Source organism: Novosphingobium sp. (genome assembly GCF_040398825.1).
Taxonomy (GTDB): Bacteria; Pseudomonadota; Alphaproteobacteria; order Sphingomonadales; family Sphingomonadaceae; genus Novosphingobium.
In genome coordinates this window covers 57,204-113,906 of record NZ_JBBATI010000003.1, presented here as the reverse complement: position 1 = coordinate 113,906, position 56,703 = coordinate 57,204, and the positions used below count along the sequence as shown (strand labels likewise).

At 64.7% G+C, this 56,703-nt stretch carries 55 protein-coding genes (2 of these 55 running past the window's edge); 35 read left to right on the top strand and 20 right to left on the bottom strand.

All coding sequences use genetic code 11. The features are described from left to right. The 3 genes in view from ligA to ABWP89_RS02890 are tightly spaced (at most 7 nt apart) and all read left to right on the top strand, a layout consistent with a single transcriptional unit that may run on beyond the window. Positions 1-642 carry the end of an NAD-dependent DNA ligase LigA gene (gene ligA / locus ABWP89_RS02900; RefSeq protein ID WP_502915217.1) on the top strand. Its footprint begins 1,455 nt before the window's first position, so the window shows 642 of its 2,097 coding nt (coding positions 1,456-2,097); its start codon lies off the left edge, out of view; its stop codon occupies positions 640-642. 7 nt (positions 643-649) lie between these two features. Further along, positions 650-1,285 carry a LysE family translocator gene (locus ABWP89_RS02895; RefSeq protein ID WP_353227076.1) on the top strand — a complete coding sequence of 212 codons (636 nt, stop codon included), beginning with the start codon at positions 650-652 and terminating at the stop codon, positions 1,283-1,285. Further along, positions 1,282-1,797 carry a CinA family protein gene (locus tag ABWP89_RS02890; RefSeq protein ID WP_353227074.1) on the top strand — a complete coding sequence of 172 codons (516 nt, stop codon included), beginning with the start codon at positions 1,282-1,284 and terminating at the stop codon, positions 1,795-1,797. The genes ABWP89_RS02895 and ABWP89_RS02890 overlap by 4 nt, the downstream gene beginning before the upstream one ends. Here ABWP89_RS02890 and ABWP89_RS02885 read toward each other — a convergent pair. Continuing rightward, positions 1,783-2,790: a 50S ribosomal protein L11 methyltransferase gene (locus tag ABWP89_RS02885; protein ID WP_353227072.1), complete on the bottom strand. Its 1,008-nt coding sequence runs from the start codon at positions 2,788-2,790 to the stop codon at positions 1,783-1,785. The two genes, ABWP89_RS02890 and ABWP89_RS02885, sit on opposite strands and share 15 nt — an antisense overlap. Then, a complete protein-coding gene (locus ABWP89_RS02880; protein ID WP_353227070.1) occupies positions 2,780-3,511 on the bottom strand; it encodes an SDR family NAD(P)-dependent oxidoreductase in 732 nt (243 codons plus the stop codon). The genes ABWP89_RS02885 and ABWP89_RS02880 overlap by 11 nt, the downstream gene beginning before the upstream one ends. A gap of 228 nt (positions 3,512-3,739) precedes the next feature. Between ABWP89_RS02880 and sdhC the strand changes: the two genes are divergently transcribed. From sdhC to ABWP89_RS02860, 4 genes are all read left to right on the top strand, one after another. Continuing rightward, positions 3,740-4,168, top strand: coding sequence for a succinate dehydrogenase, cytochrome b556 subunit (gene sdhC / locus ABWP89_RS02875; protein WP_353227069.1), 429 nt, complete (start codon positions 3,740-3,742; stop codon positions 4,166-4,168). 65 nt (positions 4,169-4,233) lie between these two features. Continuing rightward, positions 4,234-4,617, top strand: coding sequence for a succinate dehydrogenase, hydrophobic membrane anchor protein (sdhD, locus tag ABWP89_RS02870; RefSeq protein ID WP_353227067.1), 384 nt, complete (start codon positions 4,234-4,236; stop codon positions 4,615-4,617). 3 nt (positions 4,618-4,620) lie between these two features. After that, positions 4,621-6,426, top strand: coding sequence for a succinate dehydrogenase flavoprotein subunit (gene sdhA, locus ABWP89_RS02865; protein ID WP_353227065.1), 1,806 nt, complete (start codon positions 4,621-4,623; stop codon positions 6,424-6,426). Between the two features lie 93 nt (positions 6,427-6,519). Continuing rightward, complete coding sequence (locus tag ABWP89_RS02860; protein ID WP_353227063.1) at positions 6,520-6,828, top strand: alkylphosphonate utilization protein; 309 nt, start codon at positions 6,520-6,522, stop codon at positions 6,826-6,828. A gap of 10 nt (positions 6,829-6,838) precedes the next feature. Here ABWP89_RS02860 and ABWP89_RS02855 read toward each other — a convergent pair whose 3' ends face one another. After that, positions 6,839-7,351, bottom strand: coding sequence for a GNAT family N-acetyltransferase (locus ABWP89_RS02855; RefSeq protein WP_353227061.1), 513 nt, complete (start codon positions 7,349-7,351; stop codon positions 6,839-6,841). Beyond that, a complete protein-coding gene (locus ABWP89_RS02850; RefSeq protein WP_353227059.1) occupies positions 7,348-7,863 on the bottom strand; it encodes a hypothetical protein in 516 nt (171 codons plus the stop codon). Before ABWP89_RS02850 ends, ABWP89_RS02855 begins: the two co-directional genes overlap by 4 nt. Before the next feature lie 174 nt (positions 7,864-8,037). Between ABWP89_RS02850 and ABWP89_RS02845 the strand changes: the two genes are divergently transcribed. The 6 genes from ABWP89_RS02845 to ABWP89_RS02820 all read left to right on the top strand — a co-directional run bounded on the left by ABWP89_RS02845 (position 8,038) and on the right by ABWP89_RS02820 (position 14,548). Then, on the top strand, positions 8,038-8,835 hold the full coding sequence (locus tag ABWP89_RS02845; RefSeq protein WP_353227057.1) for a hypothetical protein: 798 nt from the start codon (positions 8,038-8,040) through the stop codon (positions 8,833-8,835). Between the two features lie 80 nt (positions 8,836-8,915). After that, positions 8,916-9,446 carry a hypothetical protein gene (locus tag ABWP89_RS02840; protein WP_353227055.1) on the top strand — a complete coding sequence of 177 codons (531 nt, stop codon included), beginning with the start codon at positions 8,916-8,918 and terminating at the stop codon, positions 9,444-9,446. A gap of 189 nt (positions 9,447-9,635) precedes the next feature. Beyond that, positions 9,636-11,204, top strand: coding sequence for a M28 family metallopeptidase (locus tag ABWP89_RS02835; protein WP_353227054.1), 1,569 nt, complete (start codon positions 9,636-9,638; stop codon positions 11,202-11,204). 111 nt (positions 11,205-11,315) lie between these two features. Further along, positions 11,316-12,773 (top strand): IMP dehydrogenase, encoded by a 1,458-nt coding sequence (guaB, locus tag ABWP89_RS02830; RefSeq protein WP_353227197.1) that lies wholly within the window; start codon positions 11,316-11,318, stop codon positions 12,771-12,773. Positions 12,774-12,782: 9 nt separating this feature from the next. Beyond that, positions 12,783-13,964, top strand: a complete 1,182-nt coding sequence (locus ABWP89_RS02825) for an RsmB/NOP family class I SAM-dependent RNA methyltransferase (RefSeq protein WP_353227053.1) — start codon at positions 12,783-12,785, stop codon at positions 13,962-13,964. Positions 13,965-14,041: 77 nt separating this feature from the next. Beyond that, on the top strand, positions 14,042-14,548 hold the full coding sequence (locus ABWP89_RS02820; RefSeq protein WP_353227051.1) for a tetratricopeptide repeat protein: 507 nt from the start codon (positions 14,042-14,044) through the stop codon (positions 14,546-14,548). 41 nt (positions 14,549-14,589) lie between these two features. On the opposite strand, the gene ABWP89_RS02815 is transcribed toward ABWP89_RS02820, so the two are convergent. After that, positions 14,590-15,114, bottom strand: coding sequence for an RNA pyrophosphohydrolase (locus tag ABWP89_RS02815; RefSeq protein ID WP_502915216.1), 525 nt, complete (start codon positions 15,112-15,114; stop codon positions 14,590-14,592). A 20-nt stretch (positions 15,115-15,134) separates the two neighbouring features. Further along, a complete protein-coding gene (locus ABWP89_RS02810) occupies positions 15,135-16,106 on the bottom strand; it encodes an alpha/beta hydrolase (RefSeq protein ID WP_353227049.1) in 972 nt (323 codons plus the stop codon). A gap of 292 nt (positions 16,107-16,398) precedes the next feature. Here ABWP89_RS02810 and ABWP89_RS02805 point away from each other — a divergent pair, with 292 nt between their 5' ends. The 4 genes from ABWP89_RS02805 to ABWP89_RS02790 all read left to right on the top strand — a co-directional run bounded on the left by ABWP89_RS02805 (position 16,399) and on the right by ABWP89_RS02790 (position 21,135). Then, positions 16,399-18,291 carry a 2-oxoacid:acceptor oxidoreductase subunit alpha gene (locus ABWP89_RS02805; protein ID WP_353227047.1) on the top strand — a complete coding sequence of 631 codons (1,893 nt, stop codon included), beginning with the start codon at positions 16,399-16,401 and terminating at the stop codon, positions 18,289-18,291. 3 nt (positions 18,292-18,294) lie between these two features. Beyond that, entirely contained in the window at positions 18,295-18,642 is a 348-nt protein-coding gene (locus ABWP89_RS02800; protein WP_353227045.1) for a hypothetical protein, read from the top strand. A 6-nt stretch (positions 18,643-18,648) separates the two neighbouring features. Next, positions 18,649-19,674, top strand: a complete 1,026-nt coding sequence (locus ABWP89_RS02795) for a 2-oxoacid:ferredoxin oxidoreductase subunit beta (RefSeq protein ID WP_353227043.1) — start codon at positions 18,649-18,651, stop codon at positions 19,672-19,674. A 105-nt stretch (positions 19,675-19,779) separates the two neighbouring features. After that, positions 19,780-21,135, top strand: a complete 1,356-nt coding sequence (locus ABWP89_RS02790) for a cryptochrome/photolyase family protein (RefSeq protein ID WP_353227041.1) — start codon at positions 19,780-19,782, stop codon at positions 21,133-21,135. A gap of 7 nt (positions 21,136-21,142) precedes the next feature. Here the strand turns inward: ABWP89_RS02790 and ABWP89_RS02785 are convergent, their stop codons facing one another. From ABWP89_RS02785 to purF, 3 genes are all read right to left on the bottom strand, one after another. Further along, positions 21,143-21,523, bottom strand: a complete 381-nt coding sequence (locus ABWP89_RS02785; protein ID WP_353227039.1) for a PilZ domain-containing protein — start codon at positions 21,521-21,523, stop codon at positions 21,143-21,145. Between the two features lie 149 nt (positions 21,524-21,672). Next, complete coding sequence (locus ABWP89_RS02780; protein WP_353227038.1) at positions 21,673-22,416, bottom strand: SDR family NAD(P)-dependent oxidoreductase; 744 nt, start codon at positions 22,414-22,416, stop codon at positions 21,673-21,675. After that, on the bottom strand, positions 22,416-23,876 hold the full coding sequence (gene purF / locus ABWP89_RS02775) for an amidophosphoribosyltransferase (protein WP_353227037.1): 1,461 nt from the start codon (positions 23,874-23,876) through the stop codon (positions 22,416-22,418). Before purF ends, ABWP89_RS02780 begins: the two co-directional genes overlap by 1 nt. A gap of 334 nt (positions 23,877-24,210) precedes the next feature. Here purF and ABWP89_RS02770 point away from each other — a divergent pair, with 334 nt between their 5' ends. From ABWP89_RS02770 to ABWP89_RS02740, 7 genes are all read left to right on the top strand, one after another. Beyond that, positions 24,211-25,683, top strand: a complete 1,473-nt coding sequence (locus ABWP89_RS02770) for a GGDEF domain-containing protein (protein ID WP_353227036.1) — start codon at positions 24,211-24,213, stop codon at positions 25,681-25,683. 84 nt (positions 25,684-25,767) lie between these two features. Beyond that, positions 25,768-27,009, top strand: a complete 1,242-nt coding sequence (locus ABWP89_RS02765; protein ID WP_353227193.1) for a lipoprotein-releasing ABC transporter permease subunit — start codon at positions 25,768-25,770, stop codon at positions 27,007-27,009. Beyond that, positions 27,002-27,685, top strand: coding sequence for an ABC transporter ATP-binding protein (locus ABWP89_RS02760; RefSeq protein ID WP_353227034.1), 684 nt, complete (start codon positions 27,002-27,004; stop codon positions 27,683-27,685). Before ABWP89_RS02765 ends, ABWP89_RS02760 begins: the two co-directional genes overlap by 8 nt. A 187-nt stretch (positions 27,686-27,872) precedes the next feature. Next, the gene (locus ABWP89_RS02755) at positions 27,873-28,361 is read left to right on the top strand and encodes a glutathione peroxidase (protein WP_353227032.1); all 489 of its coding nucleotides are present in this window, start codon (positions 27,873-27,875) and stop codon (positions 28,359-28,361) included. Positions 28,362-28,447: 86 nt separating this feature from the next. Continuing rightward, the gene (dnaE, locus tag ABWP89_RS02750) at positions 28,448-32,035 is read left to right on the top strand and encodes a DNA polymerase III subunit alpha (protein ID WP_353227031.1); all 3,588 of its coding nucleotides are present in this window, start codon (positions 28,448-28,450) and stop codon (positions 32,033-32,035) included. Positions 32,036-32,083: 48 nt separating this feature from the next. Further along, positions 32,084-33,700, top strand: a complete 1,617-nt coding sequence (locus ABWP89_RS02745) for a long-chain fatty acid--CoA ligase (RefSeq protein ID WP_353227030.1) — start codon at positions 32,084-32,086, stop codon at positions 33,698-33,700. After that, entirely contained in the window at positions 33,700-34,119 is a 420-nt protein-coding gene (locus ABWP89_RS02740) for a DUF1330 domain-containing protein (RefSeq protein WP_353227029.1), read from the top strand. The genes ABWP89_RS02745 and ABWP89_RS02740 overlap by 1 nt, the downstream gene beginning before the upstream one ends. A gap of 180 nt (positions 34,120-34,299) precedes the next feature. Here ABWP89_RS02740 and ABWP89_RS02735 read toward each other — a convergent pair whose 3' ends face one another. The 6 genes from ABWP89_RS02735 to ABWP89_RS02710 form a co-directional block, all read right to left on the bottom strand. After that, positions 34,300-35,412 carry a PA0069 family radical SAM protein gene (locus ABWP89_RS02735; protein WP_353227028.1) on the bottom strand — a complete coding sequence of 371 codons (1,113 nt, stop codon included), beginning with the start codon at positions 35,410-35,412 and terminating at the stop codon, positions 34,300-34,302. A gap of 31 nt (positions 35,413-35,443) precedes the next feature. Beyond that, positions 35,444-36,517 carry an acyltransferase family protein gene (locus ABWP89_RS02730; RefSeq protein ID WP_353227027.1) on the bottom strand — a complete coding sequence of 358 codons (1,074 nt, stop codon included), beginning with the start codon at positions 36,515-36,517 and terminating at the stop codon, positions 35,444-35,446. A 64-nt stretch (positions 36,518-36,581) separates the two neighbouring features. After that, positions 36,582-36,905: a ribonuclease E inhibitor RraB gene (locus ABWP89_RS02725; RefSeq protein ID WP_353227025.1), complete on the bottom strand. Its 324-nt coding sequence runs from the start codon at positions 36,903-36,905 to the stop codon at positions 36,582-36,584. Positions 36,906-37,018: 113 nt separating this feature from the next. Then, the gene (gene moaB / locus ABWP89_RS02720; RefSeq protein WP_353227024.1) at positions 37,019-37,546 is read right to left on the bottom strand and encodes a molybdenum cofactor biosynthesis protein B; all 528 of its coding nucleotides are present in this window, start codon (positions 37,544-37,546) and stop codon (positions 37,019-37,021) included. Continuing rightward, positions 37,536-39,317: a lytic transglycosylase domain-containing protein gene (locus tag ABWP89_RS02715; protein ID WP_353227022.1), complete on the bottom strand. Its 1,782-nt coding sequence runs from the start codon at positions 39,315-39,317 to the stop codon at positions 37,536-37,538. The genes moaB and ABWP89_RS02715 overlap by 11 nt, the downstream gene beginning before the upstream one ends. Positions 39,318-39,399: 82 nt before the next feature. After that, entirely contained in the window at positions 39,400-40,209 is an 810-nt protein-coding gene (locus ABWP89_RS02710) for a uracil-DNA glycosylase family protein (protein ID WP_353227021.1), read from the bottom strand. A gap of 128 nt (positions 40,210-40,337) precedes the next feature. Here ABWP89_RS02710 and ABWP89_RS02705 point away from each other — a divergent pair, with 128 nt between their 5' ends. From ABWP89_RS02705 to ABWP89_RS02675, 7 genes are all read left to right on the top strand, one after another. Further along, on the top strand, positions 40,338-41,984 hold the full coding sequence (locus ABWP89_RS02705; RefSeq protein ID WP_353227020.1) for an electron transfer flavoprotein-ubiquinone oxidoreductase: 1,647 nt from the start codon (positions 40,338-40,340) through the stop codon (positions 41,982-41,984). A 171-nt stretch (positions 41,985-42,155) separates the two neighbouring features. Then, positions 42,156-42,989, top strand: a complete 834-nt coding sequence (locus tag ABWP89_RS02700; protein ID WP_353227018.1) for a 4-(cytidine 5'-diphospho)-2-C-methyl-D-erythritol kinase — start codon at positions 42,156-42,158, stop codon at positions 42,987-42,989. Continuing rightward, on the top strand, positions 42,986-43,711 hold the full coding sequence (locus tag ABWP89_RS02695; protein ID WP_353227016.1) for an N-formylglutamate amidohydrolase: 726 nt from the start codon (positions 42,986-42,988) through the stop codon (positions 43,709-43,711). Before ABWP89_RS02700 ends, ABWP89_RS02695 begins: the two co-directional genes overlap by 4 nt. A gap of 80 nt (positions 43,712-43,791) precedes the next feature. Further along, complete coding sequence (ilvD, locus tag ABWP89_RS02690) at positions 43,792-45,648, top strand: dihydroxy-acid dehydratase (protein WP_353227015.1); 1,857 nt, start codon at positions 43,792-43,794, stop codon at positions 45,646-45,648. A gap of 40 nt (positions 45,649-45,688) precedes the next feature. Beyond that, positions 45,689-46,039, top strand: a complete 351-nt coding sequence (locus ABWP89_RS02685) for a hypothetical protein (protein ID WP_353227013.1) — start codon at positions 45,689-45,691, stop codon at positions 46,037-46,039. Next, positions 46,020-47,459 (top strand): NAD(P)H-hydrate dehydratase, encoded by a 1,440-nt coding sequence (locus ABWP89_RS02680; RefSeq protein ID WP_353227011.1) that lies wholly within the window; start codon positions 46,020-46,022, stop codon positions 47,457-47,459. The genes ABWP89_RS02685 and ABWP89_RS02680 overlap by 20 nt, the downstream gene beginning before the upstream one ends. Then, positions 47,426-48,676, top strand: coding sequence for a class I SAM-dependent RNA methyltransferase (locus ABWP89_RS02675; RefSeq protein WP_502915215.1), 1,251 nt, complete (start codon positions 47,426-47,428; stop codon positions 48,674-48,676). The genes ABWP89_RS02680 and ABWP89_RS02675 overlap by 34 nt, the downstream gene beginning before the upstream one ends. On the opposite strand, the gene ABWP89_RS02670 is transcribed toward ABWP89_RS02675, so the two are convergent. The 3 genes from ABWP89_RS02670 to ABWP89_RS02660 all read right to left on the bottom strand — a co-directional run bounded on the left by ABWP89_RS02670 (position 48,661) and on the right by ABWP89_RS02660 (position 50,598). Next, a complete protein-coding gene (locus ABWP89_RS02670) occupies positions 48,661-49,110 on the bottom strand; it encodes an MAPEG family protein (protein WP_353227007.1) in 450 nt (149 codons plus the stop codon). The genes ABWP89_RS02675 and ABWP89_RS02670 overlap by 16 nt on opposite strands. A gap of 13 nt (positions 49,111-49,123) precedes the next feature. Beyond that, positions 49,124-49,570, bottom strand: coding sequence for an MAPEG family protein (locus tag ABWP89_RS02665; protein WP_353227005.1), 447 nt, complete (start codon positions 49,568-49,570; stop codon positions 49,124-49,126). Between the two features lie 62 nt (positions 49,571-49,632). Continuing rightward, the gene (locus tag ABWP89_RS02660; RefSeq protein ID WP_353227003.1) at positions 49,633-50,598 is read right to left on the bottom strand and encodes a threonine ammonia-lyase; all 966 of its coding nucleotides are present in this window, start codon (positions 50,596-50,598) and stop codon (positions 49,633-49,635) included. Between the two features lie 108 nt (positions 50,599-50,706). Between ABWP89_RS02660 and ABWP89_RS02655 the strand changes: the two genes are divergently transcribed. The 4 genes from ABWP89_RS02655 (at position 50,707) to ABWP89_RS02640 (ending at position 55,744) form a co-directional block, all read left to right on the top strand. Next, the gene (locus ABWP89_RS02655) at positions 50,707-51,912 is read left to right on the top strand and encodes a saccharopine dehydrogenase family protein (RefSeq protein WP_353227001.1); all 1,206 of its coding nucleotides are present in this window, start codon (positions 50,707-50,709) and stop codon (positions 51,910-51,912) included. Next, positions 51,912-53,093, top strand: coding sequence for a carboxynorspermidine decarboxylase (locus ABWP89_RS02650; protein ID WP_353226999.1), 1,182 nt, complete (start codon positions 51,912-51,914; stop codon positions 53,091-53,093). The genes ABWP89_RS02655 and ABWP89_RS02650 overlap by 1 nt, the downstream gene beginning before the upstream one ends. A 58-nt stretch (positions 53,094-53,151) precedes the next feature. Beyond that, the gene (locus ABWP89_RS02645; protein ID WP_353226997.1) at positions 53,152-54,372 is read left to right on the top strand and encodes a serine hydrolase domain-containing protein; all 1,221 of its coding nucleotides are present in this window, start codon (positions 53,152-53,154) and stop codon (positions 54,370-54,372) included. Positions 54,373-54,532: 160 nt separating this feature from the next. Beyond that, positions 54,533-55,744, top strand: a complete 1,212-nt coding sequence (locus tag ABWP89_RS02640; RefSeq protein WP_353226995.1) for a type III PLP-dependent enzyme — start codon at positions 54,533-54,535, stop codon at positions 55,742-55,744. 139 nt (positions 55,745-55,883) lie between these two features. Here ABWP89_RS02640 and ABWP89_RS02635 read toward each other — a convergent pair whose 3' ends face one another. Next, positions 55,884-56,588 (bottom strand): nitroreductase, encoded by a 705-nt coding sequence (locus ABWP89_RS02635; RefSeq protein ID WP_353226993.1) that lies wholly within the window; start codon positions 56,586-56,588, stop codon positions 55,884-55,886. 108 nt (positions 56,589-56,696) lie between these two features. Beyond that, on the bottom strand, positions 56,697-56,703 hold the 3' end of the coding sequence (locus ABWP89_RS02630) for a TonB-dependent receptor plug domain-containing protein (protein WP_353226991.1). The gene runs 2,921 nt beyond the window's last position; only the last 7 of its 2,928 coding nucleotides appear in the window; its start codon lies off the right edge, out of view; it ends in the stop codon at positions 56,697-56,699.

The following is a 56,703-nucleotide window of genomic DNA, read 5'->3' as shown; positions in this document are numbered from 1 at the left end:
GCGCGGCGGTCGGACATCATCGGGCGTGAAGGGTGGAAGGACAAATCGGTCGACAACCTGCTGGCCGCGATCGAGGCGCGCCGCGCCCCCGATGCGGCGCGGCTGCTGTTTGCGCTGGGCATCCGCCATGTCGGGCAGGTCACCGCGCGCGATCTGCTGAAACGCTTTGCCACGCTGCCCGCGCTGCGCGATGTGGCCACGCGCGCCCATGGCAGCGCCAGTGAGGAGGGTGAGGGCAAGGATGGTGATGCAGAGGCGCGCGCCGAATTGCTGGCGATCGATGGTGTCGGCCCGGTGGTGGTGGAGGCGCTGGGCGAATTCTTTCACGAAGCACACAACCGCGCGGTGTGGGACGATTTGCTGGGAGAGGTTACGCCACCGGTCTATGTGGTCGAAACCCGCGCCAGCGCGGTGGCGGGCAAGACCGTGGTGTTCACCGGCAAGCTGGAAACCATGAGCCGTGATGAGGCGAAGGCCCAGGCCGAGGCGCTGGGTGCGCGCAGCGCGGGATCGGTTTCGGCCAAGACCGACCTGGTGGTGGCCGGGCCAGGTGCGGGGTCAAAGCTGAAACAGGCGGCGGCGCTGGGCATCGACGTGATCGATGAGGCCGCGTGGGCCGAAATCGTGCGCAACGCAGGCTAAGCGCAGGATGGCCTGGCACACCTGGTGGCTGTTTGCGGGCACCGTCTTTGTGATTTCGGCCTCACCCGGCCCCAACATGCTGCACGTGATGACGCGCAGTATCGAATGGGGGCTGACCGGTTCGGTACTGGCGATGATCGGCTGTTTCACGGCGGTGGTGTGCCTGCTGGCGGCCTCTGCCGCGGGTCTGACCGCGCTCCTGCTGGCGCTGCCGGCCGCGTTCACCGTGCTGAAACTGGCGGGTGCCGCCTATCTGATCTGGCTTGGGTACAAGGCGTGGATGGCCAGGGTGGCCGATGACGAACCGGATGGCGCGCTGGCGCCGGGCGGGGCGGGGCGGCCATCGCCCGCCCGGCTGATGGGCACGGCGTTCACGATCGGGATCAGCAATCCCAAGGCGCTGGTGTTTGCCGCCGCGTTCCTGCCGCTGTTCCTTGATCCCGCCCGGCCCAAATTGGGCCAGTTCGGGGTGATGATCGCCACGTTTTCAGTGATCGAATTTGCCTGGTATTTTACCTATGCGCTGGGCGGGCGGGGGCTGGCATCATGGCTGCGCCTGCCGGCGCGCCGGCGCCTGTTCAACCGTGTAACCGGGGGGGTGTTTGTAGTGTTTGGTCTGGTAATGGCGGGCAGCCGCGTATGACATTGGAACGGCTGGCCACCGCAGGCGCGCACGCCGGGGCGCTGCTGATGGCGCGGGGCGAAACCATTGCCGTGGTCGATGGTGCCACCGGTGGTCTGATTTCGGCCGGATTGCTGGCCATGCCCGGTGCTTCGGCATTCTATCGCGGCGGCGGGGTGATCTATTCGCTGAAAGGCCGGCGCATCGTACTGGGGCATGAACCGGGATCGCTACGCGGGCTGACCTCTGCGACCGAAAGCTATGCGCTGGCGCAGGCACAGTTGATCCGTGCGCGTTATGACGCCGATTGGGGCATTGCCGAAACCGGGGCAGCAGGGCCGGGCCGCCATCCGCTGGGCGTGGCATCGGGCACCAGCGCGATTGCCGTGGCTGGCCCGGGTGACGTCAACGCCACGATCCTGGTGCACACTGGCAGCGAAGACCGGCTGGCCAACATGCAGGCGTTTGCGCTGGCGGCATTGGAATTGCTGGCCCAAACGCTGGGTGACGGCGCCACCCTACCAGCGGCGTGACCAATCTGACGGAACAGTCGCGCGCGACCTGCCCCCGCCAAAGCGGCGACGGCGCAGCCACAGGATCGACCAGTCGCCACGTGTCATGCGCGCGGCCAGCCGCAGCCCGGCGCGCGCATAGGCGGCGCGCACCGCCGGTTCCTGCGTGGTCAGCAGGCCCGATAGCAGCACGTGGCCGCCGGGGGTGACCGCACTGGCAAACGCCGGCGCCAGTTCCACCAGCGGCCCGGCCAGAATATTGGCGATCAGCAGGTCATAGGGCGCGCTGGCCTCGATCAGCGGATGGTCCATGCCGGCGGCGATTACCATCGCCAGCCTGCCGCCGCCATCGCCCAACCGCACGCCGTTGGCATCGGCATTGCGCGCCACCACCGGGCCGCACACCGCATCGATGTCGCTCGCCAGCGCGCGTGCGCGCGGCCACAGATGCAGCGCGGCAAACGCCAGCAACCCGGTGCCGGTGCCGATATCCACCAGATTGCGCACCACCACGCCGCGCCGCTTCATCATGGCCAGCATCGCCAGGCATCCGGCGGTGGTGGCGTGCTGGCCAGTGCCGAAGGCCAGGCTGGCGGGGATAACAAAATCGCGTACCCCCGGTGCGTTCAGCGCCGGATGATCGGGCGTGTGGACATAAAACGGCCCTTCGCGGATCGGCTCGATCCCGGCCTGGCTCAGCGTCACCCAGTCGGTGGGGGGCAGGTGTTCGATCGTTTCGGTCGGGGCATCACCGTCAAACAGCGCGCGCATCGCCGCCAGATCGTGCGCAGCGGGTGGGTGCGACAGCCATGCTTCCAGCTGCCAGTCATCGGGGCGGTCATCGGCAATTTCGCTGCCGGCAATGACGATTTCGGAGTCCCAGTCGGGCGCGTCTTCGTGCGCCAGCAGCGCGGCGTGGATTTGCGCGCGCGGGCCTTCGAACGTCACCTTCCACGCATCGCCCGATGGTTCATCCGTGTCGGCATCAGCGGTGGTCAGGGTTTTAGCGGACATAACTGGCTCCATTGGCATCGATGACCGTGCCGGTCATGCTGGCCGGCGCATCGATCGCGCAAAACACCGCGATGCGCGCAATTTCCTGCGGGGTGGCCACGCGGCCCAGCGGGATCTGTGCCGCCAGCGCCGCAGCGTCATTGGTGGCGAGGTAATCGGCGGCCATATCGGTGGCGACAAAGCCGGGCGAAATGGCAAAGCTTAAAATGTTCTGGTGGGCATAGCCGCGGGCAATCGTCTTGTGCAGCGCGATCATGCCACCCTTGGCGGCGGCGTAGTGCCAATGATCGGGGCTGTCACCGCGATGCGCGGCACGGCTGGCGATATGCACGATCCGCCCGGGTCGGCCGTTTGCCTGCCAGTGCAGCACCGCTGCCCGCGACAATTGCGCCGCTGCGGTCAGGTTGATGCGCAGCGTTTCTTCCCACGCGTCCAGCCATGCGCAATCCGGTGTGTCGACGGGATTGTCGGAAAACTGCCCGGCATTGTTGATCAGCACGTCGATCTGCCCACCGACCTGCGCCAGCGCGGCGTCCCACAGTGCGGCAGGCGCACCGGGCATGCCCAGATCGGCGCCGATGCTATCGGGCCCGCCGTTGCGGCCATGCCCGATCACGCGCGCGCCGCGCGCGCGCAGGGCATCGACAATGCCCGCGCCGATGCCGCGGGTTGATCCGGTCACCAGCACGACCGGGGCAGCGCCTAGGTTCATATCCGTCATGGCCGATGCTGTAGTGCCCGCATGGCAGCGGGGCAACCTTCGGCTTTCCGGGGGTTGAACCTGCGCGCACCCGGGGCAGGGCGCGATCCGGACCGGTGATCATACGTTTGCGCGATACCCCCGCCGCACAGGTTGCGCGCCGCAACATTTCGACTAAGACGAATCGCGCTTGGCATCCCGACGGTTTGATCTGGTCGTGATGCCCATTCGGCAATTGAGGAGTTTCGCATGGCGCAGGCACACAGCAACCGGCCCACTTCGCCCCATCTGCAAATCTGGCGCTGGGGCCCGGCGATGCTGATTTCGATCATGCACCGCGTCACCGGCAATGGTCTGGCGTTTGCCGGGCTGGGCCTGCTGCTGTGGTGGGTGGGCGCGATCGCCGGGGGTGAAACAAGCTATCAGACCTTTATCGCCTATGTGTGGACCGGCACTGCCAGCCCGTTTGCATCGGTGACCGCGATTTTGGGCAAAGTCGTGCTGATCGGTCTGAGCTGGGCGTTTTTTCAGCATCTCGGCTCTGGCCTGCGGCATCTCGTGCTCGACATCGGGGCGGGGTACGAACTGGAAACCAATGCGCGCTGGTCGGTGCTGACCATTGTTTTTGCAGTGGTGGCAACCGCGCTGTTCTGGGCGTTCATGCTGATGCCGCGCTGATAGCGCGCCGATCGATCCGCATCCACGCCCACATTTGACGCCCAATTCCAACATACGAGGATTTCATGGGTAACGGTACTTCCATCGGCCGGGTACGGGGGCTGGGTTCCAGCCACCACGGCACGCATCACTGGCTTGCCTCGCGGCTGACCGCGGTGGGCAATCTGGTGCTGATCCCTTATCTGCTGGTCAGCCTGATGCTGCTGCCGGGGTTTGATTTCGCATCGGTGCATGCCTGGCTGGCGCAGCCGGTCCCGGCCACTGCGCTGGTGCTGACCTTCATCAACACATTCTATCACGCACGCCTTGGCGTGCAGGTGATGCTGGAAGACTATGTGCACGAAGCCGGGGGCAAACTGGCCGCCTGGGTGCTGATCAATGTCGTGCCCGTCGCGGGCGCCGCATTCGGCATCGTGTCGGTCATCCGCATCGCTTTGGGAGGCGCCTGAGCCATGACTGCCGCTTACAAGATCATCGACCACAACTATGACGTCATCGTTGTCGGCGCCGGCGGTTCGGGCCTGCGTGCGACGATGGGTTCGGCCCAGGCCGGCCTGCGCACCGCCTGCATCACCAAAGTGTTTCCCACCCGGTCGCACACGGTTGCGGCGCAGGGCGGGATTGCCGCATCGCTGTGCAACAACACGCCCGATCATTGGACCTGGCATATGTACGACACCGTCAAGGGGTCGGACTGGCTGGGTGACCAGGACGCGATCGAATACATGGTACGCGAAGCGCCGGCAGCGGTGTACGAGTTGGAACATGCCGGCGTACCGTTCAGCCGCAATGCCGATGGCACGATCTATCAGCGCCCGTTCGGCGGCCATATGCAGAACATGGGCGCAGGCCCGCCGGTGCAGCGCACTTGCGCCGCGGCCGACCGCACCGGCCACGCCATGCTGCACGCGCTGTATCAACAGTCGCTGAAATACGACGCCGATTTCTTTATCGAATATTTCGCGATCGACCTGATCATGGAAAACGGCGCCTGCCGCGGGGTGATCGCGCTGTGCATGGATGACGGATCGATCCACCGGTTCCGTGGCCATGCCGTGGTGCTGGCCACCGGCGGTTATGGCCGCAGCTATTTCACCGCCACATCGGCGCACACCTGCACCGGCGATGGCGGCGGCATGGTGCTGCGCGCCGGGCTGCCGTTGCAGGATATGGAATTCGTGCAGTTCCACCCCACCGGCATCTATGGTGCGGGCGTGCTGATTACCGAAGGCGCGCGCGGTGAAGGCGGATACCTGACCAATTCCGAGGGCGAACGGTTCATGGAACGGTACGCCCCGTCGGCCAAGGACCTGGCCAGCCGCGACGTGGTATCACGGTCGATGGCGCTGGAAATCCGCGAAGGGCGCGGCGTCGGCCCGCACAAAGACCATATCTACCTGCACCTCGATCATATCGATCCCAAGGTGCTGGGCGAACGTCTGCCGGGCATTACCGAATCCGGCAAGATCTTTGCCGGGGTTGATCTGACGCGGCAGCCGCTGCCGGTGGTGCCGACAGTGCATTACAACATGGGCGGCATCCCGACCAATTACCATGGTGAGGTCGTGACGATCGGCGCCGACGGCAATCCCGAAACGATCGTGCCGGGGCTGTTTTCGGTGGGTGAGGCGGCCTGCGTGTCGGTCCATGGTGCCAACCGGCTGGGGTCAAATTCGCTGATCGACCTGGTGGTGTTTGGCCGCGCGACTGGCCTGCGGTTGAAGGAACTGATCAAGCCCGGCACCGCACACGCGGCGCTGCCCGCCGACAGCGCCGATCTGGCGCTGACCCGGCTCGACCATTTCCGCAATGCCAAGGGCGGTTCGCCCACCGCCGTCGTGCGCAGCGAAATGCAGCGCACGATGAGCCAGCATGCCGCGGTGTTCCGCACCGACGAATTGATGGCCGAGGGTAAGGAAAAGCTGGCCGCGACTTATGCGCGGATGGCCGACATCAACGTGACCGATCGTTCGCTGATCTGGAATTCGGACCTGGTGGAAACGCTGGAGCTTGACAACCTGATCAGCCAGGCGGCGGTGACCATGCACAGCGCGTTCAACCGCAAGGAAAGCCGCGGCGCCCACGCGCACGAGGATTTCCCCAACCGCGATGATGCCAACTGGATGAAGCACACGGCAACGTGGTTCAACGGCTGGGGCGGAAAGGGCGGCGAAGTGCGCATCGATTACCGCCCGGTGCACGAATACACGCTGACCGACGATGTTGCGTACATCAAGCCCAAGGCGCGGGTGTACTGATCGGCACCGACGACACCGACCATGCCAAATGCCGGGGTGGAAGCACCCCGGCATTTTGTTTTGGGCGAAACGCCCCCTGATGGAGACAATGCCATGGCAGATGACGAATACGTCTATGACGAAGACACCGGCGAATGGATGACCGCATCCGACCAAGCCGCGCGCAATGCAGCCGCCGACAAAGTGGAAGTGCGCGATTCGGCCGGCACGCTGCTGGCCGATGGTGATCAGGTCACGCTGATCAAGGATCTGGAGGTCAAGGGCGCCGGCCAGACGCTGAAACGCGGCACGGTGATCAAATCGATCCGCCTGACCGGCGATGCGCAGGAAATCGACTGCCGTTTCGACGGGATCAAGGGTCTGGTGCTGCGCGCCGAATTCGTGCGCAAACGCACGGTTTAAGCGCGCCCGGTCACAGCCCGGCGACCTGCATCGAAACGACTTTGCCGCTGGGCAGTTCGCGCGTGCCCAGCTGGACAAAGCCGCGCTGTGCGTGAAATTTCAGCGATACCGGATTGGCGGGAATCAGGTCCATTTCCGCCGCCAGCAGCAGGCAATCGCGCTGGCGCGCGGCCCGGGACAGATGATCATAAAGCATGCTGCCCAGCCGCAGCCCGCGCGCGTCAGCGTCGATCACCACCCGGTCGATATAGACAAAGCGGTTGAGCCGATCGGAAAACCAGCGGAAATTGCCGTTGTCGTAACCCGCGCCCTGCTGCATCGCCATGATGAACCCCAGCAACGTGCCGGCCCGTTCCACCACCGTACACACCGCGCACAGTGGCAGCAGCGCGGTAAAATCGGCCACATCCATCGGGCTGGTGACCGCGACCACCGCGGCATTGAGTGCGACAATCGTGGGCGCGTCGGCCATGGTGGCGGGGCGCAAGGCAATCGGGGCAGGTTCGATGCCGTCCCCTGTCATGCCGGGTGCCGTATCGGGCAGCCGCGCGCGCGGGCATAACCCTTCAGCCAGGCGCGGCGCACGCTGCCGGCGTACAGATAGCGCGCGCGCCGGTTATCTTCGGCATTGGCGCCGCTGATTTCGCGGACGATTCCGCCAAACGGGATGATCCCGCCGACCACCGACCGTGCGGTGCCGACGATCACGCGGTCGCGTTTCTGGCGTCGGGTGGGCGCCACGCTTTCATCGATATCGGGGCCCAGCGCCGCATCAAGCGCGGCAATGTCGCGCTGCAGCCCGGCGCAGCGTCCCTTGGCCGGCAACCCATAGGGGTTTGCCATCGCTGTTTCCAACGCTGGTGCAATCGGCACTTTGCGCAAATTCAGATCGTCGATCGGTTTGGTGGCGACATCGCCGACCGTTACCGGTTTGGGCGCCACCACGGTCTGTGCTGGGGCAGGCATCGGCACGACCAGCGCCAGCGCAACAGCATGCGCAAACAGCGCGGGCGAACGGGGGAACGTCTTGTGCATCCGCGATGGTTACCACGCACAGCTGCCAGGCCGCAGCAAAAAATCAGCGGGCAGAATGGTTTGCGCCGGGTCTGCAACCCAGGCGCCACAGGCCGCTGGCGCTGGTGCACATTGGTTCAGGCGCCGGTCAGGCAGTACGGCCCAGCGATCATGCAGCCACAGCAAAGGGATGATATGGTACAGGTTCGCTATCGCAGCCATGGCAACCGCCCGGCACCTCGACCGGTGCGCATCACGGTGCCGGGTTGGGCGGGTGACAAACAGCCACGCGCCGACGGCAGCCACGAACAACCGTGGCATTGCGTGCCGTTTTCGGAAAGCGCGCGTTATGCAATCGAACTGGTCTATCCCTTTGCCCCCGAATTGCGGGTGACCACGGTCGACGGGCGGGTGCAGCTGGATGCCGAATGGGGCCCGGCGCCCGCTGGTGAACCGGCCTGGCCGCCGTTCCGCGCCTTTGGCAACGACTATTATTCGTATCAGCTGTCGCTCGATCTGGCGGTGCCGCCGGGCTATGCCGTGCGTACTGAGCCGCATCCGCGCTATTTTACCGACCCCACGCACCAGACGCCGCTGGCGGTACCCGCGCTGATCCGGTCGGAATGGTGGCCTATGGTGTTTTTCACAATCTTTCGCGCCCCCCCGCCCGGTGTCACGCACGTGTTCCGCCAGGGTGAACCGATGATGGCGTTCATCATCCTGCCCGAAGATCCCGCGATCGATCTGGCGCCGATGTCCGAAGATCAGGCGGCACAGCGCGAATTGCGCGCGCGGCGGATGTCGATCAGCCGCGATCAGCTGGCGCAGGGTACGCGCTGGGTATCCGACACGCACACCGTGTTTGATGGCACCTATCGCAATCTGTACCGCGCAGCGCGTGCGCGGCAGCACGAACTACAGCACGAACTACAGCACGAACTACAGCACGATCTGCCGCCGGATGACGACGATCCCGCGATGAATGGCGGGTGAAGACCGCGTTCAGGCCTTGCTGTGCCGTCGCAGTGCAGACCGATGCACAGTCGGGTGGCATACGACGAAAAGGACAAGACATGACACGCAAGACACGAATGTTGACCAGTGCAGCCGCATTGGCCCTGATCGGCAGCACGGCGCTGGCACCAGCGGCAATGGCCGATCCGATTCCCGCAGCGGTCAGCTATGCCGATTTGCTGGAACCTGTACCTGATGCTCTGGCGCGGCTGCATGCGGATGACGCGATGGCGGCCGATGCGCACATGATTCAGGCGCAATATCGCGGCGGTTACGACCACCATCATCATCACCACCATCACCATCATGTGCGCCACAGCACGCGCTGGTATCGCGGCCACGGCTATTTCTGGACCGGTCAGATCTGGGCGTTCGGCCCTCCGCCGCAGCCACGCTATTGGCACAATCATGATGCCGACTGGTACCGTGGCCGGGGCTATTCGTGGGATGGCCGTGGCTGGCAGGGGCCGCGCGACCACCATCATCACCACGCCGATCGCTATCGCGGCAATGGCTATGACCAGGGCCAATATCAGGACGGTCGCGGGCAGCCGGACCACCACCACCATCATCACCAAAACTGGCGTTGATTTACTGGCCATGCCCCGGTTTTCAGCCGGGGCATGGCATCCATGGTAAATGGGTGCTTGCGCCAGAACGCTCCATTTGTCAGGCAGGTGGTTGCGCCGCATCGAAGCACAGGCGCAGCGGGGCAGTGAATGGGCGTTGGGCAGACCGGGCAGGGGGCAAAAGGGTCAAAGCGCATCTGCGTTCTGGCCGTGACCCTCGCACTGGCGGTTGCCACAACATTGCTGCCTGGCCCGGTTACGGCACGCCCCCCCCGCCCGGTTGCGGTGATCGCGGCAGCACCGCGCGAAAACCAGCTGGAAACCGCGCTGCGCCGGCATGTTGAAACGCTGGCCAGCGATGATTTCGGCGGGCGCGAGCCGGGCACCGATGGTGAAACAAAAACGCTGCGCTATCTGGCGCGGCAATGGTTTGACATCGGCCTGGTCAGCGGCACCAACGATCCCGGCAATGCGTGGTTCGCCCCGGTCGAGCTGATCGAGCGCACGGCGCAGGCCAGTCGCGCCAGCTTTGCGCATGGCCGCCGGCGGATCGCGGTGGACGCCAATGGCGTGCTGGTGGTGACATCGGGGCTGCGCAGCCTGATCGAAAACGCCCCGCTGTTGCTTGTCGGCCGCGAAACCAATCCGAAAGCGGCACGCATCGAACTGGCCGGGCGAATCGCGGTGGTGTTTGACAGCCAGTCCGCACCCGCTGCCGGTGCGCCTGCATCAACTGCCGCGCCGCCGGGTGGCGCGGGGGCGGATGAACGCGCCGGGCGGTTGCTCGATGCCGGGGCGGCGGCGGTGATTACCGTGCTGGATGGCACGCGCGCGCTGGACGATGTGGCAGCGCGCCGGCGACGCCCTGGCTATGCGCTGGCCGGGCAGAAACTGGGCGGCGACATCCAGGCCTATGTGACGCCGGCGGTCGCCGACAGCCTGTTCGATGCGGCGGGCCTGGGCAAGCTGGCAGCATTGCGCACCGCCGCGGCCGACCCGGCGTTTGTCCCCCGCCTGATCGGGCTGGCGGGCACGCTGGAGGCGACCAGCAGCGAAACCCGCATCCACACCCACAATCTGATCGGCAAGCTGGAAGGGCGACGGCGCGATCTGGGCGCGGTGGTGCTGGTGGCGCATTGGGACCATTTTGGCCGCTGCGCCGATCCGCCTGCCGAACATCTGATCTGCAACGGCGCGGTCGACAATGCCAGCGGGCTGGCGGTGATTACCGAGGCCGCGCGCATTCTGACCTTTGGCCGACCGCCCGATCGCGATATCTATTTTCTGGCAACCACCGGTGAAGAGCTGGGATTGCTGGGCGCGCTGGCGTTTACCGAAAATCCGCCGCTGCCGCTGGATGCGATCATGGCGGTGCTCAATGTCGATTCGACCGGGCTGGTTGGACCAGGGCTGCCGGTCAGCGTGATCGGATCGGGGATGACCGATCTGGACGACAGCATTGCCGCGGTGCTGAAATCGATCCGCCGCAAACAGGTCGTTGACAGCAGCGCCAATGCTTATGTCCGGCGGCAGGATGGCTGGGTGTTCATTCAGCACGATGTGCCGGCGGTGATGGTTAGCAGCGCCTATTCCGACCCGGCGCGGCTGGATCGGTTCATGGACGAACGCTATCACCGCCCGACCGATGTGCCCGCCCGCGTGGAATATGGCGGCATGGGCGAAGATGTCGCGCTGCAAGTGGAACTGGCGCGGTACTTTGCCGATGTGCACCGGTTTGCCGGGCCGCCGGTGCCACGGCTGGACAGCCCGACACGCTGATCGGCCAGATCGGGCGCTGCTGCCCCGCAGGCAAAAAGACCGGTAGCGCAATCCGGGCGGCTTGTTTACATGGGCCGCCACACCCCCCCCGGACAGAAAGTGGCAGCCGTGATCGATATCCCCCTTGGCCTGACCTACGACGACGTGCTGTTGCGCCCGGGGGCGTCTGACCTTGTGCCCAGCCAGGCCGATACCCGCACCCGTCTGACCCGCATGATCGCGCTGAATATCCCGGTGCTGTCATCGGCGATGGATACCGTGACCGAGGCCGACATGGCGATCGTCATGGCGCAACTGGGCGGGATCGGCGTGCTGCACCGCAATCTGGGGGTGGCGGAGCAATGCGCCGCCGTGCGCGCGGTAAAGCGGTTTGAAAGCGGCATGGTGGTCAACCCGATCACCATCGCCCCCGATGCCACGCTGGGTGAGGCACAGGCGCTGATGCGCCACCACCGCATCAGCGGTATTCCCGTGGTCGAAACAACCGGACGGCTGGTCGGCATCCTGACCAACCGCGACGTGCGCTTTGCCGATAACCCGGCGCAGCCGGTGCGCGAATTGATGACCCACGAAAATCTGGCCACGGTCGGCCTGGGCACCACCGGTGACGAGGCGCGGCGGTTGCTGCACCAGCGCCGGATTGAAAAGCTGTTGGTGGTGGATGATGCCTATCACTGCATCGGCCTGATCACGGTCAAGGATATTGAAAAGGCGGTGAATTACCCTGCCGCGACCAAGGATGCGGCCGGGCGTCTGCGCGTTGCCGCGGCGACAACTGTCGGCGAAAAGGGGCTGGAACGCACCCGCGCGCTGATCGATGCGGAATGCGATGTGATCGTGATCGACACCGCGCATGGCCACAACGCCGATGTCGCGCGCGCGGTCGAACTGGCCAAGAAACTGTCCAACGATGTGCAGGTGATCGCCGGCAATGTCGCCACGGCAGAGGCGACGCGCGCGCTGATCGATGCGGGCGCCGATGCGATCAAGGTTGGCATCGGGCCGGGATCGATCTGCACCACCCGGATCGTGGCCGGGGTGGGCGTGCCGCAACTGACCGCGGTGATGGAATGCGCCGAAGAGGCGGACAAATCGGGCGTGCCGGTCATCGCCGACGGGGGCCTGCGCACATCGGGTGACGCGGCCAAGGCACTGGCAGCGGGCGCGAGCACGATCATGATCGGTTCATTGCTGGCCGGCACCGAAGAGGCGCCGGGCGAAACGTTCCTGTACCAGGGGCGCGCCTACAAATCCTATCGCGGGATGGGTTCGGTCGGGGCGATGGCGCGCGGATCGGCCGACCGCTATTTTCAGCAGGATATCAAGGACCAGATGAAACTGGTGCCCGAAGGGATCGAAGGGCAGGTACCGTTCAAGGGCCCGGCCAAGGATGTCATCCACCAGCTGGTCGGCGGGATCAAGGCCGCCATGGGCTATACCGGCAGTGCGACGATTCCCGAACTGAAGGCGCGCGCACGGTTTGTGCGGATCACCAACGCCGGTCTGCAGGAAAGCCACGTGCACGATGTGGCCATTACGCGCGAAGCGCCCAATTATCCCACCCGCTGATACGCCCCGATGAACCCTGCAGCCCGCGTTCAGGCAGCGATTGACCTGCTGGATGCGATGATCGTGGCGGCGCGGGCCAGCGGGGCGTCGGCCGATCGCATTGCCGCCGACTGGTTCCGGGCGCGGCGTTATGTCGGGTCATCCGACCGCCGCGCGATCCGTAATCTGGCGTGGGACGCGATGCGTGCCTGTGGCGATATTCCGCACAATGGCCGCGCCGCGCTGTTGCAGCTCGCCCGCCAGGATCCCGCGTTGCCCGCGCTGTTTGATGGATCACGCTATGGCCCGGCGCCGATCGGCGCGGATGAGCAGGCGGCAACGGGCGGGGTGGCGCCCGCGTGGTTGCTGACCACGCTGGCCGCCAGCGGGATCACTGCGGATGAACAGCCGGCCTTGCTGACGCGCGCGCCGCTCGACATTCGCGCAAACGCCTTGCGTATCACGCGCGATGAACTGGCAGTGCGGCTACCAGTGGCGGCGCAACCGGGGCCGGGCCCCGATACGCTGCGGCTGCCGACCGGCACGCCGGTTGAATCCTGGCCGGAATTTGCCGCCGGCCTGTTCGAGGTGCAGGATGCGGGCAGCCAGCTGGTCTGCACCGCGATGAACGCCATGCCTGGCGAAACCGTGGTCGATCTGTGCGCCGGCGGCGGGGGAAAGACGCTGGCGCTGGCCGCGATGATGGCCAACCAGGGCCGCCTGATTGCCTGCGATGTGGATCGGGCGCGGCTGTCGCACCTGCCGCAGCGGGCGGCGCGCGCCGGCGCGACAGTGGAATGCCGCCTGCTGAATGGCGGGCGCGAACGCGAAGGTTTGCGCGATCTGGCCGGGACGGTCGATGCCGTGCTGGTTGATGCGCCCTGTTCGGGCACCGGCACCTGGCGCCGCAATCCAGAGGCGCGTTGGCGGCTGACCCCGGCGGTAATCGACCGTTATGCCGCGATTCAGGCGCATGTGCTCGATCTGGCGGCCGGGCTGGTGCGGCCGGGCGGGCGGATCGGCTTTATCACCTGCTCGCTGCTCGATGCCGAAGGGTCCGATGCGGTCGCGGCGTTTCTGGCGCGGAACCCACGGTGGCGGGCAGAGCCACCGGCGCTGGAGATTGGACGGGCGCATGGCCGGGGTTGGCGCCTCACCCCGGGGCATGATGGCACCGATGGATTTTTCGTCGCATCGCTGCGCGCGCCATGATAATCGATGGCATGATGCAACCCGGGCACCCCACGACACAAAGGTCTGCGGCGAAGACCCCGGTGAAGGAGCTGTTGATGCGCTATTTTCCCGCCGCCTTGGCCCTTTCGCTGGTGCTGGTGGTGACCGGCAGCATGGGCCAGGCGCGGGTGACCGATACGGTTGATCCGCGTGCTGCCGTGCTGTTGACCAATGGCCGCGCGGCGCTGGCGCGTGGCGATGTCGATACGGCGATCGATTCGTTTGAATCTGCGCTGGCGGTTGACCCGGGCTATGCCGGCACTCTGGTGGCGCTGGGCGATGCCGCGCGCAAATCGGGCCTGCAGGGTAAGGCGATCCATTATTACCGCGTCGCGCTTGACCGCAATCCGGGCAACCTGGCGGCGATGAGCGGCGAAGGCGGCGCACTGGCCGAAAAGGGCGCGCTGGACAAGGCGCGCGCCGAGCTGACCCGGCTGGAAGGCCTATGTGGCAAGGCCTGCCCCGAAACCCGCGCGCTGGCCGATGCCATCGCCAAAGGCCCCGCACCCAAAGTGATCGCTGCCGAAGCAGTGAAGCCGCAGCCGGTCGCGCAGGCCAACTGACTCTGCGTCAACCCTGCCCGCGGCAGGGTTGACGCAGACGTTCAGATCAACGGGCGGAATTCATCCAGCACCTGACGATAGACTCGCTTTTTGAACGGCACGATCAGATCGGGCAGTGTTTCTGCGTCGGCCCATTTCCATTCGGCGAATTCGGCCGGATCGTGCGCGTTCAGGTCAACGTGGCTGTCATCGCCGGTAAACCGCATCAGCAACCATTTCTGCCGTTGCCCGCGAAACCGGCCTTTCCACAAGCGTCCAAGCAGTTCGGGCGGCAGATCATAGAAATACTCTTCGGCGGTTTCGGCGATCACCTGCACCAGGTCGGCAGTGACCCCGGTTTCTTCAAACAATTCGCGCAAAGCGGCGGCGCGCAGTTCTTCTCCCTCGTCGATCCCGCCCTGCGGCATCTGCCAGGCGTCACCTTCGCCACTGACAGATTCACCGCGTGCGGCCCGTTCGCGCGTGTCGATCCGCTGGCCGACAAACACGCGGCCAGCGGCGTTGACCAGCATCACCCCGACGCAGGGGCGATAGGGCAGCGCGGTATAGTCTTCAGTCATAGCCATCCAATTCGGTTCGGTTCAATTCAGGTCAGCGCCGCCAGCTGGTGCTTGATGGCGGCAAATACAGTCTGGCAGGCATCCTGAGCGCTTGGCATCGCCTTGCGGAACTGGATGAAACCATGAACGATTCCCGGCACCTCGATAAAGTGCACCGGCGCTCCGGCGTGGATCAGCGCAGCCCCATAGACCCGCCCACTGTCGCGGATCGGATCAAGCCCGGCGGTCACTAGCACGGTTGGCGGGGTATGCGCATGGTCATTGTACAGCGGAAAGGCGCGGACATCGCCGGGGGTGGCGGCATAGCCGTTGGCAAACCACAGCATGGTGTCGGCGGTCAGCAGATACCCGTCACCAAACTGCGCGAACGAGGCATGGTCGGGCCGATCATCGCTGAGCGGATAGAACGGCACCTGCAACACCACCGGTACCGCGGCCGGCCGGGCCATCAGCGCCTGGGTGGTCACGATTGTCAGATTGCCGCCCGCCGAATCGCCGGTCAGGATCAAGCCGGTGACCGTGCGGCCAAGCTCTGCCGGACTGGTGGCCAGCCACCGTGTGGCCGCTTCGCAATCGTCGGGCGCAGCGGGAAACGGGTGTTCGGGCGCGAGCCGGTAATCCACCGCAACCACCGGCAGATCGAGCGCGGCGGCCAGTTCGGTGCAGAACGCGTGATGCGTTTCCAGATCGCCGATGACGAACCCGCCCCCGTGATAGAACACCACCAGCGGACCGGCATCGCGGGTTTCGCGCGCATCGTACAACCGCAGCGGGATCGGCCCGGCCGCACCGGGGGCGGCCAGATCGCGGATGACCGCCAGCGGCAGGGGATCGCGTTCACCGATCGTGCCCATCATCACATAGGCCTCACGCGCCTGGGCCGGGGTCAGCGCGCTCATCGGCGGAGTGCCGGCACCGTTCAGCAGATCGAGAAAGCCCTGCACATCGGGGCGGACATAAGGGGCGTTGTCGGGGGCGGTAGGGGTTGCATCGGCCATGGTCTATCAGGTCCTCTTTTATGGTTTGTCTTGATCGTTTCCGCGCACGGTGCGGTTTGAATCGGCATGTGCTGATTGTTGCGCCATGGGTAAGTGTGCAAAGGCCAATTGGCTAGGCGGATTGACCGCGATCAAGGCTTTTGCACCGCGATCGTGACCTTATGGGTATGATGCGCACCAGATTTTCTTTTTTGCGCGTGGCGTGCGCGATGATTAGGCGTCAAGACAGGCAACGGCCGATTGAGCGAACAGGGAAACCACGCGGCAGTCGGTTGGCCGCATAGGGGATACGATGGCGACAGCAGTGTTTGACGGGCCCGGAATGGTGGATGACCGATCGACTGCAAACCTGGCCGCGCCAGAGGCAGTCGTGGTGCGGTTTGCGGGCGATTCGGGCGACGGGATGCAGCTGACCGGGGGGCAGTTCACGCTGTCGACCGCGCTGGCGGGCAACGATCTGTCGACCTTTCCCGATTTTCCCGCCGAAATCCGCGCGCCGCAGGGCACGCTGTTCGGCGTTTCGGCATTCCAGATCAATTTCGGATCGACCGATATCGACACCGCAGGCGATCAGCCCGACGTGTTGATCGCGATGAACCCGGCGGCGCTCAAAACCAATCTGACGGCGCTGAAGGTGGGCGGCCTGATCATTGCCGACAGCGGCGAATTTACCCGGCGCAACCTGGAAAAGGCCAAATATGCCGCCAACCCGCTGGAGGATGGCAGCCTCGACAAATGGCAGTTGCTGGCGTTCGACATTTCGGCGCTGACCCTGCTGGCGGTCAAACCCTATGGCCTGGGCAACAAGGAAGCGCTGCGTTGCAAGAACATGTGGACGCTGGGACTGGCGTTGTGGATGTTCGATCGTGACCGGGCGCCGCTGATCGACTGGCTGCGCGCGAAATTCATCAAGAACCACGTGCTGGCCGATGCCAACATCGCCGCGCTGAATGCGGGCCATGCCTATGGCGAAACCGCGGAATTGTCCGGCCCGCTCAAACAGGTGCACATCGCCGCCGCGCCCAGCGAACCGGGACTGTACCGCACGGTGACCGGGGCAGAATCGATCAGTTATGGGCTGGTCGCGGGCGCGCAACTGGCCGGGTTGCCAATGTTTTTTGGCGGCTACCCGATCACGCCCGCGTCATCGATCCTGCACAATCTGGTGAAGCTGAAGGAATTTGGCGTCACCACATTTCAGGCAGAGGATGAAATTGCCGCGATCGCTTCGGCCATCGGCGCATCCTATGCCGGATCGCTGGGGGTGACGTCATCGTCGGGGCCGGGCATCGCGTTGAAAGGCGAAGCGATGGGGCTGGCGGTGATGACCGAACTGCCGCTGGTGATCGTCAATTCGCAGCGCGGCGGGCCATCGACCGGGCTGCCGACCAAGACCGAACAGTCGGACCTGTACCAGGCGGTCTATGGCCGCAACGGCGATGCGCCGATCCCGGTGGTCGCGGCGTGCAGCCCCGGCGATGCGTTCGATTGCGCGATTGAGGCGGTGCGCATTGCCACGCAATACATGACCCCGGTGATCCTGCTGACCGATGGTTATATCGCCAACGCGGCGGAACCGTGGAAAGTGCCTGATCCCAGTGCCTACACACCGTTTCCTGTGACATTTCTTGAAGCGCCGAATGGCCCGGATGGTACCGTGCTGCCCTATGCGCGCAATGAAAATGGCGCGCGGCCGTGGATCAAACCCGGCACCCCCGGCCTGATGCACCGCATCGGCGGGATCGAGAAAAACCCGGGTACCGGCAATATCGATTATGCCCCTGCCAGCCACCAGACGATGACCGACGCGCGGCGCGCCAAGATCGACGGCATTGCGCGATCGATCCCGCCACAGCAGGTGACGCTGGGCGACGTGGGCGGTGCGCTGGTGGTGGTCGGCTGGGGCAGCACGTATGGCCCTATCCACCAGGCGGTGCGCCGCGCGCGCCGGCGCGGGTTGGATGTTGCGCATATTCATGTACGCCATATCTGGCCGTTGCCCGAAAATCTGGGCGCCTTGTTAAAGAGTTACGCCAAGGTTCTGGTACCCGAAATGAACACCGGCCAGTTCAAGACCGTGTTGCGCGATCAATATCTGGTCGATGCCAAACCGTTCAACAAGACCAGCGGGCAGCCGTTTACGATCGCCGAGATCGAAGCCGCGATTGATGCAGCATTGGCCTGAATAATGGCGCGACCCAAGAAAAAAGCCTTCGGTGAACGAGGCTCGTGGTTCGCGACCGTTGATGGTGAGCGCTTACCTTGCGTGCATTTTCACTGGATCAAGGGACTGCACCACTGTGATCCAGGGTACATTGACGGTGTCGCGCCTTGGCCCAAATTTGTTGATGCAATCCGACAAATGAGAAAAGTAATAGTCACGAAGGATAAACCCATTCGCGAACAGGATGGCAAAAGTGGCCTCCAATTTGAACGGATCGGTTATATTGCTGTATTTTCAGTAGATAATATCCAGACCGACGAGGAAGGCCTTAAATTTGAGTTGAAAGATCGGCTCTACGATCTTCAGGGATAAAAAAGCATGAATGACATGACCACGATTGCGCCGGTAAAGACCACGTTGAAAGACTGGGAAACCGATCAGGAGGTGCGCTGGTGCCCCGGCTGCGGCGATTATGCCATCCTGAAGGCGGTGCAGCGCACTTTGCCAAATCTGGGTGCCGATCCGTCCAAAACGGTGTTCGTGTCGGGCATCGGCTGTTCCAGCCGGTTCCCGTATTATATTGAAAGCTATGGCTTTCACACCATCCATGGGCGAGCACCGGCGTTTGCGACGGGGATCAAGCTGGCCAATCCCGAATTGGATGTGTGGCTGATCACCGGCGATGGCGATGGCCTGTCGATTGGCGGCAACCACACCATGCACGTGATCCGCCGCAACGTGAACACGCAGATCCTGTTGTTCAACAACGAGATTTACGGCCTGACCAAGGGGCAATATTCGCCCACCAGCCGCGAAGGCACCTTTTCGCCGACCACCCCGCTGGGATCGGTCGATCACCCGGCCAGCCCATGCGCGGTGGCGCTGGGGTCGGGCGGGCGGTTCATCGCGCGGTCGTATGACGTGTCAAAGGATCTGCCGCAGGTGCTGAAGGCTGCGCACGCGCACCAGGGCGCGGCCTTTGTCGAGATTTTCCAAAACTGTATCGTCTACAACAAAGACCGTTTCGATGATTTCATCGCCAAGCCGGTGGTCGATGCCACGCAACTGTGGACCCGTCATGGCGAACCGCTGTTGTTCGCCAAGGGCAGCAAGGGTATCGCGCTCGACAGTGCCACGCTGGCGCTGCGGGTGGTCGATGTGGCGGATGGCGATTGGCAGGCGGCCGGCGTGATGGTGCACGACCAGACCAACCGCACACTGGCACATATGCTGGTGGAAATGCCGTTCGGGCCGTTTCCGATGGCGCTGGGGGTGATCTACGACCATCCACGCCCCACCTATGAATCCGCGCTACTGGCGCAGGACACGCGTGCGCGGGCAGGGCGCAACACCGATCTGGGCGCGCTGCTGGCCCGGGGGCAGACGTGGACAGTTGCCGGCTAACGCCAGTGGGACAGTCGCCGGCTAACGCCGGTGGCACAGTCGCCGGGTGATCTTCTGCCCGAAAAGGCAGGTCGTTCGCACACCGCTACCCGCCAATAGGGCGCCATGAACACACCCGTCATCGTCTGGCTGCGCCAGGATCTGCGCCTGACCGATCAGGCCGCCTTTGTCGCCGCCGCTGCGCAAGGGCTGGTCATCCCGGTCTATGTGCTGGATGATGAAACCCCGCGACATCGGCGCATGGGCGGCGCGGCGCGCTGGTGGCTGCATCACAGCCTGGCCAGCCTTGATGCCGATCTGCGCGCAGCCGGGTCGCAGCTGGTGCTGCGCCGTGGCAAGTGTGAGGAACAACTGGCCGCAGTCGCGCGCGAAACCGGTGCAAATTGCGTGCACGCACTGGCGCACAGCGAACCGTGGTGGCGCAATGCCGAGCGTGCGGTCGGGCGCGTGCTCGATCTGGCGCTCCACCATGGCCAATACCTGCTGCCGCCGGGGACATTGCGCACCGGGGCAGGGGCACCCTATCGTATCTACACCCCGTTCTGGCGCGCGCTGGTGCAGCATATGCCGCCTGCGCTGCCGCACGACGCGCCATCACGCCTTTATCCGCCAGCGGTCTGGCCGGACAGCGACCGGCTGGATGATTGGCACTTGCTGCCACGCGCGCCCGACTGGGCAGGCGGATTCAGCGTCTGGTCACCGGGTGAAGCCGGTGCGAAGGCGCGGCTGGACGCGTTTGCCGATAACGCGGCGCGCTATAACGAACGGCGCAACCTGCCCTCGGTCGAAGGCACCTCACGCCTGTCGCCGCACCTGCATTTTGGCGAGATTTCGGTGGCGACGGTGTGGCGCGCCATGGCCGGCGCCGGTGGCTCGGTCGATACCTTTCTGGGCGAGCTTGGCTGGCGCGATTTTGCCGCCAATGTGCTGTACCAGTTTCCCGATTACGCCGGGACCAATGCCCGCGCTGCCTATGACCGGCTGGCGTGGCGCGATGCGCCGGATGATTTGCAGGCCTGGCAGCGCGGGCGCACCGGCTATCCGATTGTCGATGCCGGCATGCGCGAACTGTGGGCGACCGGCTGGATGCACAACCGCGTGCGGATGATCGCCGCCAGTTTTCTGGTAAAACACCTGTTGATCGACTGGCGCGCGGGCGAACGCTGGTTCTGGGATACGCTGGTCGATGCCGACCTTGGCGCCAACGCGGTCAATTGGCAGTGGACCGCCGGCACCGGGGTCGATGCCAATATGTTTGTGCGGATCATGGCGCCACTGACGCAATCGCCAAAATTTGATGCGGCGGGATATATCCGCCGCTGGGTGCCCGAACTGGCGCATCTGTCGGACAGTGACATTCACGATCCGCCGGTGCGGCCACGGGCCTATCCGGCGCCGATCATCGGCCACGTGGAGGCACGCGCGCGCGCGCTGGCAGCGCATGCGCAGCTGAAAGACTGACCCCCGGTCAGGCCGACGCTTCGCCAGTTCCCGGTGCATTGCCGGCGTGGCTGTGTTGGGCCACCAGCGCGTCGAACTGTTCAGTATGAAGCATGCTGGCAAAGGCCGCGCCAAACAGCCCGGCGTCCCACCAGATCACTTCGGCCTGGATTGGCGCAAAGCCGGCCACAGTCAGCCAGCACAGGCTGTGGGCATCGATGCGGGTGGCCGATGTCGCGGTAAACCCGGCCACCGACATATCGCGCACGATCGTCTGGAACGTGCGCACCCCGGCGGGGCGCACCGTGGCGGCGATGTGCACGCGCATGCGCGGCGCGCTGCGATCCTCTTGCGAGGCGTGTTCGTAACTGCCCGGTCCAAACCGGGAATCGTTCCAGGTGGTCGTCATGGCCCTGCTTGTTTCCGAATGTGCGCTGGCGCTTAACACCGTGCGAATGCGGTCATCAGGGTTTTTGGCACATTGCCGTTAATCCACCGTCAGGCGAACTGGTTAACGGCTTGGACGAAGCTGCACTGGCGCGCCCGGTTATACGTCAATCAGGGTGCTTCAACCCGCTCGCGATGCGGGCTGGCAAAATCCTCGCTCGCCAGCGCGGCAATGCGCGCGGCCACCACTTGCGGCGGTTTTACGCTGGCTGGATCTTCGCCCGGATAGGCCTTTGCACGCATCGCCGTGCGGGTGGCGCCGGGGTCGACAATCGCCACGCGGATCGGCGAAAGCCTGCGCACTTCCTGCGCATAGCAATCGAGCAGGTTGTCAAACGCCGCCTTGCTGGCGCCATAGGCACCCCAATAGGCGCGGGGGGAGGCGCCGACGCTGCTGGTGACGCCGATCACCCGTGCGCCCGGGCTTTTGCGCAGCGCGAGGTGAAAACTGGCCAGTAGCGCCTGTGTCGCTGCGACATTCAGCAGCAGCCCGCGGTTAAGATCGATCGGTTCGATCTGCCATACCGGGGTCAGCACCGGCAGCACCGCGGCGTTGATCACCAGCACATCCAGCGCGGGCCAGCGCCCGGTGATTGCGGTGGCCAGCCGGGTGATTGCATCGGGTTCGGCCAGATCGCACGGCGCGATCGTGGCGGTGCCGCCCGCGTCAAAGATTGCCTGTTCCACGCTTTCCAGATCGCGCGCGGTGCGCGCAACCAGGACGACATGCGCGCCGGCGGCGGCCAGCGCCTGTGCGGTCGCGGCACCAATGCCCCGGCTGGCGCCGGTTACCAGCGCCACTTTGCCGGCCAGCGCGCGGTCGTCCGTGGCTGCAGATGAAACTTTGGAAGTCATCAGGCCACCTTTGAAATGCCGCGCTCCGCGGCTTCGCGTTCGCCCAGGTCGGTCAGCCGGGTGGGGTATTCGCCGCTGAAACAGGCATCGCAATATTGCGGGCGGGCGGCGTTGCGCTGTGCTTCGCCCACCGCGCGATACAGGCCGTCGATCGATACGAAGGCCAGGCTGTCAGCCTGAATAAACTTGGCCATTTCCGCAACATCCATGCGCGCGGCGAGCAGTTTTGACCGTTCGGGCGTATCCACCCCGTAAAAGCATGAATGTTCGGTGGGCGGGCTGGCGACCCGGAAATGCACTTCGCTGGCACCGGCTTCGCGCATCATTTCGACGATTTTCAGCGAAGTTGTTCCGCGCACGATCGAATCGTCGATCAGGATGATGCGTTTGCCCGCCACCAGCGCGCGGTTGGCGTTGTGTTTGCGTTTGACATCGGCGTTGCGCTTGCCATCCGATGGCTGGATGAACGTGCGCCCGACATAGTGCGACCGGATGATGCCCAGTTCAAACGGGATGCCCGATTGCTGCGCATAGCCCAGCGCGGCGGGCACGCCGCTGTCGGGGACCGGGATTACCAGATCGGCATCGACGCTGGCCTCGATCGCCAGCTGTTCGCCGATCGCCTTGCGCACCTGATAGACCGATTGCCCGCCGATCAGCGAATCCGGGCGGCTGAAATAGACATGTTCGAAAATGCACATCCGCGACCGCGCGGGCGCAAACGGGCGGTGGCTGGTGATCGTGCCGTCGGGCGCAACCGCAACCAGTTCGCCGGCATCGATTTCGCGCACGAATTCGGCGCCAACCACATCCAGCGCGACCGTTTCGCTGGCAAAAATAACCGCGCCATCCAGCTGCCCCATCACCAGCGGCCGAATGCCGAGCGGGTCGCGGCAGGCGATCATCCCTTCGGGGGTGGTACAAATCAGCGAATAGGCACCTTCGACCAGCCGCAGCGCATCGGTAAACCGGTCCAGCAGCGTGGGATAGCGGCTGGTGGCAACCAGGTGAATGATCACCTCGGTGTCAGAGGTTGACTGGAAAATCGCGCCTTTGGTCACCAGATCGCGGCGCAGGGTCATCGCGTTGGAAATGTTGCCGTTGTGCGCGATGGCAAAGCCGCCCGCGGCCAGATCGGCATAAAGCGGCTGCACATTGCGCAGGCCCGCACCGCCGGTGGTGGAATAGCGCACGTGGCCGACCGCCATGGTGCCGGGCAATTCGGCAATCGCCTCACCCGATGAAAAGTTCTGTGCGACGTGGCCCAGCCCGCGCCGGGTGTAGAATTCGGACCCGTCAAAGCTGGTGATGCCGACGGCTTCCTGCCCGCGATGCTGCAGCGCATGCAGGCCCAGCGCGGTCATTGCCGCTGCATCACGCGTGCCCAGAACGCCAAAAATGCCGCATTCTTCGCGCAGTTTGTCGCCATCTGCGTCATACAGGGGATTGGTCAGGTTCATGAAGATCTCTGGTCCACATCTCGGGTCCATCAGGACCGGCCCACTGGTGTTGGCCACACAGGCTGAAGCCATCGCGCCGCGGCACTCCGCCTCGGCAAGGTGGCCCGGCCATCTGCGCGCCATGTGGCCTCGTTTGCGCCGGAACACAAGAGGCTGTGACCATTTGATGACGCCGTCGGCGGTGTGCGCGGCAGGCCGCAGTGAGGCGGCCTTGCCAATGGTGTGTCGCAGTCCAACGCGGCTGCGTCACGATTTTTACCCTGATTTTAAGCCGAAATTCACCAATATGGCGTGTAGTAGGACCATGGTGAAAATACCGATCCCGGCGCGCGTCATGGCCATTGGCCTGCTCTATCTGGGCGGGATGATGTTTTCGTGCGTGCTGGGCCGGCTGGATGGCGGGGTGGCGATGATTTGGGTGCCGGGCGCGCTGCTGGCGGCGGTGCTGTCGGTTTGCGATCGCGCGGTGTGGTTGCCGGCACTGGCCGTCTGTGGCCTGGCCAATGTGCTGGGTTCGGCCTGGTTCGGGCTGGGCTGGCTAACCGGCGCAGCGCTCGCCCCGGTCAATCTGGGCGAAGCGGTGGCGGTGGCACTGCTCAGCCGCTATTCTTGGCGCGCGCATTGGCCGGGCGCCAGCTTTGAAATGGTGTCGACCTTCCTGCTTGGCACGATTCTGGTGATCCCCGGCGTCGGCGCGCTGGTGGCCGCGGCGCTGGTGCACGGCCTGACCGGGCAGGGCTTTGTCTCCACGTTTCAGCACTGGATGCTCGGCCATGCGGCGGGTCTGGTCGCGGTGCTTCCGTTTGCGCTGATGTGCGCGCGGCGGATCACACTGCGGGCGGGGCCGGGCAGCGTTCGGCGCCGCGCCAGCGATCCTGCGCCGGCGGCCATCCCCGCGACGCGCGGATCGCGGCTGCTGTCGCTGTTGATGGTGTTGACCATGGCGCTGCTGGTGCTGTGCGTGTTTGTCCAGGATAGCCGCTGGCCGCTGGCGGCTCCGGTGCTGTTCGCGCTGTTTGTCGCGGTGTGGGCCGATGCGCTGCTCGCCACGGCGATGCCGATGCTGGTGGCGCTGATTGCCGCACCGCTGACTGCCGCCGGGTGGGGGCCGATCGCCCCGGGGGTGGTGCTGGCGGGTGATCGGCTGCAACTGGGGTTGATCTACGCCGTGCTGGTGGCGTGCTGTTGCCTGCCGGTGGTGGCGGAACAGGCACGCCGGCGGCACGAAATCAACCGGCTGAGCCGCAGCGCCGCGCATTTTCAGGCGATGAGCCAGAATGCCGATACGCTTATCGATGAATTGCGCCGCGCGGCGCTGACCGACCCGCTGACCGGGCTGCCCAACCGACGGGCGTTTTTCGAAGCGCTGGCCGCCCAGGCGCAATCGGGCGAGCGCGCCTGTGTGGCGATGATCGACATCGACCATTTCAAACAGGTCAACGACCGTTTTGGCCATGCCACCGGCGATGCCGTGCTGCGCGAATTTGCCGACATTGCAAAGGCGTGCTTTCGCGCGTCCGACATGGTCGGGCGAATCGGGGGTGAAGAATTCGCGGTCATCCTGCGTGGGGTCAGCGTCGAACAGGCGTGCCTGGTGTGTCAGCGGCTGGTCGACCGGGTGGCTGGCGCCGACATCGCTACCGCAATGGGTCCGGTGCGGGTGACCATCAGCAGCGGGGTCGCCAGCATCGACGGCCAGGGCGACAGCGCCGATGCGAGCCATGGCGAGGCCGCGTTGGCCGCCGCTGACCGGGCGCTCTATGCCGCCAAAGGCAGCGGGCGTTCACGCCTCGCATCGGCAGCGTAACCGCGCAATCGGCGCCATTGCCACCAGTGTGCATACACCCTAGATGCGGATGAGGGGCCGGATCTGGCGAAAGTGACGCAAGCATTGTTTCTGACATCGTTTGAATGGACCATTGTCCGCCGCTATATCCTGCCCGGACGCAGCGAGGCCTTTATCGCGCTGGTTGCCGGCATCAGTCTGGTTGCGGTCATGCTCGGCGTTGCCGCGCTGGTGATCGTGATGAGCGTGATGAACGGGTTCCGCGCCGAACTGATGGACAAGATCGTCGGGCTGAATGGCCATGCAGTGATCCAGGCCTATGGCGGGCGGCTGGACAACTGGCAGGGCCTGATCCGCGATCTGCAGGCAACCCCGGGCGTCACGCGCGCCACGCCGCTGATCGAACAGCCGCTGCTGGCCACCTTTAACGGGCGGGTGGAGGCGATCATTGCGCGCGGCAACACCCAGGCCGACATCGCGCATATGGCCGAAAAAAAGGTCGCCGGGTCGTTCAAGGATCTGCAGCCCGGGGCAAACCAGGTCGCGATTGGATCGCGGCTGGCCGAAAACCTGGGGGTGCAGGTGGGCGATACGATCACCATCATCAACCCGGCCGGGCGCACCACGCCGTTTGGCACCGTGCCGCGCGAAATCGGCTATCGCGTGGCCGCGGTGTTTGAAATCGGGGTGTATGACTATGATAATACATTCGTGGTCATGCCGATTGCCGATGCGCAGACACTGTTGCTGACCGGCGATGCTATCGGCATGATCGAAATCATGACCCGCGATCCCGACAGCGTTGGGCAGACGTTGGCGCCGGTAAAGGCAAGGCTGGCCGGGCGGGCGCAACTGACCGACTGGAAAACGCTGAACGCCAGCCTGTTTCAGGCGCTGGCGGTGGAACGCGTGGCCATGTTCGTGGTGCTGTCGATCATCGTGCTGGTGGCGGTGTTCAACATCCTGTCATCGCTGATCATGCTGGTGCGGGCCAAGACCCGCGACATCGCCATCCTGCGCACGATGGGTGCGACGCGTGGCAGCATGGTACGCATATTCGTCACGATCGGATCATTGATCGGCGTGGTCGGCACCGGGGCCGGGTTGGGCATCGGGCTGGTGTTCCTGCATTTCCGCCAGCCGGTGGTGCATGGCATTGAATGGCTGACCGGGCAAAACCTGTGGGACCCGTCAATCCGCTTTCTGACCGACCTGCCATCGCGGGTCGATCCGGTCGAAGTGGTGGGCATTTGCGGGATGTCGTTCCTGCTGAGCTTCCTGGCCACGCTCTACCCGGCGATCAAGGCGGCGAGCACCGACCCGGTACAGGTGCTGCGCTATGAATGACGCGATCGTGCCGGTGGTCCGGCTGACCAATCTGCGCCGCACGTTTTACCAGGCGGGTGAAGCAATCGAGGTGCTGCGCGGCATCCATCTCGATATCAATCCTGGGGAAATCGTCGCGCTGCTCGGGCCATCGGGATCGGGCAAATCGACCATGCTGCAAGCCATCGGCCTGCTGGAAGGCGGATTTGAGGGCAGGATCGAGATTGCCGGGATCGATGCCTCGGCCCTGTCGGGCGATGCGCGCACGGCGCTGCGCCGCACCCATCTGGGGTTTGTCTATCAGTTCCATCACCTGTTGCCCGATTTCACCGCGACCGAAAACGTCATGCTGGCCGGGCTGGTGGCCGGGCACCGCAAACGTGATGCGACCGACCGTGCCCGCGACCTTTTGACCACGCTGGGGCTGGGGCATCGGCTGGATCACCGGCCCAGCCAGTTGTCGGGTGGGGAACAGCAACGCGTGGCGGTGGCGCGCGCTTTGGCCAACCGCCCGGCGCTGGTGCTGGCGGACGAACCCACCGGCAATCTGGACGAGGCTACGGCCGAACGCGTGTTCGATGAACTGGTGCAACTGGTGCGCGGGCAGGGCAGCGCCGCGCTGATCGCCACGCACAACGAACGCCTGGCCTTTCGCATGGACCGCGTGCTGCGCCTGCATGAAGGCGTGCTGGAATAGGGTGTGCTGGAATAGGGTTGCGCTTCGGCGTGATTGCCGCCACTTTCCCGCATCAAAGCCCTTCCCCTCAGGGGAAGGGTTGGGAAGGGGTGTCCGAGGCCGATGCGTCAACGCGTCGTTGCAGCGAGGGACACCCCCACCCAACCCTCCCCCTGAGGGGGAGGGCTTAACATTCAGGGGACACACCATGGCCGCACCGCACACGATCGCCGATTTCACTGCCAAACTGCCCAACGGCGAAGATATCTCGCTGGCAGACAAGCAAGGCAAAGTGCTGCTGGTGGTCAACACCGCATCGAAATGCGGCTTCACCCCGCAATACGACGGGCTGGAGGCGCTGTGGCGCGAATATGGCGACCGCGGTTTTGAAGTGCTGGCATTCCCCTGCAACCAGTTCGGCGGGCAGGAACCGGGCAGCGCCGAAGAAATCGACACGTTTTGCAAGGTCAACTTCGGCCTCAGTTTTCCCTTGTTCGCCAAGATCGACGTCAACGGTGACGCCGCCACGCCGCTGTACCAGTGGCTAAAGGCCGAGGCACCTGGCATCGTCGGCACCAAGGGCATCAAGTGGAACTTCACCAAGTTCCTGATCGGCCGCGACGGCAAAGTAGTGCGCCGCTATGCCCCCACCGACAAGCCGGCGAGCATCGCCAAGGATATCGCCGCGCTGTTGTAACGCCCGGCCGGGTAATGCCGATTTGCCTGTGGCTAACCTTGCCCGCCGGCTCCCCATGCGGGCACAGGTAACCTATATCGCTGACCATGCCCCACGCCCCGTTCGTTCCGCTCCGTGTGTTTTCGTCCTATACCATGCTCGACGGCGCGGTGGACCCCAAGGCGATTGCCAAGACCGCGTCGGAACGCGGGTTTCCGGCGATTGCCATCACCGACCGCAATGGCCTGTATGGGTCGGTCGCGTTTGCCAAGGCGTGCAAGGATCTGGGCGTGCAGCCGGTGATCGGCACCATGCTGGCGATCGCACGCCCCGAACGCGGCGGCGCCGCCACGCCGGGGCAACAGGCACCGACGATCGACTGGATCGCGCTCTATGCGCAGGATTCGACCGGATATGACAACCTTTGCCATCTGGTCAGCCGGTCGCATCTCGATCGGCCGCTGGAATTGCCCGCGCATGTGCAGATCGACGATCTGGCCGGGCACAGCGATGGGCTGATCTGTCTGAGCGGCGGCGGGGAAGGGGCGCTCACCCGGTTGCTGGCCGATGGCCAGGCCGATGCGGCGCAAGGCTATGCCGATGCGCTGGCCGCGTATTTCCCCGGGCGGTTCTATGTCGAGCTGTGCCGGCGCGGTGATGCGGCGGAGGAACGCGCCGAAGACGCGGTGATCGATCTGGCCTATGCGCGCGATTGGCCGCTGGTGGCGACCAACCCGGCACGCTTTGCCGAACGCACGTTTTACCCCGCGCACGATGCGATGCTGTGCATCGCCAGTTCCACCCATGTCGACAGTGCCGACCGTCCGCGATCATCGCAGGAATGGTGGATCAAGCCCGCCGCGGTGATGGCCGAACTGTTTGCCGATCTGCCCGAAGCACTGGCCAACACGCTGGTGGTGGCGCAGCGTTGCGCGGTTACCCCGCCGCGCCGCAAACCGATCCTGCCCAGCCTGGCCGGCGATCAGGCGGGTGAGGCGACGATGTGCGGCACCGACAGCCGGCTGGGGCTGGTGCGGCGGATGGAGCCCTATTATCCGCCCGAAACGCACGACGAACTGGCCCGCGTGCTGACGCTGGGGCCGGATGTCGAAGCGGTGGCCGGCGATTATCCCGCGCTGGAGGCGGCCGGGATCTGGGACGAAGTCACCGAATACCGCGCGCGGCTGGAATTCGAGGTCGGCATCATCAACCGCATGGGGTTTGGCGGCTATTTTCTGATCGTCGCCGATTTCATCAAATGGGCAAAGGATCAGGGCATTCCGGTCGGGCCGGGGCGCGGGTCCGGCGCCGGATCGCTGGTGGCCTGGGCGCTGACGATTACCGATCTTGATCCGATCCGGCTGGGCCTGCTGTTCGAACGCTTTTTGAACCCCGAACGCGTGTCGATGCCCGACTTCGACATCGATTTCTGCGAAACCCGGCGCGGCGAAGTGATCCGCTATGTCCAGGCCAAATATGGCGACGACCATGTCGCGCAGATTATCACGTTCGGCAAATTGAAGGCGCGCGCGGTGCTGCGCGACACCGGCCGCATCCTGCAGATGAGCTATGGCCAGGTTGACCGGCTGTGCAAGATGATCCCCAACCATCCGACCGACCCGTGGCCGCTGCCACGCGCGCTCAATGGCGTGCTGGAACTGAAGCGCGAATATGACCGCGACCCCGAAGTGCGGCGGCTGATCGATCTGGCGATGCAGCTTGAAGGGTTGCCGCGCAACAGTTCCACCCATGCCGCCGGCGTGGTGATCGGCGATCGCCCGCTGGCGCAGCTGGTACCGCTGTACCGCGATCCGCGATCGGATATGCCGGTCACGCAGTTCGACATGAAGCATGTCGAGGATGCCGGCCTGGTCAAATTCGACTTTCTGGGCCTGAAAACACTGTCGGTACTGCGCAAGGCGACCGACCTGCTGGAACAGCGCGGGATTGTCATCGATCTGTCGGCGCTGGCATGGGACGATGCGCAGGTATACCGCCTGCTGCAATCGGGGGACACGGTTGGCGTGTTCCAGCTGGAATCCGAAGGCATGCGGCGCACGCTGGCGGCGGTCAAACCCACCGCGTTTGGCGACATCATCGCGCTCGTTTCGCTCTATCGACCGGGTCCGATGGACAATATCCCGCTGTTTGGCCGGCGTAAGAACGGGCTGGAATCGATCGAATACCCGCATGCCAAACTGGCCGGCATCCTGTCGGAAACCTATGGCATTTTCGTCTATCAGGAACAGGTGATGCAGGCCGCGCAGATCCTGGCCGGCTATTCGCTGGGCGATGCCGATCTGTTGCGCCGCGCGATGGGCAAGAAAAACCAGCAGGAGATGGACCAGCAACGCGCACGGTTCATCGCCGGCTGTGCCGAACATTCGGCCATCGATGGGCTCAAGGCGGGTGAACTGTTCGATTTGATCGACAAGTTTGCCGGGTACGGTTTCAACAAGAGCCACGCCGCCGCTTATGCCCTGCTGGCCTATCAGACCGCCTGGCTGAAAACGCACTATCCGCATGAATTCTATGCCGCATCGATGTGTTTCGACATGCACCAGTCGGAAAAGCTGAACGTGTTCGTCGATGACATGCGGCGCAATGGCGTCGCGCTGGCCGGGCCCGACATCAACCATTCGCACGGCGAATTTTCGGTCGAACGCACGGCTGAATCCTATGCCGTGCGCTATGCGCTGGCAGGCCTGCGCAATGTCGGTGAAAAGGCGATGGACGCGATCGTTGCGGAACGGGAGGCCAATGGACCGTTCCAGTCGCTGGAGGACCTGTTCCGCCGTATTCCCGCCGGATCGATGAACCGCCGCCAGCTGGAGGCGCTGGCCGCCGGTGGTGCGCTCGATGCGCTGGAACCCAACCGCGCCGCGCTGATCGCCAATGCCGAATTGCTGATGGCGGTGGCGGATGAGGCGGCGCGCGCGCGCACATCGGGGCAGGGCGGGCTGTTTGGCGATGATACCCACGCCGACCAGTCGATCCGCCTGACCGAAACCAAACCGATGACCCGCACCGAACAGATGGCGGCGGAACGCGAAAATTTCGGATTCTATTTCGCCGCGCACCCGGTGGAGGAATATCGCACGATCGCCAGCGCCAATGGCGCGCGCACCTATTCAGGATTGATGATGGCGGGTGGAGCCGCGCAAGGGCGCACCGCAGCGGTGATGGCAGCGATGGTCGAAGGCGTGCAAAAGCGCAAGACCAAGCGCGGCAAGGATTTTGTCATGGCCGATTTTTCCGATGCCAGCGGGCTGTTTTCGGCATCGTGTTTCGAAGAGGCGCTGGTCGACCAGTTTGTGCAATGGGCACGCGAAGGCACCTGTGTGTTGCTCAATGTCGAACTCGACCGGCCCAGCGCAGAGGAGGCCCCGCGCGTAACCGTGCGCAGCGCGCGGCCGCTGGCATCGGTCACCAGCGCGGCGCGGATGATGCTGCAATGCGAAGTCAGCCGCCCTGAAGCGATCGGTGAACTGGCGCTGCTGCTGCCGCGCGCCGCCGATGCGCGCGGTGAAGTGCGGGTGCATCTGCGCACCGGGGGGGCGCGTGAGCCGTGGGCGATCCTGGGCAGTGATTTCCGGCTGGACAGCGACCTGATCGAACGGTTGCTTCCGATCGACGGACTTGCCAATGTGGCGCTGACGGCTCGGCCGGACCGGCACTTGCGGCTGGTTGAATAGGCGGCGTCAGCATGACGCGACAACGATAAGACAAGCGGGAGAGTTTGAATGCTGGGCGGGATGCAGGACTGGAAACTGCGGGTGACGGCCCTGATCGATCATGCCGGGCGCGAACATGCCACGCGTGAAATCGTTTCGCGCTGGGCCGATGGCACCACCACGCGCACCAATTGGGCCAATGTGCGCCACGATGCGCTGCGCATGACGCAGGCGCTGCGCGCGCTGGGGATTGCGCCGGGTGATCGCATCGCCACGCTGGCGATGAACCACCACCACCACCTGATCAGCTGGTACGGTGCGGTCGGGGTGGGCGGCATCCTGCACACGGTCAACCCGCGCCTGTTCGACGATCAGCTGGATTACATCGTCAACCATGCCGAAGACCGCGTGCTGCTGTTTGACAAACAATGGGCGCCGATTGTCGAACGCATGAAGCCGCGCTGGCCCACCATCGCGCATTACATCTGCTTTGACAGCGCCGATGCCGGTCTGTCCTGGCCGGTGCCGCATTTCGCCGACTGGATCGGCGCGTATGATGGCAATACGCAATGGGCCGATGGCGATGAACGCGATCCGTGCATGCTGTGCTATACCAGCGGCACTACCGGCAATCCCAAGGGCGTGCTGTACGAACACCGGTCGACCGTGTTGCACGCGATGTGCGGGCTGACCGTGCCGGTGTTTTCGCTGGATACGCGCACGGTAATCATGCCGATCGTGCCGATGTTTCATGCCGCCAGCTGGGGCATCCCGTGGTCGGGCGCCGCAGCGGGGGCCAAATTCGTCTATTCCGCGGTCAACGATCCCGCCGTGCTGTGTGATTTGTTTGAGGAAGAAAAGGTTACTGCCGCGGCCGGGGTACCGACGGTCTGGCTGGGCATGCTGCAACATCTGGAAAAGGCCGGCAAACCGATCCCGCCCAGCCTGACCCAGGTGGTTTGCGGCGGTTCGGCAATGCCGCGATCGATGGTCGAACGCTTTATGTCGGCCGGCATTCGTGTTGCGCATGCCTGGGGCATGACCGAAACATCGCCGATCGGATCGACCGGAGCCGAAACCGCCGATTGGGACGACCTGACCTTTGACCAGCAGGTCACGGTCAAGGCGATGCAGGGCCGCCCGCCGTTCGGGGTGGAATTGCGCTGTGTCGATCTGGGTGATCCAGCGGTGGTGCTGCCGCGCGATGGCGTGACGTCCGGCGCGCTGCAGGTGCGCGGGCCGTGGGTGGTGAAACGCTATTTCAAGGCGGAAAGCGACGCAATCGACGCCGAAGGCTGGTTCGATACCGGCGATGTGGCGGTGATCCACCCCGATGGCACGCTGCAATTGACCGACCGGACCAAGGACGTGATTAAATCGGGCGGCGAATGGATCAGCTCGGTCGAACTGGAAAATGCCGCGGTCGGACACCCCGGTGTGGCAGAGGCGGCGGCGATCGGCGTCTATCACCCCAAATGGGATGAACGCCCGCTGCTGGTCGTGGTCAAAAAGCCCGACAACGATGTCGATGAAGGCGCGCTGCGGCACTATCTGGGCCAGCATGTCGCCAAGTGGTGGGTGCCCGACGAGATCGCGTTTGTCGATGAACTGCCGCACACCGGTACTGGCAAGATCAGCAAAAAGGACCTGCGCGACCGCTTTCGCGGCTACAGCTGGAGGGCGTGATGACCGATGAACTGGCATATGTAGACCCGACCCGCGACAATTTTGACCGGTTCAAGGCGCTGCCGCGCGATACGCCGATCCACATGCTCAACCTGATCCGGTTCAAACCGCTGGCGACCTATCCCGATGGCCATGCTTTGGCCGGGGCGGGCCTGACCGGTGAAGCGGCCTATCGCGAATACATGCGCACGATTCAGCCCGTGCTGGAACGCGCCGGCGGAAAAATCGCGTGGGCCGGCGGGTTTGACTGCGTGGTGACCGGCCCGGCGGAATGGCCGTGGGACGAAACCTTTGTGATGTCCTATCCCGATGCCGCAGCGTTCATGGGCATGGTCAAGGACCCCGATTACGCCCCGGTGGTGGTGCACCGGCAGGCCGCTGTGGCTGACAGCCGGCTGGTGCGGTTTTCGCCGGCGTAGCGCATAGACTCCCAACGCGATAAAGCCCCGCCCCTCAGGGGAGGGGTTGGGGAGGGGTGTCCGACGCTGCCGCTGGCGGGAATCACATGCAGCAATGCTGGGCGTGTTTGCGCATCGGCATCAACGTCGGACACCCCCTCCCAACCCTCCCCCTGAGGGGGCGGGCTTCAGGCAAGACGGTCAAAATAGCGTCAGCTGCCCATCCAGGGCAGGCGGGCGAAACTGGCTGCAATCCAGGTTGGCGCGTTCCTGCGGGATGCCGCTGCGCTGGCGGGCTATGCGAAAACGGGTACGCACCAGATCGGCCCACACGCCTTGCGGTTTCATGCGGGTGAAAAACGCCGGGTCGTTGTCGCGGCCCTGGCGCATTGACTGGATCGTTGCCATGACTTTGTCGGCGCGATCGGGAAAGTGCGTTTGCAACCACGTGCGGAACAGTGGCGCCACTTCGTGCGGCAGGCGGATCATGATCCAGCTGGCCGAACGCGCGCCGGCCTGCGCCGCGCGCGCGATGATCGCCTCAATATACTGGTCGGTGATCGCCGGGATGATCGGCGATACATTGACCCCGACATGCACGCCCGCCGCCACCAGCCTGGCTATGGCGTCGATCCGCCGTTCCGGGGTTGAGGCGCGCGGCTCCAGCGTGGAGGACAGCCGCGCATCCAGCGTGGTCACCGAAATCTGTACCGCGATCAGATTGTCGCGCGCCATGTCTGCGATCAGGTCGATATCATCGCAGATGCGCGCCGATTTGGTGGTGATCGTCACCGGATGGCGCGTTTCCGCACAGACCTCAAGAATTTGGCGGGTCAGGCGATAGTGCCCCTCGATCGGTTGATAGGGGTCGGTGTTGGTGCCCATCGCGATCGGCGCCGGGCGATAGGATCGCGCCGCCAGTTCGCGCCGCAACAGCTTTGCGGCATCAGGCTTGGCAAACAGCCGCGTTTCAAAATCGATCCCCGGTGACAGATCATGATACGCATGCGTTGGCCGCGCGTAGCAATAGATGCAGCCGTGTTCGCAGCCCTGATAGGCGTTGATCGACCGGTCAAACGGAATATCCGGCGATGTGTTGCGCGACAGGATCGTGCGTGCGGCAAGCATGGAAACGTGGGTGCGCAGTTTTGGCGGCGCGCCGTCGATCGCAGCCGCCTGATCAAGCCAGTCGCCATCCGCCTGACGTTCGGGCAGGCGAAACCGCGCGCTGGTATGGTTGGCGGTGGCGCCCCTGCCGCGAGCGACATGGCCGCCGATGGCAATTGTCGGGTCAGGATGCAGGCGTGATGACATTGGAACATATTAGGAACATTGTGCCGCGTGGTCAACCGTGCGGCGGCTGCCCCGGTTCGGCGGTTGCGGTCGCGGCGGGGGCATGGGTCAGCCGCCGGCCCAACGCGATCGTCGGCGCTTCAACCCAGCGATAGACTGCCGCTGCGATTGCCACGGTCAGTGCAATCACCGCTGGCACGTAGGCCAGCGGATATCGCCCGGGCGCGATGACGTCGGGCAAAAACCGCAGGGCCAGATCCTGAAACAGATAGACCGAATAGCTGATCGTGCCGAGATACATGGAAATCGGGCCTGGCGCGGGTTTGCGCCACAGCAGGACCACGAACACCAGCACTGGCAGCGCCATGCTGACCGACAGCGCAAGCGGGGAAAAATAGGCACCTTCGTTGGAGGCGACCGGGACGATTGCCCCGCCCACCACCACGCCGGTGGCCATGATCAGCGGTACCAGCGCAGCTGTCCACCACAGCGCGGCGCGCGACCGATCGACAAATGCCAGCCGCAGCAGCAGCCCGATGAAAAACATCGCAAAATAAAACGACAAATCGAGCGGGACACGCGGATCATCGGTATCGATGATCATCGGCGCCACCGCGCCGGCCAGCGCGCACAGCACTGCCGAACCGATCAATGCCGGACACGACAGCAGGCGCAAGGCAAACAGGCCCGCGCACATCGCATAAAACATCAGTTCGCACGCCAGCGTCCAATAGCCCGGCCCGATATTGGCAATCCCCGCAAACCATTGCAGCATGGTCACATTGGCGAGCACCGTCAGCGGGTCGTGCGGCAGGCCGATGTGCACGGCCACCAGCGTCAGCAGCGGCAGTGACACCCAATAGGCGGGATAGAGCCGGAACAGCCGGCTGATCATGAAATTGCGCAAGGGGCGTTGTTTGCCAAAGCTGAACGGCACGACAAAACCGCTGATCATGAAAAAGATCAACACGCCAAACCGGCCCAGGTTCACGCTGTCGAGCATGGGCCGGAACAGCGGCGTGCCGCCCTCTTGCGCCACCTGGCAGGCGTGCTGCACCACTACCGCAAGCGCGGCGAAACCGCGTGCGGCATGGATATGATCAAGACGTTTGCTGCCAGGCGTCATGCCACCGGTATACGCCGCGCCCAACCGATGACCAGCATCGGCAAGGGCGGGGCGCTAACCGCGCTCATTCGTCGTCGTACAGGCCCCAGCCATCGGATTCGCCGTTGTGCTTTTGCGCCAGCGCATCCAGCCGCTCTTCGATCTCGGTGATCGTTTCGGCGGTGGGCAGCAGTTCCAGCGTCACTGCCACTTCCCACGGATCGCCGTCATCTTCGGGTTCCAGCACATCGATATCGGCTTCATCGGTGGCAGCGGCCTGGGCAAAGGCGTCGGCATCTTCGGCATTGCCAAACACGTGGGCAAATTCAACCGCGCGCACGAGCGCGAGATTGAGCCCGTCCGCGGCAAATTCCTTCAGGAAAGCGGCATTTTCTTGTAGCAGGGCCATGATATGCCTCGGTGATTTGAGGGAATTTGGGGATTGTAGCGAAAGTTGTTGGCAGTTTGGCGACGCCTGTCGCATGCCCCCCGCCCAACGGCAAGGCCGCGTATCGCTTCTGCTTATTTTTCCAGCAGGCGCGGCATCAGCTCGACAAAATTGCAGGGCCGGTTGCGGCTGTCCAGCTGTTCGTCAAGAATGCGGTCCCACCCGTCCTTGACCGCGCCGTTCGATCCCGGCAGCGCAAAGATATAGGTGCCGCGCGCCACCACCGCACAGGCGCGCGACTGGATTGTCGATGTGCCGATGGTCTGATAACTGACCCACCGGAACAGTTCGCCAAACCCCGGGATATCGCGCGTTTTCACGCGGTCCAGCGCCTCTGGCGTGACATCGCGACCGGTCAGCCCGGTGCCGCCAGTGATCACCACCGCATCGATCCCGCGGTCATCGATCCAGTTGTTCAGCCGCGATGCGATGCGGTCGGCATCATCCTTTTCGATCGCGCGGGTCACCAGCACATGGCCCTTGGCGCGGATACGGTCGGCCAGAATATCGCCCGATGTATCCTGATCCGGCCCACGTGTGTCCGACACCGTCAGCAGCGCGATGTGGATCGGCGTGAAGGTGCGTTCGGGGTCAATCGCCACGCGCGGCGACCCTCACGTTTTGTGCGCCGTCCATGCCGGGGAATTTTGGCCACAGCCCCTGTGTCAGCCCCAGCCGGCTTTCCGACGGGCCACCCGCCTGGCGTTCGTACATCCAGTAATTGCGCATCACCGCCGCGACATAGCCGCGCGTTTCCCAATAGGGGATCGATTCCATCCACAACAGCGGGTCGCCATGGTCGCGGATCTGGCTGTTCCACCGGTCAATCGGCATCGGCCCGGCGTTATAGGCAGCGATGACCTTGGGCAGCAGGCCCTGCGTCGCCGCCTTGTCGCGCAACACGGTCAGATAGGTCTGGCCAAAGGCCAGGTTCACATCGGGCAATTCCAGCTGGCGGTCGCGCCCGTCCATTGCCGGATTGCCGCGCGCCAGCAACCGCGCCGTGCCCGGCAGCACTTGCATCAATCCGCGCGCACCCGCCGGGCTGACTGCCTCGGTACGGAAATTCGATTCCTGCAAAGTGTGCGCGAACAACAGCGCCGGATCGACCTTCCAGCCATTGGCCGGGACCCATTTTGGGGCGGGATAGCGCGCGGCGTCATCAGCACGCGCGCCAGCCGGGGCATTGCCCGCCATCCACAATTGCGTCGCCGGCAGGCCCAGGTCGCGCGCCAGCCGCGACAGCGGGGCATAGAGCGTGGGATCACCAATCCGCGCCTGATGGCGCAGCACCTGGTCGGCCAGGCCATCGGCACCGACCTCGGCCAATTGCACCGCCAGCCGGACATTGGTCAGGTTGCGCAGTTTTTGCCAATCGTCACCGCTGAAATCGGGGGCCGCCGCCGCCGCGCTTTCATGCAGGCCCAGCGCCTCTGCCGCCAGCATGCCATACAGCGTATCGCGTTGCGCTGCGGCTGCGCGCAGCGAAGGCCCGACGCGTTCGGGCTTTTGCGCGCGCATCCACGCGCGCGACGCCCAATAATTGCCGGCCGCGGTCAGTTCGGGGTTTTGCGTCACCCCGGCGGCGCGGGCAAACGCCTCTGCCGCGCCGGGATAATCGGCCAGCCGCCAGGCCGCGAGGCCGGCGGTCCACAACCCTTCGGCCACCCACGGGCCGCTGCCGCCATCAAAGGCAGATGCGGCGATGGTGCGCGCGGTCGCGTCGTCGTTGTTGATATAAAACGCCCAGCCAACCTTTTGCCGCCATTCGGCGCGCGCCTCGGCCGACAGCGTGGCATCGATCCCGTCGAGCAGCACGCGTGCGCCGGTCGGATCGTCGGCCTTGATCCGCGCCTCGATCGCGGTTGCCACGGTATCGGGCATCGTGCCGTCGGCGGTACGGTGCGGCCGCGCGCGGCGGGCGGCGGCGGGTTGCATGAACAATTGCTGCGCATCGGGCAGCGCGGCGGGCAGGGCGGTCGCGCCACGTTTGATGGCCAGCCGGCCCAACGCCTCTGACCATGGCAGATCAGGCGCTTTTGCGATCAGGTCGGTCAGCGGCTGCAATTCGGCACGCGGCGATCCGGCTGCCAGGTAATATTGCGCACGGGCCACCGGGTGCAGCGGGCCGTCGGGGCGTTTGTCCAGCAGGCCGCGTACCGATGCCCAATCCTGGCGCGACAGCGCGGCAAACACCTGCCGGTAAAAATCGCGATCGTCCTGGGTCAGCAGCGTGGGCACTGCCGTGCGATCAGCCCGGGCGCGAAAATAGTCGGCAGCGGCCGAACTGGCATGCGCGGGTACGGCTGCGACCACGCTGGCCAGCGCGATTGTGGCCAGCGCGACAGGACGAAGGCGTTGTGCAAATATCATGCGCAACCATCTGCCATGGCGCGGCGTTCTGCCGGTCGGGATCGGGTTATCATCGGCACGGTGATCACAGGTCCCAATTCGATCATGCCGGCATCCAGTCGAGCCAGCTTTTCCAAAGACCCGCCTTCAGCGCGGGGCGCGCCACATACGCATCAAGTTCATAGGCAAACAACGAGGGCAGCAATGCACCATTATGGTTGATCACCGGTAAACCGGGGGACTTATTCGCTGAATCGTTGCCCAGCAGCGTTGAAATGCCGTTCTGGCCAAACACAATCAGCCGTCTGGGCGCCACCAGCGTGATGTGATGGGTCAGCAGCGCACCCAGGCCGTCGTTTGCCAGCGCGTTCCAGTCGGGCGCGGTGATTCGCGCCGGCAGCGCGGCGGCGCAATAGATTGCTGCACGCGAAAGCCCCGCCGCCGCCAGCAGACCGTCCAGCATGATCCCGGCCTTGCCCGACAGCAGCGTATCGTGGTCATCGGCTTCGGGCATCGGCACCACTATCATCAGCGCCGGTGCGACCGGGCCGGCGGGTGGCACACGCACTGCGCCTGCCGGTGCCAGCGTCGGTTCCTGCATCCACCAGGGTGCAAATTCGGCGATGGTGGCGGGCCAGGCGGCAGGGCCGCCGCCAATCTGCGCGGTTTCGACCGGGGTTGGCAGGGCCGCGCCGGGCGATGCAGCGGTTGTGTCGGTCCCGGTTTGCCTGCCACGCTTTTTGGGCTGGTCCGGCGTGGCCAGCCAGTCGCGCGGGGCATCACCCAGGGCGCCATCGACCCCGGCATCGCGCCACCAGGCCAGCGCGGCATCGATCGCATCCGCCAGCGCCAGCGGCGGGCGGCCCGGAGCGGCACTGTCTGCAGGGGTGATTTGCGAATTGGGCGGAACCATGTAAGCGCTATTGACCTTGGTCGGCGCCTCTTTCAAGGCGAACCGGCAAATCAATCACGCGGTTAACCCGGCCCGCGCCTGTGAATGGCGCTGTGGCGGGTGTGTTGAACGAGGACGGAGCGCGAAGAATGAGCGAACGCGAATCGATGCCCTATGACGTGGTCATCGTTGGTGGCGGCCCCGCCGGGCTGGGCGCGGCGATCCGGTTGAAACAGGTCAATCCCGAAATCAGCGTCTGTATCCTGGAAAAAGGGTCGGAAATCGGCGCACACATTCTGTCGGGCGCGGTGGTTGACCCGCGCGCGCTGGATGAACTGCTGCCCGAATGGCGCGATCAGGGCTGTTCACTGGCGGAAACGCCGGTCACCGACAACTGGCACTGGGTGATGACCCGCACCGGTAAAGTCGCGCTGCCGCACTGGCCGATGCCCCCGTTCATGTCGAACCACGGCAATTATACCGGCAGCCTGGGCAACCTGTGCCGCTGGCTGGCCGAACAGGCGACCGAGCTGGGCGTGGAAATTTTCCCCGGCTTCCCTGCGGCCGAAGTGCTGTACAACGACGCCGGTGCGGTGATCGGCGTGGCCACCGGCGATATGGGCATTGCCAAGGATGGAAGCCAAAAGGGCGATTATCAGCCGGGCATGGAACTGCATGCCAAATACACGCTGTTTGCCGAAGGCGCGCGCGGCAGCCTGACCAAGCAGGTCAAGGCGCGTTATGACCTGGAACGCGATTGCCAGCCGCAATGTTATGGCATCGGCATCAAGGAATTGTGGGATATCGATCCCGAACAGCATGTGCCGGGGCGCGTGCTGCATACGCAGGGCTGGCCACTGTCCGAATCCGGATCATGGGGCGGCGGGTTCCTGTATCACCAGGCCAACAACCAGGTCGCACTGGGGTTTGTCACCGCGCTCGATTACGCCAACCCCTACGTTTACCCCTATGAGGAATTCCAGCGCTGGAAACAGCATCCGGAAATCCGCAAGATCCTGGCCGGGGGGCGCCGCGTGTCATATGGCGCGCGCGCGATCAACGAAGGCGGCTGGCAATCTGTGCCGCATCTGGCCTTTGCCGGCGGCGCGCTGATCGGGTGTTCGGCCGGGTTCGTCAATGTGCCGCGCATCAAGGGCAGCCACACCGCGATGAAATCGGGCATGCTGGCGGCAGAGGCGATCGCTGCCGCCGTCGCGACGGGCCGCGAACACGACGCGCTGAACGAATACGATGCCGCCGTGCGCAGCAGCTGGATCGCCAAAGAGCTGAAACTGGTGCAGAATGCGCAGCCGCTGGTTGCCAAATTCGGTGGTTCGCTGGGCACCGTGCTGGCCGGGGCAGACATGTGGGCGCGCGTGTTGCGGGTCAATCCGTTCAAGCCGATGCATCATCACACCGATGCCGAAGCGACCATGCGGGCCGACCTGTACCGGCCGATCGACTATCCAAAGGCCGATGGCGTGATCACGTTCGACCGCCTGACCAATGTCGCCTATTCCTATACCAACCACGAGGAAGACCAGCCGTGCCATCTGGTGCTGACTGATCCGACTGTGCCGGTGGAGGTCAATCTGCGGCTCTATGCCGGGCCAGAGGCGCGCTATTGCCCGGCCGGGGTCTATGAATTCGTGGGCATCGACGAAGGCAACCCGCGCCTGCAAATCAACGCGCAGAACTGCGTGCATTGCAAGACCTGCGACATCAAGGACAAGACCCAGAATATCACCTGGGTCACCCCCGAGGGCGGCGGCGGCCCGAACTATCCCAATATGTGATGTGGGTTGGGTCGGCCCACTATACCATTCCCGCTCATCCTGAGCCTGTCGAAGGACACGCGCGACGGCAGGTCAGGGGATTGCGGGCTGGCGGATGTGCGTATCCTCCGACAGCCTGAGCATGCGCGGGCGTGGGTGTTTTTGTCGAACGATCGCGGAAGGTTATTGTAAATGCCCGCTGATCCCACCAGCGAAACCGCCTATGCCAAGATCAATCTGGCGCTGCATGTGCGCGGGCGGCGGACGGATGGCTATCATGACCTGGAAACGCTGTTCGCCTTTGTCGATGCGGGCGACACGCTCACCGCGGTCGAGGCCGAACACTTTTCGCTGACGGTAACCGGGCCGTTTGCGGCGGCCCTGGCGGGTGAAACCGACAACCTTGTTTTGCGGGCGGCGCGGCTGATGGCCAAATACAACGGCATCACCACCGGGCTGGCCTTTACGCTCGACAAACATCTGCCGATCGCGTCGGGGATCGGCGGCGGATCGGCGGATGCGGCGGCTGCGCTGCGGTTGGCGACACGCATCTGGGGGCCGCACCGGGTAACCTGGCGGGCATCCGATTTTGACGCTGAATTGGGTGCAGATGTTCCGGCCTGCGGTCTTTCGCGCACGTGTTTCGGGTCTGGTGTTGGTGATCGCGTGGTCGATTTTGCGATTGATGGACTGGCCGGTGCGCCAGTGCTGCTGGTCAATCCGCAAGTTGCCTGCCCGACCGGACCGGTTTTTCGCCGATGGGACGGGATCGATCAAGGCCCGCTCGACCCGGTGCACTGGCTGGACGCGCGCAACGATCTTGAGGCGCCGGCGATCGCGCTTGTCCCTGTCATTGGTGACGTGCTCAATGCCTTGCGCCAGACCGGAGCGCGCGTGACGCGCATGTCGGGATCGGGGGCGACGTGCTTTGCGCTGTTTGACTATGCGGTTGGCCGCGATCGTGCCGCGCGGCAGATCATGGCCGATCACCCGGAATGGTGGACTTTGTGCGGGAACTTGCGATGAACGAAGCTTTCCGCGTGATCGGTGATACCACACCGGGCGGCATTCTGATCGAGGCTGACCACGCATCGGCACAGGTGCCGGCGGATATCGACCTGGGCATCGCCCCGGCGCTGCTGGGCCAGCATATCGCGATCGACATCGGCGTGGCGGAAATCGCCGAATTGCTGGTGGAACGCCCCGCCTTTGCCGCATTTCTGGGCAATGTCAGCCGGCTGGTATGCGATTTCAACCGCGATGAACACGGCCCGGCGGTGGCGCCGATTGCCAGCGACGGCCATGCCATCCCGGGCAACGCGCTGGATCATGCCGGGCACGAAGCGCGGCTGGCGCGGTTTTACCGGCCCTATCATGCCGCCCTGACCGACCTGATCGACCGGATGCAGCCGGCGCTGATCCTGTCGCTGCACAGCTTTACCCCGCATCTGGCCAGCCGCCCCGACGAAGCGCGGCCCTGGCATATCGGCATTCTGTACAACCGTGACCGGCGTGGCGCGGGCCTGGCGCTGGATTGGCTGGCGGGCGAACCGGGGCTGGTCGTGGGTGATCAGCAACCCTATTCGGGCGAATTGCTGAATGCGACGATGGATCGGCACGCCGAAGCGCGCGGCATTCCCTATGTGGGCGTGGAGATTCGTCAGGACCTGATCGGCGACGCGGCGGGGCAGCGGGTTTGGGCCGACCGCATGGAACGGCTGATGCGCGCCGTGCAGGCCAGCCTTTAAAGATACCTTTCGACTGTCCTGCTGCGCTCGGCTAGGGAATGCGCAGCCAGAAACCACCTTTGCAGTACCCGGAGCCCGCCATGCCTGCCTATCGTTCCCGCACCACCACCCACGGCCGCAACATGGCCGGCGCGCGCGGCCTGTGGCGCGCGACAGGCATGAAGGACAGCGATTTTGGCAAGCCGATCATTGCCGTGGTCAATTCGTTCACGCAGTTCGTGCCCGGTCATGTCCACCTGAAGGACCTGGGTCAGCTGGTCGCGCGCGAGATTGAGGCGGCCGGCGGCGTGGCCAAGGAATTCAACACCATCGCGGTGGATGATGGCATAGCCATGGGCCACGACGGCATGTTGTATTCGCTGCCCAGCCGCGATCTGATCGCCGATAGCGTAGAATATATGGTCAACGCCCATTGCGCCGATGCGATGGTGTGCATTTCCAACTGTGACAAGATCACGCCGGGCATGCTGATGGCCGCGCTGCGCATCAACATCCCGGTGGTGTTCGTGTCGGGCGGGCCGATGGAGGCCGGCAAAGTCGTGCTGCGCGGCAAAGAGGTCGCGCTCGATCTGGTCGATGCGATGGTGGCCGCCGCCGACGACAGCTATACCGACGAAGAAGTAAAAACGATCGAACGCTCGGCCTGCCCCACCTGCGGGTCGTGCAGCGGGATGTTCACCGCCAATTCGATGAATTGCCTGACCGAGGCACTGGGCCTGTCGCTGCCCGGCAATGGTTCGGTACTGGCCACGCATGCCGACCGCGAACGCCTGTTCAAACAGGCCGGGCACACCATCGTCGATCTGGCGCGCCGCTGGTATGAACACGATGATGCCAGCGCTTTGCCGCGCACGATCGCCGGGTTTGCCGCGTTTGAAAACGCCATCAGCCTGGACATCGCGATGGGCGGATCGACCAATACCGTGCTGCACCTGCTGGCCGCCGCGCACGAGGGCGAAGTGCCGTTCACCATGGCCGATATCGACCGGCTGTCGCGCCGCGTGCCGTGCCTGTCAAAGGTCGCCCCGGCCAAGTCCGACGTGCATATGGAGGATGTCCACCGCGCAGGCGGGATCATGGCGCTGCTGGGCGAACTGGAACGCGGTGGACTGATCAACACCGATTTGCCCACCGTGCACAGCCGCACCATGGCCGATGCACTGGCACAATGGGACATCGGCCGCAGCACTTCGGCCGCAACGCAGGAATTTTATCGCGCAGCACCGGGCGGCGTGCCCACGCAAGTGGCGTTCAGCCAGAACCGGCGCTGGGACGAGCTTGACCTCGATCGCAGCACTGGCGTCATCCGCGATGTCGCGCATGCCTTTTCCACCGATGGTGGCCTGGCGGTGCTGACCGGCAATATCGCGGTCGATGGCTGCATCGTCAAAACCGCCGGGGTTGACGACAGCATTCTGGTCTTCACCGGCCCGGCGGTGGTCTATGAAAGCCAGGACGCGGCGGTTGCCGGCATCCTGACCGGTGGGGTCAAGGCGGGCGACGTAGTGGTAATCCGCTATGAAGGCCCGCGCGGTGGCCCGGGGATGCAGGAAATGCTGTACCCCACCAGCTACATCAAATCCAAAGGGTTGGGCAAAGCGTGTGCGCTGGTCACCGACGGGCGCTTTTCGGGTGGTACCTCCGGCTTGTCGATCGGGCACGTTTCGCCCGAAGCCGCAGAAGGTGGCACAATCGCGCTGGTCGAAAACGGCGATATGATCACGATCAACATCCACACCCGCGCGATCACGCTGAACGTGGACGATGCCGTGCTGGCCACACGCCGCGCCGCCCAAGAGGCGCGCGGCGCCGACGCCTGGACCCCGGTCAAGGCCCGCCCGCGCAAGGTTTCACTGGCGTTGCAGGCCTATGCCCTGATGACAACCAGCGCCGCGCGCGGTGCGGTGCGTGATCTGTCCCGGATCAAGACCCGCTAACCGCTTGACCGGCAGGGCAAACCGCCGGATGGTTTTGGTCATGCGCAAAGTGTCTTGCCTGATTGTGGTGCTGCTGCTGGCCGGTTGCGGCCGCCCTGTGGGCGATCCTGAACCCGACATGCGGGTGATCGATTGCGCCGTGGGTGGCGCAACCGTGTTTGCTGCGCAATGCCAGGTGGAACAGGCCGGTTCGGTGCTGGTCGTACACCAGCCCGGCGGCGGGTTTCGCCGCCTGCGCAAGGTGGATGACGGGCGCGGGGTGGTGGCCGCCGACGGGATCGAACAGGCGCAAGTGGCATGGATCGCCGATGGCCGGCTGGAAGTAACAGTGGGCACCGATCGCTATCGCTTTCCCGCCACGGTAAAGCCCGATGCTGCGCCCACACCCTGATCCCGCCCACGGGCTTGCACCGCACCAGGTGCTGACCGTGGTACAGATGCGCGGCGCGGAACAGGCGCTGATCGATGCGGGCGATACGGTTGACAGCCTGATGCAGCGCGCCGGCCATGGCGCGGGTGACTGGGTGTTCCGCATGGCGGCGGGGCGGCCGGTGACCGTGCTGTGCGGGCCGGGCAACAATGGCGGCGATGGCTATGTCATTGCACAGCATCTGGCGGCGCGTGGGGTGCCGGTGCAGGTTATCGCGGCACTGCCACCGCGCACCCCGGCCGCGATCGCCGCGCGCGCAGCGTTTGGCGGTGCAATCCACGATGGTATGGCGGTGTCACCGCCAGGCGCGCAGGTGTTCGTCGATTGCCTGTTTGGCAGCGGCCTGGCCCGGCCGATCGATGACGAACTTTATGCCATGCTGACCACGATCGCCCTGCAGCACACCTACCGGATTGCCATCGATGTGCCCAGCGGTGTGGAAAGCGACAGCGGCGCAAACCTCAATCCCGCGCTGGCCTATGACCTGACGTTGGCGTTGGGGGCGTGGAAACACGCGCATTATGCGATGCCGGCCGCGGCCAGCATGGGTGTGCTGCGACTGGTTGATATCGGGTGCGGCGCGATGCCCGGTGCGGCGCAAGTGCTGTACGCGCCAAAGATCGCAGCACCTGCGGCGGATGCGCACAAGTATCGGCGCGGTTTGCTGGCCGTGGTTGGCGGGGCGATGCCCGGCGCAGCAGTGCTGGCGACGCTCGCCGCGCGCCATGCCGGGGCCGGTTATGTCAAACTGCTGGCCGGGACCGACCCCGGGGCGGTGCCGCCCGATCTGGTGGTGCAGCGTGATGGTGATGCGGGGTTCGCACTGGCGCTGGCCGATGCACGCGTGGCTGCGGTGCTGGTCGGGCCGGGGCTTGGGCGCGATGCGCAGGCGCGCACGCGGTTGGCGGTGGCGCTGGGCGCGGGTGTGCCGACGGTGGTCGATGCTGATGCGCTGATGCTGCTGCGCCCCGGCCAGGCCGCAGCAGGTGTGGCGCTGGTGTTGACCCCGCACGAGGGTGAACTGGCCCCGCTGGAACGTGCGTTCGGGCTCAATTCTGCCGGGCAGAAGCGCGACCGAGCCGCACGCCTGGCCGATGCGAGCGGTGCGGTGGTGGTTGCCAAGGGCCCCGATACGGTGATCGCCGCACCCGATGGCCGCATCATGGTGGCGCCGCGCGCCACGCCCTGGCTGTCGGTTGCGGGCACGGGCGATGTGCTGGCCGGCATTATTGCCAGCCGCCTGGCGGTTTTGCGCGATCCGTGGCGCGCCGCAGCCGAGGGCGTGTGGTTGCATGCAGAGGCGGCGCGTCGCGCTGGCCCGGCTTTCGCTGCGTCCGACCTTGCCCAATGGGTGCAAGAGGCGGTACGGGCACTCGTGTGACCCAAGATCCAGGAACAATCATCCGCGTCGCCGCCAAGGGCGACGGTGCCACCGCCGATGGCCGCCACGTGCCGCTGGCCGCCCCCGGCGACATTCTGCAGGCGGACGGCAGCCTGACCCATGGCCCCGACCATGTCGATCCGGTGTGCCGGCACTTTCCCGCCTGCGGATCGTGCCAGTTGCAACATTTGTCGCCGCGCGCGCTGGCCGCGTTCGTCGGTGACCGCGTGGCCGGTGCCGCGCGCGGGCAGGGGATCGACCCGGGGGAGATGCCGCCGGCGCACTTGTCCCCGCCGCACAGCCGCCGCCGCGCCAGTCTGCACGCGATGGCGATCGGCAAACGTGTGGTGGTCGGTTTTCGTGAAGCGGCATCGCACCGCGTGGTCGATCTGAAACAGTGCGACGTGCTGGTGCCGGCGCTGTTCGCGCTGGTCGCCCCCTTGCGCGACCTGCTGTCCCGGCGCGGCGATCGCAAGCTGGCGGTCGATATTGAAATGACGCTGGCCGACCAGGGCGTGGCGCTGGGCCTGACGGGGCTGGAGACCGAAGGGCTGGCCGCGACCGAAGCGATGCTGGATTTCGCCCGCGACAATGCGCTGGCCCGGCTGACCATCGACAGCGGCTATGGCCCCGATACGGTGTGGGAACCCGAACCGGTGACGATTACGCTGGGTGGCACCGCGGTCCCGCTGCCAGCACAGGCGTTCCTGCAGGCGACCGCCGATGGCGAAGCGGCGCTGATCGCTGCGGCGCGCGAATGGTTGCACGGCGCGGCCACCGTCGCCGACCTGTTTTCCGGGCTGGGCACGTTTGCGTTTGCGCTGGCCGCGCCAGGGGTCAAAGTGCTGGCGGCAGAGGCTGCGCGTGACGCGCATCTGGCGTGCCAGTCGGCAGCGCGGATATGGGGGCGGCCGGTTCACGCGCTGCACCGCGACCTGTTTCGCAATCCGCTGCGCAGCGAAGAGCTTGACCGCTTTGCCGCCGTGCTGCTCGATCCGCCGCGCGCCGGTGCGCGCGATCAGATCGAACAGATTGCCGCATCACGCGTCGGGCGGGTGGTCTATATCAGCTGCAATCCCGCCAGTTGGGCGCGCGATGCCGCCACGCTGATCGCCGGCGGCTATCGCCTGTCAGGCTTGCGCGCGGTGGGGCAGTTCCGCTGGTCCAGCCATGTCGAGCTGGCCAGCTATTTTACGCGCGATCAGCTGGCGAAATAGACCGCCATGCCGGCGTGCAGCGTCAGCGCCATCAGCACCAGGCTGGACAGCGCGAACAGAATGAAGCGCGGCATGACCTTGTTCACGGTGGCCTGAAACAGCGAATGCACGATGCGCAACGCGACATATGCCCAGCCCAGCCAGGCGTTGAAACCATCGCCCCAATGCAGCAGCGCCAGCGTGAGCGCGACGGCATAGAACACCGTCGGCGCCTCATGCAAATGGTTGTAATTGTGCGCGATCCACTGGGTTTTACGCGGCAGCAGATCATCCAGCATGGCCCCGGTCCAGCCCTGATCGGCGCCGGGTTCGCCCGATTGCGGGATCTTGCCAATTGCCGGGATGCGCGTGGCATACATCCACACCCACATCACCATGGTCCAGCCCGCCAGCGCAACCACCGGCCCCAGAATGGCCATTCCTGTCGAATGCATCAAAAAGCCCCCCCTAACCCATAGTTGCAAAACAGGCGGCCGCAGCGCGGATCGCCAGCGCCACCAGACACAGACTGGACAGCAGAAACAGCAAAAACCGCACCGGAATGCGGTTGACCAGCGCCTGCCACAGCGAATGCACCACGCGCAAACCGACATAACCCCACGCCAGCGCGACATCGACCGTGCCCGCCCCGGTCAGCGCCAAAATCACCACGGCCGCGTAAAACAGCGTCGGCTGTTCCAGCAGGTGCGTGTAATTGTGTGATTTCCAGTTGATCTGCGGCGGCAGAATGCCTTCCAGATCCTGTCCGCGCCCACCCGGTGGCGCCTTTTCGATACCCGGTATCTTGCTCATGGCCGGGATGCGCGTGACCATGACCCACATCATCATGACCAGGGTCCACAGCACCAGCACTGCCGCCGGGGCCAGCATTGCGCCGTGTGTAACTGTATGCATTGCCTCGATCCCCACGCTTGCTTTGGCAAAGGTGTGCGCAGGGGTCGCCGCAAATGTCAAAATCAATCCGCGCCGGCGATAACCTGCGCAAACGCGGTGCGATCGACATTGCCGCCCGACAGGATCACTGCGGTGCGGCCATCGGCCGGCACTTTGCCCGCGATCAGCGCGGCCAGCCCCGCGGCTCCGCCCGGTTCGATCACCAGATGCAGGGCATCGAACGCAAGGCGTTGCGCGGTGCGCACTTCCGCTTCGGTCACGCTGACGCCGACCATGCGCCGCGCCCGCATCACCGCAAAATTGATGGGAAAGGTGGCCGGGGTTTGCAACGCGTCGCAGGCGGTGACGGGCGCATCGGCAGGCACCGACTGGATCACCCCGCTGGCCAGGCTGCGGGTGACGTCATCCCAATGTTCGGGCTCGACCGGCACGATCTGCGCCTCCGCTACCGCCAGCGCCAGTCCCGACGCCAGCCCGCCGCCGCCGCACGGGCACACGATTCGCGTCGGCGCACCGCCTGCCTGTGCTGCCATTTGCGCCATCAGTTCGATTCCCGCGCTGCCTTGCCCCTCAATCACCCAGGGGTCGCCATAGGCATGGACCAGCACCGCGCCACTGGCCGCGATCAGCGCAGCGGCGACGGCATCGCGCGATTCGCCGCCGCGCCGGTCATACAGCACGATTTCCGCCCCCAGCGCGCGCGTTGCGGCCAGTTTCACCTGCGGCGCATCGGCGGGCATCACGATCGTGGCGGCAATCCCCAATCGCGCGGCGGCCCACGCCACACCCTGCGCATGGTTGCCGCTGGATACCGCGACGACGCCGCGCGCGCGTTCGTCTGCCGACAAATCGGTCAGCCGGTGCCAGCCGCCGCGAATCTTGAATGCGCCGACCGGTTGCAGGCTTTCCACCTTTGCCCACACCGTTGCCCCGCCGGGCAGGGTCAGCGGCAACAGCGGGGTCGCCGGCAGCAGCACGGCAATTTTGGCCGCCGCGCGCAGCACGCCAGCACGGGTCGGTGCCCGCATTGCCGCTTGCGTGGAATGGGGACTTGGGTTTGTCATCACGATATCCTAAACGGCCGGGCAGGCCTGCCATATGCGGGCAATTTTTTGCAGATATCCCGGAGAATTTCCATGGCCAAGGTTCTTGTCATTGGCGCTGGCGGCGTCGGTTCGGTTGCGGTTCACAAAATGGCGATGAACCCCGGCATTTTCACCGAAATCGCGCTGGCCAGCCGCACCGTTGCAAAGTGTGAGGCGATTGCCGCGTCGGTCAAGGAACGCACCGGGGTTGATGTGGCCACGTACCAGATCGATGCCGATGATGTGCCTGCGACTACCGCGCTGTTGCAGGCGATCCGGCCGGTGCTGGTGGTCAATCTGGCGCTGCCCTATCAGGATCTGGCGCTGATGGACGCGTGCCTGGCCGCCGGCGTCAACTATATGGACACCGCCAATTACGAACCGCGCGACCAGGCCAAGTTCGAATACCGCTGGCAGTGGGATTACCAGGACCGCTTTGCTGCCGCCGGGCTGACCGCGCTGCTGGGATCGGGGTTCGACCCCGGGGTGACCAGCGTGTTTGCGATGTGGTTGAAAAAGCACAAGCTGGATACGATCCGCACGCTCGACATCCTCGATTGCAACGGCGGTGACCATGGCCAGGCGTTTGCCACCAATTTCAACCCCGAAATCAACATCCGCGAAGTCACCGCGCCGGCGCGCCACTGGGCGGCGGGCGAATGGGTGGAAACCCCGGCGCTGACCGTGCGCCAGAATTTTGATTTCGAGGCGGTCGGCCCGAAAAACATGTACCTGATGTACCACGAGGAACTGGAAAGCCTGGCGCGGTTCATCCCGGAAATGGAACGCGCGCGGTTCTGGATGACCTTTGGCGATGCCTATATCACCCACCTGACCGTGTTGCAGAACGTCGGCATGACCCGGATCGATCCGGTCATGTACAATGGTCAGGAAATCGTGCCGCTGCAATTCCTGAAGGCGGTGCTGCCCGAACCGGCCTCGCTGGGGGCGACCACGCGCGGCAAGACCAATATCGGCGATATCGCTACCGGCACCAGGGATGGCGTGGAAAAGACGTTTTATATCTACAACATCTGCGACCACGAAGACGCCTATGCCGAAACCGGCAACCAGGCGATCAGCTATACCACCGGGGTGCCGGCGATGATCGGCGCGGCGCTGCTGGTGCAGGGCGTGTGGGGCGGGGCCGGGGTGTTCAACATTGAACAGCTTGATCCCGATCCGTTCATGGACATGCTCAATGCCCATGGCCTGCCGTGGCAGGTGAAGGAACTTGAAGCGCCGCTGGCATTCTGATGGAAACGCGTGCGGGCGATCCGGGGGCCTTTGCCCGGTTTGATCTGGCGCGGGTGGATAGCCCGGCATTTGTGGTCGACGCTGCGGCGCTGCGGCGCAATTTGCGCGTTCTGGCCGATGTGCGCGATGCTGCGGGCATAACCATGCTGGCCGCGCTGAAGGCGTTCAGCATGTGGCGCGTCGCCCCGCTGATCAGCAGCCACCTGGACGGTGTATGCACGTCGGGTCTGTGGGAAGCAAAGCTGGCTGCCGAGCATTACCAGGGTGAAATCGCCACTTATTGCGCGGGGTACAAGGCGGCGGATTTGCCAGAAATCTGCCGGCTGTCGGACCATGTGATCTTCAATTCGCCGGGGCAGATTGCGCGGTTCGCCGATGTGCTGGCGGCAGCGCGGGTGCGCGGCGACAGTTTTGACGTGGGCCTGCGCATCAACCCGCTGCATCCCACCGGCGAAGTGCCGCGCTATGACCCGTGTGCCCCGCATTCGCGGCTGGGGTTCCCGGTCGACCGGCTGACGGCAGAGCATCTGCACGGCGTGTCGGGCCTGCATTTCCACACCCTGTGCGAACAGGATCTGGCGCCGCTGGTGGAAACCTGGGATGCGCTGCGGCCCGTGCTGGCGCCGTATTTTGCGCAGCTGCAATGGTTGAATTTCGGCGGCGGGCACCACATCACGCGCGCCGATTACCAGCGCGATGATCTGGTTGCCTTTCTGAAGTCCGTAAAGGCCGAAACCGGCTGCCAGATCTATCTGGAGCCGGGTGAGGCGGTGGCGCTGGATGCCGGCATTCTGGTCGGCAGTGTGCTCGATACCGGCGACAATGGCATGCCGCTGGCGGTGGTCGACATTTCCGCCACCTGCCACATGCCCGATGTGATCGAGGCGCCCTATCGCCCGGCGATGCTGGGTGAACGCGGCGATGACAGCGGCGATGATCCGGTACGGCTGGGCGGGCCATCGTGCCTGGCCGGCGATGTGATCGGCGATTACCGGCTGCCGGTGCCATGCGTGCCCGGCGCGCGGTTCGCGTTTCTGGATCAGGCGCATTATTCGATGGTGAAAACCACCACCTTCAACGGCGTGCCGCTGCCGTCGATCTGGCTGTGGGACAGCGAAACCGACGCGCTGGAACGTGTGCGCAGTTTTGCCTACGAGGATTTCCGCGACCGGCTGTCGTGAAGGCCTTGCGTTGTGGTGAAGTGACGGCACACTGTCCGGGCATAACCGGAGAGATGTGATGACTGACCCGCTGCCTGATGCGATTGCCAGCGATCCCGTGACAATGGGCTGGATGCAGGGGTTTCCGCCGCCGGCAGACAAGCAGATCCTGTGGCGCAATACCGATCACTGGCGCTTTCCCCGCACGCGCTGGGCGTTTTCGCATTACCGAGAACTGCTTCCGACGGTGCGCGTCGCGGGCGGCAATGCCGCGCCACTGCCGCGCGCGATCGACGAATCACTGGGCGCGCTGACCTTTACCCCGCTGAACAGCACGACGCCGATCACGGTCGAACAGGGCCTGCTGGCGACGTATGCCGATGGCGTGCTGGTGGTGCACAAGGGCCAGGTGATCTTTGAACGCTGGTTCGGGGTGACCGGGCCGGAAACCCGCCACATCGCCTTTTCCGTCACCAAAAGCTTTGTCGGCACGATCGCCGCATCGCTGGTGGCAGAGGGTCGGCTTGATCCTGCAGCGCCGGTCGCTGCCTATGTGCCCGAACTGGCGGGCAGCGGGTTTGGCAATGCCACCGTGCGCCAGGTGATGGACATGACCACCGGGGTCGATTTCAGCGAGGAATACACCGATCCCAAATCGGGCATCGGCGCCTATAGCGCGGCGGTCGGGTTTGTGCCGCCCGCACCCGATTACACCGGCCCGCGCGATATGTGGTCGTTTCTGTGCGGGATCGGCGCGAATGGTGATCATGGCCAGGCATTCACCTATCGCACCTGCAATACCGATGTGCTGAACTGGATCATCACACGGATTACCGGCAAGGCGTTTGCCACCAACCTGTCCGAACGGTTCTGGGCGCCGCTGGGGCTGCACGATGCCGATGTGATGGTCGATTCGATCGGTACGCCGTTTGCGGGCGGCGGGCTGTGCCTGCGGCTGGAAGACCTGGCGCGGTTTGGCGAGATGATTCGCCAGGACGGGCAGGGGTTGGTGCCAGCGCAGGCGATCGCCGCGATCCGGCTGGGCGGAGACCCGGCGCAGTTTGACACCCCGCATTACCCGTCCCTGCCGGGGTGGAGCTATGGCAGCCAGTGGTGGCACAGCCACGCTGATGATGGCGCGTTTACCGCGCGCGGTATCCACGGGCAGGCGCTGTGGGTCGCGCCAGCGGCCGATCTGGTGATCGCGCGGTTCGGGTCGCACCCGGTGGCGGGCAACGCCGGCAATGATCCGGTATCGATCCCGATGTGGCAGGCGATCGGGCGGCATTTGCGCGGGTGACGGCCCCGTATGTTTCATTCGTGTGACAGATTTGCGATTGTCCCCATTTATCACTTGAAGTTCGGGGAGGGGGGGCTATTTACGCACCTCGCTGCCCCATGGGGACTTCCAAACCGCAAGGCAGCCTTGTTCAACAAATTTGTTTTGGGGGTCCCTTGAGTTGCACCATTATCTTGATGCGTTGGCCGTAGTCCGCGCCACTGCGCCGGACCAACCTGCCATTCTCAACCGCCCGCATGCTGCTGCGCGTGCTGCCCGCTTCTTTGTTCAGAAGTTTCCGGGCAAGACGCTCTATGCGGTAAAGGCCAATCCGTCTCCCGACCTGATCAAGGTGCTGTGGGACACGGGCGTCACCCATTATGACGTCGCCTCGATCGGCGAAACGCGGCTGGTGCGCGGGCTGTTGCCCCACGCCACGCTGTGCTTCATGCACCCGGTCAAATCGGTGGCGGCGATTGTCGAGGCCTATCGCGACCACGGCGTGCGCACGTTCAGCCTGGACACGATCGAGGAACTGGACAAGATCCGTGCCGCCACCACCGCAGCCAATGACGGCGTCGAACCGACCGACCTGACGCTGTGCGTGCGTTTGCGCGTGTCGTCGGAATATTCGGAGTTGAGCCTGGCGTCGAAATTCGGCTGCGAGCTGGCCGATGCGCGCGACCTGTTGCAGGCAACGCGGCAGCTGGCCGATTGCCTGGGCATCTGTTTTCACGTCGGCAGCCAGGCGATGACCCCGTTCGCGTTTGTCACTGCGCTGGAAAAGGTGCGTGCGGCGATTGTCGATGCATCGGTCACGGTCGATATTATCGATGTCGGCGGCGGGTTCCCGTCGATCTATCCGGGCATGGAACCGCCCCCGCTCGAAGATTTCTTCGCGCTGATCGATCGCACGTATGAATCGCTGCCGGTGTCCTATTCGGCCGAATTGTGGTGCGAACCGGGCCGTGCGCTGTCGGCAGAATACAATTCGATCGTGGTGCGCGTTGAACGCCGCCGCGACAACGAACTGTATATCAACGACGGCGCCTATGGCGCGCTGTTTGATGCCGCGCATGTCGGCTGGCGCTTTCCGGTGCGGCTGCTGCGTGACAATGCCTCTACCGCGGAAACCGTGCCGTTCAGCTTCTATGGGCCTACGTGTGACGATATGGACCATATGGCGGGGCCATTCGATCTTCCCGCCGATATTGGCGCGGGTGACTACATCGAAATCGGTATGCTGGGTGCCTATGGCGCGGCGATGAAAACCGCGTTCAACGGGTTTGAGGCCAACGTGATCTGCGAAGTGACCGACGAACCGATGGCCAGCCAATACTGCGGCACCCGCCGCGACCCGCGTGTCAGCGACAACGTAGTGTCGCTGCGCTGAGTATCCTTGGCCCCTCCCCTCAGTGGAGGGGTTGGGGAAGGGTGTGCGCCGTCTGCAATGACCGCGCATAAATCTCCAGCGTAGGACACCCCCACCCAACCCTCCCCCTGAGGGGGAGGGCTATGCAACAACCACAGCTTCAGTCCGCAAACCCCACGAACCGGGCGGCTTCTGCCACCGATTTGCGGTTGCTCACCACCGTGTTGGCCGGAAACGTTTCATCGGGCCAGCCCATGGCGACGCAAATCATGATCACCTGATCTTCGGGGATTTGCGCATGTTCGCGCACCACCGGGCTTTGCATGATGCCCTGGCTGTTGATCACGCAGCCCAGGCCGCGTGACCACGCGGCGTTGACCAGCGCGGTGGTGACCGCCCCGCAATCAAACGGCGCGATGTCGCCACCAAACAGCGCGCGGTCATAGGTGACGACAATCGACACCGGCGCATCGAACTGGCGAAACCCGCGCAGCACCCAATCGAGCCGCGCGTCCTTGTCTTCGCGCGCGATGCCCATCACTGCGAACAACTGCTTGGCGATTTCGACCTGGCGTTCGCGGTGCTGCCCGGCGTAAACCTCAAATTTCCGGAATTCGCGCGATTCAGGCACGCCGGCCAGGTTGCGGCGGGCGTTTTCGGCACGAATGGCGTCGAGCGGCGCGCCGGTCACCACGCTGAAATTCCAAGGCTGGGTATTGAGCGAGGATGGTGCGCGCATCGCCAGCGCCAGCACCTCTTCGATCAGCGCGCGTGGCACCGGTTTGTCCAGAAATCCGCGAATGCTGCGGCGGCCCACCACGACATCGTCATACGTCGCGCTTGTGGTGGCGGAATTGGTCGGCATCATGTTCTCCCCTGACTTAATCAGGTGATTAAACTGAATGCTGCCCTGCGCAAGGGGGACAAAGAAAACCCGGCCGCACAACGCATGTGCGGCCGGGGTACAGTCGGATCAGTAC

Coding starts and splice junctions, on each gene's coding strand:
- ABWP89_RS02895 (WP_353227076.1), top strand. CDS start 650: ATGGCCTGGCACACCTGGTGGCTGTTTGCGGGCACCGTCTTTGTGATT.
- ABWP89_RS02890 (WP_353227074.1), top strand. CDS start 1,282: ATGACATTGGAACGGCTGGCCACCGCAGGCGCGCACGCCGGGGCGCTG.
- ABWP89_RS02885 (WP_353227072.1), bottom strand. CDS start 2,790: ATGTCCGCTAAAACCCTGACCACCGCTGATGCCGACACGGATGAACCA.
- ABWP89_RS02880 (WP_353227070.1), bottom strand. CDS start 3,511: ATGACGGATATGAACCTAGGCGCTGCCCCGGTCGTGCTGGTGACCGGA.
- sdhC (WP_353227069.1), top strand. CDS start 3,740: ATGGCGCAGGCACACAGCAACCGGCCCACTTCGCCCCATCTGCAAATC.
- sdhD (WP_353227067.1), top strand. CDS start 4,234: ATGGGTAACGGTACTTCCATCGGCCGGGTACGGGGGCTGGGTTCCAGC.
- sdhA (WP_353227065.1), top strand. CDS start 4,621: ATGACTGCCGCTTACAAGATCATCGACCACAACTATGACGTCATCGTT.
- ABWP89_RS02860 (WP_353227063.1), top strand. CDS start 6,520: ATGGCAGATGACGAATACGTCTATGACGAAGACACCGGCGAATGGATG.
- ABWP89_RS02855 (WP_353227061.1), bottom strand. CDS start 7,351: ATGACAGGGGACGGCATCGAACCTGCCCCGATTGCCTTGCGCCCCGCC.
- ABWP89_RS02850 (WP_353227059.1), bottom strand. CDS start 7,863: ATGCACAAGACGTTCCCCCGTTCGCCCGCGCTGTTTGCGCATGCTGTT.
- ABWP89_RS02845 (WP_353227057.1), top strand. CDS start 8,038: ATGGTACAGGTTCGCTATCGCAGCCATGGCAACCGCCCGGCACCTCGA.
- ABWP89_RS02840 (WP_353227055.1), top strand. CDS start 8,916: ATGACACGCAAGACACGAATGTTGACCAGTGCAGCCGCATTGGCCCTG.
- ABWP89_RS02825 (WP_353227053.1), top strand. CDS start 12,783: ATGAACCCTGCAGCCCGCGTTCAGGCAGCGATTGACCTGCTGGATGCG.
- ABWP89_RS02820 (WP_353227051.1), top strand. CDS start 14,042: ATGCGCTATTTTCCCGCCGCCTTGGCCCTTTCGCTGGTGCTGGTGGTG.
- ABWP89_RS02815 (WP_502915216.1), bottom strand. CDS start 15,114: ATGGCTATGACTGAAGACTATACCGCGCTGCCCTATCGCCCCTGCGTC.
- ABWP89_RS02810 (WP_353227049.1), bottom strand. CDS start 16,106: ATGGCCGATGCAACCCCTACCGCCCCCGACAACGCCCCTTATGTCCGC.
- ABWP89_RS02805 (WP_353227047.1), top strand. CDS start 16,399: ATGGCGACAGCAGTGTTTGACGGGCCCGGAATGGTGGATGACCGATCG.
- ABWP89_RS02800 (WP_353227045.1), top strand. CDS start 18,295: ATGGCGCGACCCAAGAAAAAAGCCTTCGGTGAACGAGGCTCGTGGTTC.
- ABWP89_RS02795 (WP_353227043.1), top strand. CDS start 18,649: ATGAATGACATGACCACGATTGCGCCGGTAAAGACCACGTTGAAAGAC.
- ABWP89_RS02790 (WP_353227041.1), top strand. CDS start 19,780: ATGAACACACCCGTCATCGTCTGGCTGCGCCAGGATCTGCGCCTGACC.
- ABWP89_RS02785 (WP_353227039.1), bottom strand. CDS start 21,523: ATGACGACCACCTGGAACGATTCCCGGTTTGGACCGGGCAGTTACGAA.
- ABWP89_RS02780 (WP_353227038.1), bottom strand. CDS start 22,416: ATGACTTCCAAAGTTTCATCTGCAGCCACGGACGACCGCGCGCTGGCC.
- purF (WP_353227037.1), bottom strand. CDS start 23,876: ATGAACCTGACCAATCCCCTGTATGACGCAGATGGCGACAAACTGCGC.
- ABWP89_RS02770 (WP_353227036.1), top strand. CDS start 24,211: ATGGCCATTGGCCTGCTCTATCTGGGCGGGATGATGTTTTCGTGCGTG.
- ABWP89_RS02760 (WP_353227034.1), top strand. CDS start 27,002: ATGAATGACGCGATCGTGCCGGTGGTCCGGCTGACCAATCTGCGCCGC.
- ABWP89_RS02755 (WP_353227032.1), top strand. CDS start 27,873: ATGGCCGCACCGCACACGATCGCCGATTTCACTGCCAAACTGCCCAAC.
- dnaE (WP_353227031.1), top strand. CDS start 28,448: ATGCCCCACGCCCCGTTCGTTCCGCTCCGTGTGTTTTCGTCCTATACC.
- ABWP89_RS02745 (WP_353227030.1), top strand. CDS start 32,084: ATGCTGGGCGGGATGCAGGACTGGAAACTGCGGGTGACGGCCCTGATC.
- ABWP89_RS02740 (WP_353227029.1), top strand. CDS start 33,700: ATGACCGATGAACTGGCATATGTAGACCCGACCCGCGACAATTTTGAC.
- ABWP89_RS02735 (WP_353227028.1), bottom strand. CDS start 35,412: ATGTCATCACGCCTGCATCCTGACCCGACAATTGCCATCGGCGGCCAT.
- ABWP89_RS02730 (WP_353227027.1), bottom strand. CDS start 36,517: ATGACGCCTGGCAGCAAACGTCTTGATCATATCCATGCCGCACGCGGT.
- ABWP89_RS02725 (WP_353227025.1), bottom strand. CDS start 36,905: ATGGCCCTGCTACAAGAAAATGCCGCTTTCCTGAAGGAATTTGCCGCG.
- ABWP89_RS02715 (WP_353227022.1), bottom strand. CDS start 39,317: ATGATATTTGCACAACGCCTTCGTCCTGTCGCGCTGGCCACAATCGCG.
- ABWP89_RS02710 (WP_353227021.1), bottom strand. CDS start 40,209: ATGGTTCCGCCCAATTCGCAAATCACCCCTGCAGACAGTGCCGCTCCG.
- ABWP89_RS02705 (WP_353227020.1), top strand. CDS start 40,338: ATGAGCGAACGCGAATCGATGCCCTATGACGTGGTCATCGTTGGTGGC.
- ABWP89_RS02700 (WP_353227018.1), top strand. CDS start 42,156: ATGCCCGCTGATCCCACCAGCGAAACCGCCTATGCCAAGATCAATCTG.
- ABWP89_RS02695 (WP_353227016.1), top strand. CDS start 42,986: ATGAACGAAGCTTTCCGCGTGATCGGTGATACCACACCGGGCGGCATT.
- ilvD (WP_353227015.1), top strand. CDS start 43,792: ATGCCTGCCTATCGTTCCCGCACCACCACCCACGGCCGCAACATGGCC.
- ABWP89_RS02685 (WP_353227013.1), top strand. CDS start 45,689: ATGCGCAAAGTGTCTTGCCTGATTGTGGTGCTGCTGCTGGCCGGTTGC.
- ABWP89_RS02680 (WP_353227011.1), top strand. CDS start 46,020: ATGCTGCGCCCACACCCTGATCCCGCCCACGGGCTTGCACCGCACCAG.
- ABWP89_RS02675 (WP_502915215.1), top strand. CDS start 47,426: ATGGGTGCAAGAGGCGGTACGGGCACTCGTGTGACCCAAGATCCAGGA.
- ABWP89_RS02670 (WP_353227007.1), bottom strand. CDS start 49,110: ATGCATTCGACAGGAATGGCCATTCTGGGGCCGGTGGTTGCGCTGGCG.
- ABWP89_RS02665 (WP_353227005.1), bottom strand. CDS start 49,570: ATGCATACAGTTACACACGGCGCAATGCTGGCCCCGGCGGCAGTGCTG.
- ABWP89_RS02660 (WP_353227003.1), bottom strand. CDS start 50,598: ATGCGGGCACCGACCCGTGCTGGCGTGCTGCGCGCGGCGGCCAAAATT.
- ABWP89_RS02655 (WP_353227001.1), top strand. CDS start 50,707: ATGGCCAAGGTTCTTGTCATTGGCGCTGGCGGCGTCGGTTCGGTTGCG.
- ABWP89_RS02650 (WP_353226999.1), top strand. CDS start 51,912: ATGGAAACGCGTGCGGGCGATCCGGGGGCCTTTGCCCGGTTTGATCTG.
- ABWP89_RS02645 (WP_353226997.1), top strand. CDS start 53,152: ATGACTGACCCGCTGCCTGATGCGATTGCCAGCGATCCCGTGACAATG.
- ABWP89_RS02635 (WP_353226993.1), bottom strand. CDS start 56,588: ATGCCGACCAATTCCGCCACCACAAGCGCGACGTATGACGATGTCGTG.